The organism is Streptomyces sp. NPDC002130 (assembly GCF_040296465.1).
GTDB lineage: Bacteria > Actinomycetota > Actinomycetes > Streptomycetales > Streptomycetaceae > Streptomyces.
Map to the genome: position 1 here is coordinate 1 of NZ_JBEOXI010000022.1, position 54,097 is coordinate 54,097.

Below are 54,097 nucleotides of genomic sequence, written 5' to 3' on the forward strand. Positions count from 1 at the left end.
GCCTTCCCCAGGTTGATGCCCTGAGCCATGTCCTCAACCAGCACTGTGCGTCCCGGCTCCAGCCGAAGGGCGCGCAGAACCTGTTGTCGACGGTACGGGCCGGGACCGTCCGGGCGGGGTCTGCGGTGTCGGTCGTCATGAGGGCCTCGGGGTCGGCGGCCGCCGGGCCCGCGCCGGCGGCGACGGCGACGCCGACCGCGGCGGCCAGCACGGTTCGGCGGGACGGATGTTCGGCTCTGCGCATGGCGGGGCCCCCGTATGTCGGAGTCGGGCAGGTGCGGAGCAGGTCCGTCGCACGGCGGGTCGTATCCGTGCGTGCGCCACATATGAGCACAGGCGGCCGTGTCCTGCCAGCACTTCGACGCGCGCCGCGCCCACCAATATTGGCGTCGACCAGTGGCGCCCCACGGCAGACATCGTTCGAGCTGCGGCGCCCCCGGCGGACACCGTCGCTCGCGGCACCCGGGGCAGACCCCGTCGGCAGTGGCGTCCGCACCGACACCGTTGGAGCCGCGGCGCCCGGACACCGTCGGCCGGCGGCGCCCCGCGGCAGACCCCGTCGGCAGTGGCGTCCGCACCGACACCGTTGGAGCCACGGCGCCCGGACACCGTCGGCCGGTGGCGCCCCGCGGCAGACCCCGTCGTTAGAGTGCTGAGCGAGATGACTCCGTCCTTCCGCCCCGCACCGGGCCCCGCCGTCCGTGATCTGGCCGCCCGCATCCGCGGCCTCTCCCCCGCCTGCGGCCCGGTCCGGCTCGTGGGGGTCGACGGGCACGCCGGGTCCGGAAAGAGCACGTTCGCCGAACAGCTGGCCGCGGCGCTGGACGGTGCGCCGGTGCTGCGCCTCGACGACGTCGCCAGCCACGACGCGCTGTTCGACTGGACCGGCCGCCTGCTGGACCAGGTGATCGAACCGCTCACCCACGGCAGGACCGCGCACTACGCCCCCTACGACTGGCGAGCCCGCCGCTTCGGCTCCCCGCGCTCGCTGCCGCCCGCGCCGGTGATCCTCGTCGAGGGTGTCGGCGCGGGACGCCGTGCACTGCGCCCGCACCTGGCCCTGCTGCTGTGGATGGAGCTGCCGCGCGAGGAGGCCTGGGCGCGGGGCCGGTCCCGGGACGGGGAGGAGCAGCGGGAGTTCTGGGACGGATGGGTCCCCGCGGAACGCCGCCATTTCGCCGAGGACCCTTCGCGGCCGTTCGCCGACCTTCTGGTACGGCAGCGGGAGACGGGATATGAGGTGCTCGAGGGACCTGCCCGAACCGTTGGACCGGACCATCCCCTCACGCACGGTGACGGACCGCCCGCGGTGTGCTGAACTTGTGAAAGGCCTTGCGGGACAACTTGCCGGAGTGCTTCAACTCGGCTTGACCGCTGGGCCGTACAGGTCTTACGTTCTCAATGTGCGGCATCGGAGCCGCCCACAGACGCGAAGCCCCCGGTTGTTCCCCCGTGATCGGGGGCTTCGTTCTGTCTTCTTCCGGATTTCCGCCCGCCGCGTGACGCCGACCGCTCACCCTGGGTCACCGCGCACGCGTCCGCCGCATCCGCTCCCACCTCGCCGAACGGCCCGTGCGGCACCCTACGGGCGCGCCGCCCCCGCAGGTACGATGCCCTCGTCGCGACCTACGGACGGTTGCTTCACGCACGTGCAACTCCGGTCCGTGGCACAGCGGTTCGAGAGCAGGGCAGCCGGCTGGGGGACGGCTCGTTGGCATACCGACGGGGGCACGGTTCGTGGGGGACGTGATGGACTTCGGCACGCAGGGCCCACAGGCCCCGGCCGACCTCGCCTGGCTGCGAGGCGTGGACGCCTACACCATGGGCGCGTATCCGCAGGCGGAGGAGGAGTTCCGGGCCGCCGTGCGGATGGACTCCGGGATGGCCGACGCCTGGCTCGGGCTGCACGCGCTGCGCGTCGACACGACGACCGCGCTGCTGCGGATGTTCCGGCACCGGGACCGCTTCGGCGAGCAGCGCTCCCGCTACCACCGCACGCTCAACTCCTGGTACTGGCTGGGCTGGTGGGTGCAGCCCGTGCTGGAGAGCCCCCGCGACCTGCTGCTCGCGCACGCCTCCCACTGGCTGGACGGCCGTCACGTCCCCGAGCTGGACCGGGCCCTCGCCGGGCTGCCACCCGTGGACACCGACCACCAGGTCCGCTTCCTGCACTCCTGCCGCGCCTACCTGGTCAAGGACTGGGAACAGCTGGTCCGCCACACCGACCCCCTGCTCGACGATGCGATGCTCGGCATCGAAGCGGGCCTGTTCGGCGGTATGGCCCGGGTGCGCCTGGAGATGTACGGCCAGGCCGAACCCCTGCTGTCCGCCGCGCTGATGCGCTGTCGCAGCGAGCAGCCCCAGCGCAAGGAGCTGCGCTACTGGCTGGCCCGGGCGCACGAGGGCACCGGCCGCAGCGCCGCCGCGCTCCCCCTGTACCGCGCAGTGCACCGCGTCGACCCGGCCTTCATGGACACCTCCGCCCGGCTCGCCGCCATCGCCGAGGGCGACGGGTACGACGAGGCCACGGATCTCGCGGCGATCACGCTCAGCGGAGCGGGCCAGGACGCCGTGGAGGGTCCGGACGGGTTCGATCCGCTCTTCGGCCTGGAGGGGCGCGATCTGCGACTGCCCGACCCCGAGCCGCCGATCGCCCCTCTGCCGCCGGTGACCGGCCCGCCGGTCCGCGAACGGATGGGTCCCGCTCCCTCCCTGCCCGCCGGGCCCACCGACCCGGCGTTACTGGAGGAGGCGCTCGCCGAGCTCGAACGCATGGTGGGCCTGGAGCCGGTGAAGCGCCAGGTCAAGGCGCTGTCGGCGCAGTTGAACATGGCCCGGCTGCGAGCCGGGCAGGGACTCCCGGTCCAGCCGCCGAAACGCCACTTCGTCTTCTCCGGCCCCTCCGGCACCGGCAAGACCACCGTCGCCCGCATCCTCGGCCGCGTCTTCTACGCCCTCGGGCTGCTCGGCGGCGACCATCTCGTGGAGGCGCAGCGGGCCGACCTGGTCGGCGAGTACCTGGGGCAGACGGCCGTGAAGGCCAACGAACTGATCGATTCGGCCCTCGGGGGCGTCCTCTTCGTCGACGAGGCCTATGCGCTGTCCAACTCGGGCTACGGCAAGGGGGACGCGTACGGCGACGAGGCCCTGCAGGTGCTGCTGAAGCGCGCGGAGGACAACCGGGACCACCTGGTGGTGATCCTGGCCGGCTACCCGGAGGGCATGGACCGCCTGCTCGCCGCGAACCCCGGGCTGTCGTCGCGTTTCACGACCCGCGTCGACTTCCCGTCGTACCGGCCGCTCGAACTCACCGAGATCGGCAAGGTGCTGGCGGCCGAGAACGGCGACCTGTGGGACGAGGAGGCCCTGGACGAGCTGCGGTCCATCGCCGGGCACGTCGTGGACCAGGGGTGGATCGACGAGTTGGGCAACGGGCGGTTCCTGCGGACGCTGTACGAGAAGAGCTGCGCCTACCGGGATCTGCGGCTGTCGGTGTACCCCGGGGTGCTGGGCAGGGAGGATCTGGCGACGCTCCGGCTGCCCGATCTGATGCAGGCGTACGGGGAGGTCTTGTCGGGGCGGGCGCCGCAGGATCCGTCGGCTATGTGAGTTCATCGGCCGCGGGCCGGTGGGGGGCTGGTCGCGCAGTTCCCCGCGCCCCTGGGTGGGTGCCGTGAAGGCCAGTGGAGCTGTGCCCACCTGCCTGGGGGCGCGGGGAACTGCGCGACCAGCCCCCACGCGCCCGCAGCCGAACACCTACGAAGCCAACGCCTCCTCGCTGCTCCGAGGCTCGGTGACCCGAACCTCCGGGACCTCCCGGTGCGCGGGGTCCCGTACCTCCCCCACCAGCAGCTCCAGCACGTCCTCCAGCGCGACCAGCCCGAGGACCTTCCCCGACGCGTCGGCCACCTGGGCGAGGTGCGTCGCCGCGCGCCGCATCACCGTCAGGGCGTCGTCGAGCGGCAGCTCGGGCCGCAGGGTCGTCATGGGGCGCCACAGATGTTGGGGCACGGCCCGGTCCGAGTCCTCCGCGTCGAGGACGTCCTTGACGTGCAGGTACCCCATGAACGCGCCGTTGTCCGCGGCGACCGGGAACCGGGAGTAGCCGGTGCGGGCGGTGAGCTCGACGATCCGCCCGGGCGTGACCGACGGGCTGACCGTGACCAGGGACTCCCGCTTGAGCAGGACGTCCGTCACCGGGCGGGAGCCCAGCTCCAGGGCGTCCTCCAGGCTCTCGGCCTCCTCGGGGTCGAGCAGGCCCGCCTGGCCGGCGTCCTCCACCAGCCGGTTGAGCTGCTCACTGGTGAAGACGGCCTCCACCTCGTCCTTTGGTTCGACGTGGAAGAGCCGCAGGATGCCCTGCGAGACCGCGCCGAGGGCGGCGGTGATGGGCTTGCAGAAGCGCGCGAACCAGACCAGGCCGGGGCTGAGCCACAGCGCGACCTTCTCGGGTGCCGCCATCGCCAGGTTCTTCGGGACCATCTCGCCGATGACGAGGTGGAAGAAGACCACGGCGGCGAGGGCGATGACGTAGGTCAGCGGATGGATCATGCCGTGCGGCAGGTGGATCCACTCGAAGACCGGCTCCAGCAGATGCGCGACCGTCGGTTCGGCGACCGCGCCCAGGGTCAGCGAGCAGATCGTGATGCCGAACTGGGCCGCCGCCATCATCTGCGGGAGCCGCTCAAGACCGTAGAGGACCTGCCGGGAGCGGGCGGTGCCGAGCGGCTCGATCTGGCTGCGCCGTACGGAGACCAGCGCGAACTCGGCGCCGACGAAGAAACCGTTGGCGAGCACGAGCAGCGCGGCGAAGAGAAGCTGGAGCACGCTCATCGGACGGCCTCCGCCATGGAGACCACCGGGGCCGTCCGCACGAGCCGGACCCGCTCCGCGCGGTAGTGGCCGACCTGGCGCACCGACAGCCGCCAGCCGGGCAGCTCCGCCTTGTCGCCGACGGCCGGGATACGGCCCAGCAGGTCGGCGATCAGGCCCGCGACGGTCTCGTACGGGCCCTCGGGTACCTCCAGGCCTATGCGCTGCAGGACGTCGACCCGGCAGCTGCCGTCGACGTCCCAGGCGGGCCTGCCGTCCTCGGGCGGCGCGGCGGCCAGCTCGGGCAGGTCGTGCCCGTCGTGCTCGTCGCGGACCTCGCCGACGATCTCCTCGACGATGTCCTCCAGCGTGACGACTCCGGCGGTGCCGCCGTACTCGTCGACGACGACCGCGATGGGCTGCTCGCTGCGCAGGCGGGTGAGGAGCGGCCGTACGGGCAGCGTCTCGGGGACGAGCAGCGCCGGACGGGCGATGCGGCCGACGGGGGTGCGCAGCCGGTCCTGGACGGGCACGGCCAGGGCGTCCTTGAGGTGGGCCATGCCGACGACCTCGTCGATCTTCTCCCGGTAGACCGGGAAGCGGGACAAGCCGGTGGCCCGGGTCAGGTTGACCACGTCCTCGGCGGTGGCCGAGGACTGCAGGGCGCTGACCTTCACACGCGGCGTCATCACGTGCTGCGCGGTCAGCTCGCCCAGCGACAGGGTCCGGACGAACAGGTCGGCCGTGTCCTGCTCCAGGGCGCCGGCCAAGGCGGAGTGGCGGGCCAGGGAGACGAGTTCGCCGGGGGTGCGGGCGGAGGCCAGCTCCTCGGCGGGCTCGATGCCCAGGGCGCGCACGAGCCGGTTCGCGACGGCGTTCAGGCCGGCGATGACCGGGCGGAACAGCCGGGCGAAGACGTGCTGCGGGCCCGCGACGAAGCGCGCGACCTGCAGCGGCCGGGACACGGCCCAGTTCTTGGGCAGGAGCTCGCCGATCACCATCTGCACGGCGGAGGCCAGCAGCATGCCGACCACGACCGTGACACCGGAGACGGCTCCCTCGGGAATGCCGATCGAGGTGAACGGGCCGTGCAGCAGCTCGGCGAGCGCCGGTTCGGCGAGCATGCCGACGACGAGCGAGGTGATGGTGATGCCGAGCTGGGTGCCGGAGAGCTGGAAGGACAGTTCCCTGAGTGATTCGACGACCCGGAGGGCGCGCCGGTCGCCTTCGGCGGCGGCCTTCTCGGCCTCCGGCCGCTCGACCGTCACGAGTCCGAACTCGGCCGCCACGAAGAATCCGTTGGCGAGAATCAGCAGGAACGCGGCTGCCAGGAGCAGCAGGGGGGTGTTCATGATGCCGCCGCCTCCGCACGGTCGCGCACCTCGGATGCGAGGTACGCGCTATGTCGGCAGGGGGCGGCGCAGGTACTGCAGGACGATCCGTCCATCGCCGGAGAGGGTCACTCCTCGGTTAGCAGGAGCCCCTGGCGCACCGGGCGGGGCGGCAGGGGCGGAGGCGCATCCGTTCGCGTCTCCGGAAACAGATTAATCAAGACATGGCCCGATGCGGCAGGGTGACCGCCCTGAGGATCTCTCCGAGTCAGCCCTGACGCCGCTCGGGGTCCGCTGTGGAACGGGCCTCGGCGAGCGCCCGCAGGGCCCGGGCATCGGCGATCGCGCGCTGCCTGGCGAGGCCCGGCTGGATGCCCAGAGCAGGCAGGCTGGTGCCGTCGCTGAGGTTGAGGAACACCCAGGGGTCGCCGGGCCGGAGGGTCACCTGGAGGATCTCCGCCCACTCCAGACGGCGCTTGTTCGTGAGATTGACGACAGTGACGCCCTCCTCGTCGACGACGACCTTGGGTCGCGCCAGCAGGAGCAGCACGGCGTCCAGCAGGAGCGCCGTGAAGACGAAGCTCACGCGCTCGGCGGGGCTGAGCTGCTTCAGCAGCATCGCGACCGCCGTGATCACCACGAAGATGGCGACGGCCGCGGTGAGCAGCACCACGCGGGTGCTGCCCGGCCGGAACGTGACGGGCAGGGTGGGCAGGTCGGACATCTCGCGTACGCCCCTCAGAGACGGCAGGCGTGAATGGCCGTGGTCAGGATGGCCCGGGCGCCGATGTCGTACAGGTCGTCCATGATCCGCTGGGCTTCCTTGGCCGGGACCATCGCGCGGACGGCGACCCAGCCCTCGTTGTGCAGCGGGGAGACGGTCGGGGACTCCAGGCCGGGCGTGAGGGCGACGGCCTTCTCCAGCTGCTCGACGCGGCAGTCGTAGTCCATCATCACGTACGTCCTGGCGACCAGGACGCCCTGGAGGCGGCGCAGGAACTGCTGCACCTTGGGGTCGTCGGGGTCCGCGCCGGTGCGGCGGATCACGACGGCCTCGGACTGCATGATCGGCTCGCCGGCGACCTCCAGGCCCGCGTTGCGCAGCGAGGTGCCGGTCTCGACGACGTCGGCGATGACCTGGGCGACGCCGAGCTGGATGGCGGTCTCGACGGCGCCGTCGAGGTGGACGACGGAGGCGTCGATGCCGTGCTCGGCGAGGTGCGCCGCGACGATGCCCTCGTAGGAGGTCGCGATCGTCTTGCCGGTCAGGTCCGCCAGGCCGCTGATCGTGCCGGGCTTGGTGGCGTAGCGGAAGGTGGAGCGGGCGAAGCCGAGGGCGAGGATCTCCTCGGCTTCGGCGCCGGAGTCGATGAGCAGGTCCCGGCCGGTGAGGCCGATGTCGAGCTGCCCGGAGGCGACGTAGATCGCGATGTCGCGGGGGCGGAGGTAGAAGAACTCGACCTCGTTCACCGGGTCGACGATCCGCAGTTCCTTGGACTCGCGGCGCTGCTGGTAGCCGGCCTCATGCAGCATCTCCGCCGCAGGGCCGGACAGGGAACCCTTGTTGGGGACGGCGATGCGCAGCATGAGGTCGGCTTCCTTTGCGTGGTGTCTGACGGGAACGGGGATGCGGCTCAGAGGTGGGCGTAGACGTCGTCGAGGGAGATGCCGCGGGCGACCATCATCACCTGGACGTGGTACAGCAGCTGCGAGATCTCCTCGGCGGCGGCTTCCTTGCCCTCGTACTCGGCGGCCATCCACACCTCGGCGGCCTCTTCGACGACCTTCTTGCCGATGGCGTGGACGCCCTTGCCGACCAGTTCTGCGGTGCGGGAAGTGGCGGGGTCGCCCTGGGCGGCCTTGTGCTGGAGCTCGGTGAAGAGCTCCTCGAACGTCTTCTTGGACATGGTGACGCTCAGCCTATGCCACATGTGCCTTTCGTCAGTGCCAGGGTTCGGATACTGAGCGGAGGGTGGCCGCGGTCGCCACCGCCGCCGTCACCGCCTCGTGCCCCTTGTCCTCGTTGGAGCCCTCGATTCCGGCACGGTCCAGGGCCTGTTCCTCGGTGTCGCAGGTCAGCACGCCGAAGCCGACGGGGACACCGGTGTCGACGGAGACCTGGGTCAGGCCCTGGGTCACGCCCTGGCACACGTACTCGAAGTGGGGGGTTCCGCCGCGGATGACGACGCCGAGGGCGACGATCGCGTCGTAGCCGCGGCCCGCGAGGACCTTGGCGACGACCGGGAGCTCCCAGCTGCCGGGGACCCTGAGCAGGGTCGGCTCGTCGATGCCCAGGTCGTGCAGGGCGCGCAGGGCGCCGTCGACCAGACCGTTCATCACCTTCTCGTGCCACTGTGCCGCGATGACGGCGACCCGGAGGTCACCCACATTGCGTACGGACAGTTCCGGTGCACCCTTGCCGCTCACGTCTCTCCTCTGTGCTCTCTTACTGGTTGCCGCAGGCCGGCACGGTGGTCGTGTCCAGCCAGGGCAGGTCGTGGCCCATCCGGTCCCGCTTGGTGCGCAGGTAGCGGAGGTTGTGCTCGCCGGCGTTCACGGGCATCGGCACACGGGCCCTGACCGCGATGCCGTGGCGGACGAGCGCGTCGGTCTTGTCGGGGTTGTTGGTCAGCAGCCGGACGCCGCGCACGCCGAGGTCGGCGAGGATCTGCGCGCCGGCCGCGTAGTCGCGGGCGTCGGCGGGCAGGCCGAGTTCGAGGTTGGCGTCGAGGGTGTCGCGGCCGCGTTCCTGGAGTTCGTAGGCGCGCAGCTTGGACATCAGGCCGATGCCGCGGCCCTCGTGTCCGCGCAGGTACACCACGACGCCGCGGCCCTCCTCCTGGATGCGGGCGAGGGAGGCGTCGAGCTGGGGGCCGCAGTCGCAGCGGGCCGAGCCGAAGACGTCGCCGGTGAGGCATTCGGAGTGGACGCGCACGAGGACGTCCTGGCCGTCGCCGATCTCGCCGTGCACCAGGGCGACGTGCTCGACGCCGTCGACGGTGGAGCGGTAGCCGTAGGCCGTGAAGGTGCCGTGGGCGGTGGGCAGCCGGGTGGTGGCCTCCCGGCGGACGGTGGGCTCGCTGCTGCGGCGGTAGGCGATCAGGTCCTCGATGGAGATGATCGTCAGGCCGTGCTTGCGGGCGAAGGGGATCAGCTCGGGCAGGCGCAGCATGGTGCCGTCCTCGCCGGCGATCTCGACGATCGCGCCGGCCGGGCGCAGACCCGCGAGCCGGGCGAGGTCGACGGCGGCCTCGGTGTGGCCGTTGCGGGTGAGGACGCCGCCGGGCCGGGCGCGCAGCGGGAAGATGTGGCCGGGGCGGACGAAGTCGTCGGGCCCGGACACGCCGTCGGCGAGCAGCCGGAGGGTGGTGGCGCGGTCGGAGGCGGAGATGCCGGTGCTCACGCCGTGCGCGGCGGAGGCGTCGACGGAGACCGTGAAGGCGGTCTTCATCGACTCGGTGTTGTCCTCGACCATCTGCGGCAGCCGCAGCCGGTCCAGTTCGTCGCCTTCCATGGGGGCGCAGATCAGGCCGCGGCACTCGCTCATCATGAAGGCGACGATCTCGGGGGTGGCCTTCTCGGCGGCGATGACGAGGTCGCCCTCGTTCTCCCGGTCCTCGTCGTCGACGACCACGACGGGGCGGCCGGCCGCGATGTCGGCGATGGCCTGCTCGACGGGGTCGAGCGCGAAGGTCTCGACATCGTCGGTGCTGTACAGGGCGGTTGTGGCGCTCATGCCGGCGCTCCTTCCAGGGTGGGCCGCGCGGCCTGACGCGAGCGCAGCCACCAGTCGCGCAGGCCCCACAGGACGAGCGCGCCGTAGATGACGTAGACGAAACCGGAGAAGGCGTAGCCGTTGGCGAAGTTCAGGGGGACGCCGACGACGTCGACGAGGAGCCAGGCGAACCAGAACTCGACCATGCCGCGGGCCTGGGCGTACATCGCGACGACGGTGCCGACGAAGATGTAGGCGTCGGGCCAGGGGTCCCAGGACAGGGTCGGGTACGCCTTGAACAGCAGCGCAACGGCGACCGTGCCGGCGGCGGCCGCCGCGGCCATGGCTGCGCGCTCGCGCCAGGTGGCGAACCGTACGGCGATGTGGCCGTCTTCTCCCTGGCCCTTGCCGCGCTGCCACTGCCACCAGCCGTACAGGGCGACGACCATGACGACCGCCTGCTTGCCCGCGCTGCCGGTGAGGTGGCCGTAGAAGGCGCCGAAGAGGATGAGGCCGGCCAGGAACTGCACGGGCCAGGTCCAGATGGAGCGCCGCCAGCCGAGGGCCAGGGCTGCCAGGCCGAAGAGGTTGCCGACCATGTCGGACCAGAGGATGTGCTGGCCGAAGAGGACGAACGCCTCGGAGTTCAGCGTGTTCACCGGCCGGCCCCCTGCGCACGGTCGCCCAGCATCCGCTCGACGTACTTGGCGATGACGTCCACTTCGAGGTTGACCGGGTCGCCGGGCTGCTTGTGGCCGAGCGTGGTCAGGTCGAGGGTGGTGGGGATGAGGCTCACGGTGAAGTGGTCGGGGCCGGCGTCGACGACGGTGAGGCTGATGCCGTCGACCGTGATGGAGCCCTTTTCGACCACGTAGCGGGTGAGGTCCGCGGGGAGGGAGATCTTCACGATCTCCCAGTTCTCCGAGGGCTTGCGCTCCAGGATCTCGCCGGTGCCGTCGACGTGGCCCTGCACGATGTGCCCGCCGAGGCGTTCGCCGACGGCCATGGGGCGTTCGAGGTTGACCCGGGAACCGGCCTTCAGGACACCGAGGCTGGAGCGGTTCAGGGTCTCGGCCATGACGTCGGCCGTGAATTCGTCGCCCTCGTGCTCCACGACCGTGAGGCACACGCCGTTCACGGCGATCGAGTCGCCGTGCTTGGCGCCTTGGGTGACGACCGGTCCGCGCAGGCGGAAGCGACAGGCGTCGTCGAGGGTCTCGACGGCGGTGACCTCGCCCAGCTCTTCGACGATTCCGGTGAACACTTCCCGGGTCCTCCTGCCTCTTCGGGCACGGACTCCGGGGCTGTCGATGACGACAGAAGATACGAGCAGGGACACCGGGGGCGACGCCGGACGGAGTCCGTCACAAGGACGGACTTCTCGGGCGGCGCGCACGAATGCCCGCTCGCCGCGCACTGCCTCCCATCCGGACTTTAACCGTCGGTCCAGGAATTTCACCTGGTCAACCGGCCGCTGGAGGCGACCGGGTCGCGGACTGTAACCGCCGGTTCGGACTTTCACCGACCCCGGAGTGCGCTGCTACTGGTACACGGCCAGTGTGCCACGCCTGATCGACATGCATAGGGGCAGAGTGTGTGGGCTGCCTCACAGACCGTGTCCCGCCCCTTCCTGAGCGCGACCGAGACCCCAACTTCCGCAGGGACGCGACGTCTTGGAAGGCGAACATTGGTACATACCTATTGACGATGTGGTCTAGTCCTTTCTAGGGTCAGGGTCGGCTCACCCCCCACTGACCGGCCCGGCGGCGGTGACGACGGCCCTTGCCCGCCGTCGGGCCTTCCCACCCGGGCCCCCGGCTCGGGGTTCCCGACGCCGGGCGGGCCGCCCTCTGGCAGGGTGAGTCGTATGACCACGACCACCGCCGAGGAGTTCGAAGTCCACCGGCCCAGGCTGTTCTCGCTCGCCTACCGGCTGCTGGGCTCCGCCGAGGAGGCCGAGGATGCGGTCCAGGACGCCTACCTGCGCTACTGCGGCGCCGACCGGGCGGGGATCGAGCACCCGGCGGCCTGGCTGGCCAAGGTCGTCACCAACCTCTGCCTGAACCGGCTCACCTCCGCGCGGGCCCGGCGCGAGCGGTACGTCGGGACCTGGCTGCCCGAGCCCGTGGTCACCTCGGACGGCACGCTCGGACCGCTGGAGTCCGCGGAGCAGCGGGACGCCGTGTCGATGGCGATGCTGGTGCTGCTGGAGCGGCTGACGCCGACCGAGCGGGCCGTGTACGTGCTGCGGGAGGCGTTCGGCTACGGGCACCGGGAGATCGCCGGGGTGCTGGACCTGAGCGAGGCCAACTGCCGTCAGCTGTACCGGCGTGCCGTGCGGCGGGTGGGCGAACCGCAGGCCCGGTTCGAGCCCGTCTCCGAGCGGCAGGAGGAGCTGGTCACGTCGTTCATCACGGCGGCCCGTGACGGGGACCTGGCCGGGCTGGAGAAGTTGCTCGCGGCCGACGCGACCTGGTGGAGCGACGGTGGCGGCAAGGTCACCGCGGCGCGGTGGCCCATCGAGGGCGGGCCCGACATCGCCCGCTTCCTGGCGGGCGGCGGGCCGAAGTTCGCGCGGGGCCTGGACTTCGTGCCGACCGAGGTCAACGGGGGGCTGGGGCTGGCGAGCTGGGCGGGCGACACGCTCGTCGGACTGTCGGTGGTCGAGGTGCGCGACGGGCTGGTCACGGGTGTGCGGGCCGTGGTCAACCCGGAGAAGCTGGCGTTCGCACGGCGTCAGCTCACCCGGCCGTAGGACCGCGGGGCGCGCCTGTCACATTCGGCGGGGGCTGTTCGGTCTCAGTTGGCGAGGGGCGCTCCACCCGGGAGCGCCCGGCGTCCGAAGGGGCTGAACAACATGACCACGATCCTGGTGACCGGCGGCACCGGAACGCTGGGGCGGCTCGTCGCCGAGCGGTTGCGCGCGGGCGGGCACGAGGTGCGGGTGCTCAGCCGGCACAGCGAGCCGTACGCGGTGGATCTGCGGGCGGGCGGAGCCGCGCTGGACGCGGCCGTCGCCGGTGTGGACACGATCGTGCACTGCGCGTCGGCACAGAAGGGGGACGAGCAAGCGGCTCAGAACCTGGTCAGGGCGGCGCGCGGTGCGGGCGTGCGTCATCTTGTCTACATCTCGATCGTGGGTGTCGACGAGGTGCCGTTCCCGTACTACCGGAGCAAGCTCGCGGTGGAGAGGCTGGTCGAGGAGTCGGGGATCGGCTGGACCGTGCTGCGGGCGACGCAGTTCCACGATCTGCTGATCATGATGTTCCAGGGGCTGTCGAAGCTGCCGGTGATGTTCCTGCCGGCGGGCGTGCGGGACCAGCCGGTGGAGGTGGCCGAGGTCGCGGACCGGCTGGTCGAGCTGGCGACGGCCGCGCCGGCGGGGCGGGTCGAGGACATGGGCGGGCCGGAGGTACGGCCGCTGGAGTCCCTCGCCCGTGCGTATCTGAAGGCGTCGGGCCGCCGGCGAGCGGTGGTGAACGTGCCGCTGCGGGGAGCGGCGTACCGGGGCTTCCGCAGCGGGGGCCATCTGGCGCCGCGACGGGCGGTGGGCAAGGGGTCGTTCGAGGAGCACCTGGAAAGGCGGTTCGGAGGCGGCCGGGTCCAGGCGGGGAGCGGGCGGTCCGGAGTCTGAGGGAGGAGGACGGAGGACGAACGGCGGAGGGCGGACGGTACCTGACCTGACGGCCTACCAGCCCGGGGAGGGCTGGGGTGGGGGCTCTCCGGGCGTGAACAGTTCCTCCTGTGCGCGGTCCCGGGCCGTCAGCAGTGCGCCGCGCAGGACCGCGCCCCCGCCGAGGGTCGTCGCCCGTACCTCCGTGGGCAGGGGCGTCATCCGGGCGATGCGGTCGCGCACCCGTGAGGCGAGCTCCTCGCCGCCGGCCTGACCGACCTCACCGCCGAGCACCACGCACCCGGGGTCCAGGATCGCCACGACGGAGGCGACCCCGACGGCGAGACGATCGGCGAGGGCGTCCAGAAAGCGGGCGGCGGGGGCGGGGACCGTGGGCTGGGGCGCCTCGGCTTCGGGGGTGCGGGATTCCGCCCCGGGCACGGGCGCGCCACGGCGGCGGTCGCCCTGCGCTGCGCCTCCCGGCAGCAGCGGCGCCCAACTCCCGGGCGTGGCCCCGGCCCCACCCGGCAACAGCGGCACCGAACCCCCAGGCGCGGACCCGGCCCCACCCGGCAACAGCGGCACCGAACCCCCAGGCGCGGACCCGGCCCCACCCGGCAACAGCGGCACCGAGCTCGCGGGTGTGGGCTCGTCCCCTACCGGCGTCAGCGTGGGACTCCCGGTTCCGCTCGGCCGCATCGCCCCCTCCGCGTCGTTCGCGGTCGGCTCCTCCCCCGGCCCCCCGTCCGCCGCCGCCCGCACCACGGCGACGGCCGCCCGTACCACCCCCACCGCGGACGTCCGCTCCCCCGGCGCCGCCGGCATCCCGCACTCGGCCGCCAGGGACACGACCGCCGCCGAGGAGGCCAGCGAGTGGAAGCCGCCCTCGCAGTCCGTGGCCGACGGCAGCGCGCTCGTGCCCGGGACCGGCAGGAAGCCGATCTCCCCGGTGCCGCCGGAGGCGCCGCGCCGGAGGGCGCCGTCGAGGACCACGGCCGCTCCCGGTGCGTGGCCGAGCCACAGCAGGACGAAGGTGTCCCGATCCCGGGCCGCCCCGTCGCGCTGCTCGGCCAGCGCCGCGAGGTTGGTCTCGTTCTCGACGCTGACGCGGGCCTCGGGCAGCCGCTCCTGAAGGGTGGCGACGAGCCGGCGGTGCCACTCCGGCAGTCCGGTGGAGTCACGGAGTTCGCCGCTGGACGGGTCGATCAGGCCGGGCGCACCGATCCCCACGGTGTGCAAGCGGCCGGCACCGGCCTCCTTCGCCACGCGCTCGACCAGCGTGACCGCCTGCTCCACGGCGGGACCCGTGCCCGTGTCGTCCCCGATGGGCACCGACGCCTCGGCCAGCACGCGCCCCACCAGGTCGGCGACGGCCACGGCGACGCCCTCGGTGCGGACGTCGAGGGCGGCCAGGTGCGCCCGGTCGGCGACGATGCCGTAGACCTTCGCGTTGGGGCCGCGCCGCTGCTCCCCCGCCTCGCCGACCACCGCGATCAGCCCGGCGGCGGTGAGGCGTTCGACGAGGTCGGCGACGGTCGGCCGGGACAGACCGGTCAGCTGTTTCAACTGCCCTGCCGTCAACGGGCCTTCCTGCTGGAGCAGGCGCAGGGCGAGCCGGTCGTTGATGGCCCGGGCGGTGCTCGGGGATGCGGGCATGCGCGGATCCTCCCAGATCGACGGCGCCGTCGACCGTGGTCAGCGGAAAGCCATCTTATTATCAGGCAGGGTTCCTGATAGTTTACGCCCGCACCGGTCACGGAACACGGCAGAGACCCGGAGGGGGACCGCAGAATGGGCAACGTGGTCGACGAACAACGCGAGGTGAAGCGGTCCCGGTACGCCGTGGCCGCCGTCTTCGCCGTGCACGGCGCCGTGACCGGCTCGTTCGCGACCCGGGTGCCGTGGATCCAGGACCACGCGGGCGTGAGCGCCGGCCAGTTGGGGATCGCGCTCGCCTTCCCCGCGCTCGGCGCGTCCGTGGCGATGCCGCTCGCCGGCGGCATCATCCACCGTTTCGGCACCCGGAACGCGCTGCGCGGACTGATCGCCCTGTGGACACTGTCGCTGGTCCTGCCGTCCCTCGCGCCGAACCTGCTGACGCTCTGTCTGGCCCTGTTCACGTACGGCGCGACGGCCGGCATGACCGACGTGGCGATGAACGCGCTGGGGGTCGAGGTCGAGAACCGCCTCGGACGGTCGATCATGTCCGGACTGCACGGAATGTGGAGCGTGGGCGCCCTGATCGGCTCGGCGGCCGGCACGCTCGCCGCGCACCTCGGCTCGGACGCCCGGCTGCACCACGCCCTGGCCGCCGCGGTCCTCACCGTCGTCGGGGTGCTGTCCTGCCAGTGGGTGCTCGACCTGCAGCCCGCCGAGGACGAGGAGCCGCCGCCGCGGTTCGCGCTGCCGCCCCGGTCGGCGCTGCTCATCGGCGCGATCGGGTTCTGCGCGGTGTTCGCCGAGGGAGCGAGCCTGGACTGGTCGGCCGTCTATCTGCGTGAGCAGCTCGAGACCTCGGCCGGTCTCGCGGCGGCGTGTACCACGGGCTTCACGCTCACCATGGCCCTCGCCCGGCTCGCCGGTGACAAGGTCGTGGACCGCTTCGGCGCCGTGCGGACGGTGCGGGCGAGCGGGGTGTTCGCCGTCCTGGGTGGGCTGCTGATCGTGATCTCCGACCATCCCGCGGTGGCGATGAGCGGGTTCGCGCTGATGGGGCTGGGCATCGCCGTCGTCGTGCCGCTGTGCTTCGCCGCCGCCGGCCGCAGCGGCTCCAACCCGAGCCTGGCCATCGCGGGCGTCGCGACCATCACGTACACCTCGGGGCTGATCGCGCCGAGTGCGATCGGCTTGCTGGCGCAGGCCACGAGCCTGATGGTGTCGTTCTGCCTGGTGACGGCGCTGTCGTGCGGCCTGGTGGCGTTCGCGGGTGTGCTGCGGCCCGGTGAGCGGACGAAGATCGGCCGGACGGACGCGGCGGTCCCCGACCCGCGACCCTGAACGGACACCCGACCCGGTCATCAGCACGGTGGGCGCACCCCGACAATGGTCCGGACACTCGCACGCACGACGAAAGCGAAACCGCACCATGGATCTCGGCGTCCGCTGGAAACTGCACGGCGACGGAAAGATCCCGGCGCCCGGCGCCGTGGTCCGACCCGACGAGCGGCTCTCCTGGCCCCGCACGGCCGGACTGGGCGCCCAGCACGTCGTGGCGATGTTCGGTGCGTCCTTCGTGGCGCCGGTCCTGATGGGCCTGGACCCGAATCTCGCGATCATGATGTCGGGCGTCGCGACCGTCGTGTTCCTGCTGGCCACCCGCGGCAGCGTGCCCAGCTACCTGGGCTGCTCGCTCTCCTTCGTCGGCGTGGCGGCGGTCATCCGGGCGCAAGGAGGCAGCAGCGCGACCGTCACGGGAGCGGTGTTCGTCGTCGGGGGCGCGCTGTTCCTGGTGGGGCTCGCCGTGCGGCGGTTCGGGGCGCGGATCATCCACGCCACGATGCCGCCGATCGTGACCGGCGCGGTGGTGATGCTGATCGGCTTCAACCTGGCGCCGGTGACGGCCTCGACGTACTGGCCGCAGGACCAGTGGACGGCCCTGCTGGTGATGCTGTTCACCGGTCTTGCGGTGGTCTGTCTGCGGGGTTTCTGGTCCCGGATCGCGATCTTCCTGGGACTGGTCTTCGGGTACGGCATCTCCTGGGTGTTCGACCTGGTCTTCGGCAAGATCCACTCGGTGGACGCCGGCGGCAGGCTGACCGACCACTGGCGTCTGGACCTGTCCGGCGTGGACAAGGCCGACTGGATCGGACTGCCCGGCCTGCACGCCCCGTCCTTCGAGTGGTCGGCGATCCTCGTCGCCCTCCCGGTCGTCATCGCTCTGGTCGCCGAGAACGCCGGGCACGTGAAGGCGGTCGGCGAGATGACCGGTGACTCGCTGGACGACAAGCTCGGCACGGCGATCGCGGCCGACGGCGTCGGCTCGATGCTGTCCACCGCGGTCGGCGGCCCGCCCAACACCACGTACTCCGAGAACATCGGCGTGATGGCCGCGACCCGCGTGTACTCGACGGCCGCGTACTGGGCCGCCGCGGGCTTCGCCCTGCTGTTCGGCGTCTGCCCGAAGTTCGGCGCGGTCGTGGCGGCGATCCCGGGCGGGGTGCTCGGCGGCATCACCGTCATCCTGTACGGCATGATCGGCCTGCTGGGCGCGCAGATCTGGATCAACGCGAAGGTGGATCTGCGCAATCCGCTGAACCTGGTCCCGGCGGCGGCGGGCATCATCATCGGCGTCGGCAACGTCTCCCTGAAGTTCTCCGACACGTTCTCGCTGAGCGGCATCGCGCTCGGGACGATCGTCGTCATCACCGGCTACCACGCCCTGCGGGCCTTCGCCCCGGCCCACTTGAAGACGCAGGCGCCGCTGCTGGACGAGGGCACCTCCTCCTACGACGACGCCGAGTCGGACGACGCCAAGTCGTAGGCGTAGGAGGCCGTGAACGTCCCCGGCCTGCCCTTGCAGCCGTCCGACTCCCCCGGCAGCTTCACCCACAGGTAGGCGTCGATCCGCGATGCGCCGGTGTTCAGCGTCGGGGCCCGGCCGAGCCTCCGGCCCGCCGGGTCGCACCACTCGCCGTCGGGCGGGGCGCCGTTGCCGTTGCGGCTGGTGTCGATGACCGCGCCGAGATCCGCCGGGCCGCCGAGTGCGTCGAGGACCCGCCGGTCGTAGGCGACCTCGTCGGCGGTGGTGTGGAAGTTGGAGACGTTGCTGAAGATGCCGTCGGACGACTCGGGCGAGGCGGCACCGGCCTGTCGCAGCCACACCGCCTGCCGGGCGGGCGCGTTCCAGCCCGAGTGCCCCGCGTCGAAGTACACACGGGCCCGGGGGTTGGCGGCCTTCAGCACGCGGCCGGCCCGGGCCAGCGAGGCGAAGCGGTCCGCGCGTGCGGCGGCGGAGAGGCACTCGGCCTGGGCGACCGAGTCCGGCTCCAGGACGACGATGACCTCACCGGAGCCCAGCCCCGCCGCGAAACGGTCGATCCAGGCGTCGTAGGCGTCCAGGCCGGGCGCCCCGCCCTGGGAGTGGCCCCCGCAGTCCCGGCCGGGGATCGCGTACGGCACGACGACGGGCACCCGGCCCAGCGCGGCCCCGCCCGACGTCACCGCGGCGACCCGGGCGGTGACGGCCTGCGGGTCGTAGTCGGCGAACCAGACGGCCGCGGGCTGCTCGGCGATACGGGACGCGATGACCGCGTGCCGGGGGTCGCCGGAGTGGGAGCGGACCCATTCGAGCACCTGGGAATCGGGGTGGCGGTAGAGGCGTCCGCCCACGCTGGTGGTGCGCTCCCGCTTCCTCTCGGTCCTCGGCGGCGCGGGGCTCTGCGTCCGGCGGACGGACGGAGACGGCGAAGGGGGCGCGGACTCGGCGGTGGCGGGCGCGGAGGGCGACGGCACGGCCGGCAGGGGTGCCAGGCGCGGCGACGCCGAGACCTCGGGGGGCGCGGCCCCGTCCGAGGGCCGCCTGTCGTCGAACGCGGAGAGGACACCCGCGACGGCGCCGGTCACGACGACGAGCGAGGTCGCCGCGACCATCGCGCCGCGCCGGGCGGCGCGCCCGCGCACGGCCCTGCGGGCGGCCAGGCGCTGGGCACGCGAGCCTGCCACGGTGCTGCTCCCCCTCCCCCTGCGACGGGCGGTGTTCCCCCGTTTCGGGGAAGCGCCGGGCCCGCCGGTACTTCCGCCAGCCTAGAGCTGCGACTCTGCCCGCATGCCGCGATGCGAACAACTCCCCCCAGCCGTGGACACTCCGGTCGACGCCGTCATCTCCCGGATGCGCGCCCTCGACGCGGCCCTGCACCCACGGGACGGGGTGGCGGTCTTCAACCGTGTCTACCTCGCCGTGACGGAGGCGGTGGACCGGTACGTCGACGCCGGCCGGTTCACGGACGCCCACGCCGCGATCACGCTGGACGTACGGTTCGCGCAGCGGTACCTGGCGGCCGTCGAGTCGGCGGCGGACGAGCGGCGCCCGCCCGCCTGCTGGCGGCCTCTGTTCCAGTTCCGCCGCCACCCCGGGGTACGGCCGTTGCAGTTCGCGCTGGCGGGCATCAACGCGCACATCGGACACGATCTCGCGCTGGCCGTCGTGGACACCTGCCGTACGCTCGGCTGCGCACCCGTCGATCTGGAGGACGAGTTCGACATGGTGGGCGATCTCCTCGTCTCGCTGGAGGAGCGCATCCGCGACGATCTGATGCCGGGACCCGACCTCCTGCGGATCGCCGACCCGCTGACCCACCTGCTCGGCTCCTGGAGCCTTGACCGCGCCCGGGACGCCGCGTGGACGGCGGCCCGGGCCCTGTGGGTCCTGCGTGAACTCCCCGATGTCGCGGTTGAGTTCACCGAGCGCCTGGACACGGCGGTGGGTTTCGCGGGGCGCATGCTGCTCACGCCCCTGGCGGACCCGCCGCGGCGTCAGTCTTCCGGCAGCTCGACGGGGGCGATCTCGTCGTAGACGTCGCCGGGGCCCGGGTTGGTCGGGTCGGTCGTGCCGCCCAGGTGGTGCATGACGCCCCAGACCGCGTTGAGGGCGGTCTGGATGGCGCCCTCGGCCCAGCCGGCGGTCCAGGAGATGTCGTCGCCGGCGAGGAAGATGCCGCGCTTGTCCTCGGGCAGCCGGTCCTGCATGAAGTGCGTGAACAGGCGCCGCTGGTAGCGGTAATGGCCGGGCAGGTTGGCCTTGAACGCGCCCATGAAGTAGGGCTCGTTCTCCCAGGAGACCGTCACCGGATTGCCGATGACGTGCTTGCGGATGTCGACCTTGGGATAGATCTCGCCCAGCGACTTCAGCATGACCTCCATCCGCTCGTTCGCGGACAGCGGCAGCCACTTCAGGCTGTCGTCGCACCAGGTGTAGGAGAGGCAGATGACGGCTGGCTTGTCCGGGCCGTCGTCGAGCAGGTAAGTACCGCGCGTCATACGGTCGGTGAGCGTCATCGACATGACGTCCCGGCCCGTCTCCTCGTCCTTGTCGAGCCAGAACGGGCGGTCGACCGGCACGAAGAGCTTCGAGGACTCCATGTAGTGGGTGCGCTCGATCGCGGTCCAGTGGTCGATCGGGAAGAGCGAGTCGTCGCAGGCGATCTTCGACAGCAGCATCCAGGACTGGGCGGTGAAGATGGCCGCCTGGAAGGTGCGGATGTCGCCGCGGGCGTCGGTCACCGTGATGCGGTTGCCGGCGGTGCGGTGCAGCCGGGTCACGGCGGGGCGGGGCTCCCCGCCCTCGTGCAGGGTCGCGAGCGAGGTCCCGAGCGGCCAGTGGACGATCTTCTGCGGCTCGCGCTCCCACAGGCGCAGCGGCAGCTGCTGGGAGCCGCCGACGATGCCGCGGTGGTGGTCGTCGGCCTCGGTGTAGACGACGCGCAGGATCTCCAGGATGGAGTTGGGGAAGTCGGTGTCCCAGCCGCCCGTGCCGAAGCCGACCTGGCCGAAGATCTCGCGGTGCCGGAAGGACTTGAACGCCTCGGAGTCGCAGAGGAAGCCGTAGAAGGTCTGGTTGTCCAGCTTCTCGACGAGCCGGGACCAGATCTCGCGAATACGCGGCACGTCCCGCTCGCGCAGGGCGCGGTTCATGTCGGAGAAGTCGGCGCCCTCCTCCAGGCAGCGGTTCCACGCCTCGGCGACGTCCCGGTAGACCTGGGGCAGGTCGGCGATCGTCTCGGCGTAGTGCGACTCGCCCTTGAGGTCGACGACGGTCGAGGGGGTCGCCTCCGACAGCGGGTTGGGGAACGGCCGCGTCTGAAGGCCGACCAGGTCGATGTAGTGCTGCAGGGCCGTGGAGGACGGCGGGAAGCGCATCGCGCCCATCTCGGCGGTGAGGGACTCGTCGCACCCGTCGAAGCCCACCGTGCGCAGCCGGCCTCCGATCTGGTCGGCCTCGTACACGACCGGCTTGAGGCCCATCTTCATCAGCTCGTACGCGGCGACGATGCCGGACAGGCCGCCGCCGATGACCGCGACCTCCGTGCCGTGCTCGGTCGCGGGTATCTGCCCGAGTCCCGCCGGGTGGGCGAGGAAGTCGTCGTAGGCGTACGGGAAGTCCGGGCCGAACATGGTGATCGGCGGCTGCTGCGCGTCAGCGTGCTCGACGGCGTTGGGCACGGTGGACGTCATGGGGTACGGACTCCTTGCACAGATACGAAGGCTGGTTCAGGGGGTTTTCAGACGAGCGAGCCGTACAGGCCGGGCCGCCGGTCCCGCAGATACGGGTTGTTCTCGCGCGACGCGGCGAGGAAGGCCGGGTCGACGTCGGCGAACACGAGTTCCTCCCCGCGTCCCGCCCGGGTCCGGGCGACCCCGTCGGGCCCGGCGAGCGTGGACAGCCCCACGAACTCGAACTCGCCCTCCCGGCCGACCCGGTTGACGTACGCGACGTACATCTGGTTCTCGAAGGCGCGCACCGGGATCATCGACTCGGCGACGAACTGGAACGGGTGCATCTGCGCGGTGGGGACGACGAGCAGATCGGTGCCGGCCAGGGCGTGGGCGCGGACGTTCTCCGGGAACTCCACGTCGTAGCAGATCAGGAGGCCGACCCGGAGGCCGTCGATCTCGGCCTGGACGACCGGCAGGTCCCCGGGGGTGAAGTGGTCGCGCTCGAAGCAGCCGAAGAGGTGCGTCTTGCGGTGGTTGGCGAGGCGGGTGCCGTCGGCGGAGATCAGCTGGACGGAGTTGAACACGGCCTCGCCGGCCCGCTCGGGGTAGCCGTAGGCGATCGCCAGGCCGCGGCCCGTCGCGATCTCGGCGACGGCGTCCGCGCAGTCGCCGTCGGCGGGCTCGGCGAGCCGGCCGATGTCGTCGCCGATCGCGTACCCCGTCAGGAACAGCTCGGACGTGACCAGCAGCCCGGCGCCCGCGGCGGCGGCCCGGCCCGCGGCCTCGTCGAGGACCTTGAGGTTCTCGACGGTGGAGCCGGGTCGGCCGGAGCTCTGGAGCAGGGCGGTGCGCATGCGTGATCCTCACCGGGCGGAAGGGTGGTCGGGGGGACCTTTGGGGGCCACGTAGACGGTACGGGCGGCTGACCAGGGCGGACAAGCAGGAGCCGTTGCGCGCCGGTGAACGGTTCGTTGCGTGCACAGCGGGCCCGGCGGCGATTCGTTGTGCGCCTCGGGTCGCACCCGCGCTCCTCCTCGGAGCGCAGCTCCGTGCGGCCTCCCCCGCCGCACGGCGGAGGCCGGGTCCCGCCCCGAGCGCGATGTCCTGCCCCCGCCGGGCCGGGAGAGTAAGGGATGTCCACTCGACCTGCGGAAAGGAACGCAATGAAGCGCCGTACGAAGATCGTCGTGCTCGGCTCCGCGCTGCTCCTCACGGCCGGAGTGGCCTCGGCCGCGACCGCGTCGGACACGCCCCGGCAGCGGACGACCGCGTCGGACGCACCCCGGCCGCCACGGGAGGCCGCGGCCCTCACCGGCACGGCCAAGCTGTACCGCTCGGCAGGGGACGACATCACGTTCTCGTTCGACGCGCATCTGGCCGCGAAGGACAAGGCCGACCCGATGAAGGCCACCGGCACCTTCGAGTTCAGCCACTACCTGAAGGGCGAGGGGGCCCGGGCCGAGGTGAAGGTCGACTGCCTGCTGACCGGCGGCAAGGTGGCCGTCGTCTCCGGCGTCATCACCGAGTCCGACCTGCCCGGCGCCGAGGGCAAGCGGGTCGGCGTCACCGTCCACGACCTCGGCCGCCACGACCGGCTGGGCTACAGCTGGGCCTCGACCGGCCGCCCCGGCGAGGGGAACGAGCCGCCCAAGTGCGTGAGTGCCGCCCCCTTCGAGAAGATGAGGAAGGGGACGGGTGACTTCACGGTCGTGCCGTGGCAGCCCGAGCTCTAGCCAGGGCCAGAGCGGTCACCAGGTAGGGAAGCGCGAGCACGGCGAAGACGGTGCTGTGCGGCATGTCGGTGCCGAGCAGCGCGTACACGCCGAACGTGGCGACCGTGGCCAGCTCGGTGCCCAGGCTCGCCACGGAGGTGAGCGTGGCCCGGCGGGAGTCGTCGATACGGTGCTGGAGCCGGACGTCGGCGAGTACCTCGGCCAGCTGGAACGCGGCGAAGGCGAGGCCCAGGAGGACGACTCCGGTCAGTGAGCGGGCCAGGGCTCCCACCGCGAGGGCGAGGGCGGCGCCCGCGAGCAGCACCGCGAGCCCGGTCGGGCCGAGGCGCTCGGCCGGGCCGGTGAGGAGGCTGCCGACGGTGACGCCCGCCCAGATCAGCATGACCAGGTAGGGCACCGTGGCCTCGGCGAAGCCGATCTCCCGGATCAGCAGGGGGGTGTACTCGTCGAGTGCGCCCCACACGGCGGCCACGGCCGGGATCAGCAGCACGGCGCCGCGTACCGCACCGTCCCCGCGGACCTCGGCGAACCCGGCCCGCACGGTCGTCGCCCAGCTGTCGTCGGTGCTCTCCGGCCGTACCCGGTGCTCCGGGAACCGGGTCGCGGTGGCGGCGGCCAGCACACAGGCCAGGACACTCGCGGCACCGACGGCCGGGTAGCCGCCCCGGGCGAGAACGGGCCCCGCCAGGCCGATGGATGCCACCGTACCCACCAGCCGCGCGGCCCGGGCCCGGCCCATGACCCGCGCGTACCGGTCGGCGGCACCGAGCCGGTCCAACTCGTCGTAGACCAGCGCTTCCAGCGCGCCGGAGCCGAGCGCCCCGCCCGCGCCCCACAGGACGAACCCGGCCGCGAAGGCCCCGTACGACGGGACGGTCACCCACAGCGCGAAGCCGGCGGCGGTGAGCAGGGGGCCGATCCACAGCAGCCTCCGTCGCGACATGGCGTCGGCCCAGGCGCCGGAGGGAACGTCCAGCACCACCGAGGTGATCGACCACAGGGCGAACAGGGAGGAGATCTGCCAGAGCGACATGCCGGTGTCGGCGAAGAGCAGCGCGTACACCGGGTAGAGCAGGACGAAGTCGTCGAGGAACGCGTAGCCGTACAGCGTGCGCGTCAGACGGCGGACGCCGGTGGCGGGCACGCGCGCGGGTGAGAGTGTCATGAGGCCTTCCCGGAAGGACGGATCGGACGCCGGAGGTACGGCGTCCGAGGCGGTCCTCGGGAGGCACGGCTGGTGGATCAATGTCGCCAGGTCATGACACCCAGGCTAGAGGTGTCTCGTGGAGCGGGCCACGGAGTTACGTGGGCGACCCGGACGAGAAGCGCCGCAGCAGCGGCGAGAGCACGAGCACGGACTTGGTCCGCTCGACGAACGGCTCCCCGGCGATCCGTTCCAGGACCCGTTCGAAGTGCCGCATGTCGGAGGCGAAGACCTGCGCGACCGCGTCCGCGTCCCCGGTGACGGTGGACGCGGCCACGACCTCCTGGTAGCGCTCCAGGCCCCGCTGAATGGTCTCCGGGGAGGTGTTCCCGCGGCAGTAGATCTCGACGAACCCCTCGGTCTCCCAGCCGAGGGCGCCCGGGTCCACGCGTACGGTGAAGCCGGTGATGGCTCCGGTGGCCCGCAGCCGGTCCACGCGCCGTTTCACGGCGGGCGCGGACAGGCCGACGATTGAGCCGATGTCGGCGTAGGAGCGGCGGGCGTCCTCGGCGAGGGCGTGCACGATGCGTTCGTCGAGATCGTTCAGCACAGTGGGTCGTTCACTTTTCGGATGGCGCGAGTCGGGATCGGCGATAGCCGTACAGGAAGTAGAACACGAGCCCGGCGGCCATCCAGACACCGAAGACCACCCAGGTCACGGTCGACAGGCTGCCCATCATCCAGATGCAGAAGGCGAAGCCCAGCGCGGGCAGGACCGGCGAGAGCGGTACCCGGAAGGTGCGCGGCATGTCCGGCTTGGTCCGGCGCAGCACGACGACGGCCACGTTGACGAGCGCGAAGGCGAACAGGGTGCCGATGCTGGTGGCGTCGGCGAGCTGCCCGAGCGGGATCGCGGCGGCCAGGACACCGCAGAACAGCGACACGATCAGGGTGTTGGCGCGGGGGGCGCCGGTCTTCGGGTGGACCTTGGCGAACACCTTCGGCACGAGACCGTCGCGGGACATGGCGAACAGGATGCGGGTCTGGCCGTACAGCACGGTCAGCACCACGCTCGCGATGGCGATGACGGCGCAGAACGCCAGCAGGGTGCCCCAGAAGGTCTGCCCGGTGACCTCGCGCATGATCTGGGCGAGGGCGGCCTCGGAGTCGGTGAAGTTCTTCCAGGGCTTGGCGCCGACCGCGACAGCCGCGACAAGGACGTACAGCGCGGTGACGATGACCAGCGACAGCATGATCGCGCGGGGCAGGTCGCGCTGGGCGTTCTTGGCCTCCTCACCGGCGGTGGAGGCGGCGTCGAAGCCGATGTAGGAGAAGAACAGCGTGGCGCCGGCGGCGCTGACGCCCGCCATGCCGAGCGGCATGAAGTTCTCGTAGTTGCCGGAGCGGAAGCCCTGGACGCCGATGGCGCAGAACATCACCAGCGCGGCGATCTTCACGACGACCATGACGGTGTTGGCTCGGGCGGACTCGCGGGCGCCGCCCAGCAGGAACGCCATCGCGAGCAGCACGACGATCAGCGCCGGCAGGTTGAACACGCCGCCGTCGCCGGGCGGGGCGGACAGGGCGGCCGGGATGGTGACGCCGATGGTGCCGTCGAGCAGTTCGTTGAGGTACTCGCCCCAGCCGACGGCGACGGCGGCCACCGACACGCCGTACTCCAGGACCAGGCACCAGCCGCATATCCAGGCGATCAGCTCGCCCATCGTTGCGTACGCATACGAGTACGAGGAGCCGGAGACCGGGATGGTGCCGGCCAGCTCGGCGTAGGACAGGGCCGAGAACAGGGCGGTGAGACCGGCGATCACGAAGGAGAGGGTGACGGCGGGGCCCGCCTTGGGGACGGCCTCGCCGAGGACGACGAAGATGCCGGTGCCGAGCGTGGCGCCGATGCTGATCATGGTCAGCTGCCACAGCCCGAGGGTGCGGCGCAGTGACCCACCTTCGCCCTGGCCACCCTCCGCGACCAGGCGTTCCACCGGCTTGCGGCGCATGAGCCGCGCGCCGACGCCGGGGGGTGCGGAGGCCGCCGTGGGGCCTGGGTTCTGCGGGGGTGCGCCTTGGTCGAGCACGCGCTGGCTCCTTTTCGCTGCCGGTCAGGGCGGCGGGGACCGCGGGCACCCTTGAGCAGGGACCCACCGAGCGGAGTCCCCGCCACGCCACGTACGAGGCGACAGCCTACGAGCATCGACGTTGCTGGTGAAATGCAGCAACCTTGCGCATACCCGCAAGATCATTGCGTTCCCCGGGATCGAGCGGGTGTTCGTTGCACGGCGCTTTTCGTCTGTTGCACGAGGCTTGCTCAGACCAGCTCGTGAGTTCCTCGACGCAGTCGTGCGTGAGGCCGTCGCGGTCCTCGTACGACCGACGGCCGACGTACGCCACCAGGGGCAGACAGCCGAGCCGGGCGTAGAGGGCGGCGGCGCGCGGGTTGTCGTCGGCGACCCCGAGGCCGACGTCGTACGACGGTAGGGCGCACGCACGGGTGAGGCCCCCGGTTTTTCACCGGGGGCCTCACGCGCGGGAGTTGGGCCGTCAGCTCCAGCTGGCGTGCAGGGGCTTGCCCTCCGCGTAGCCGGCGGCGCTCTGGATGCCGACGATGGCCTTCTCGGCGAACTCCTCCAGGGAGCCGGCACCGGCGTAGGTGCAGGAGGAGCGGACGCCCGCGATGATCGAGTCGATCAGGTCCTCGACGCCCGGGCGGGCCGGGTCGAGGAACATCCGGGAGGTGGAGATGCCCTCCTCGAACAGCGCCTTGCGGGCGCGGTCGTACGCCGACTCCTCGGAGGTGCGGTTGCGCACGGCACGGGCGGACGCCATGCCGAAGGACTCCTTGTAGGCGCGGCCCTGGGCGTCGTGCTGCAGGTCGCCCGGGGACTCGTAGGTGCCGGCGAACCAGGAGCCGACCATCACGTTGGACGCACCGGCCGCGAGGGCCATGGCCACGTCACGGGGGTGGCGGACACCGCCGTCGGCCCACACGTGCTTGCCGTACTTCTTCGCCTCGGCGGCGCACTCCAGGACGGCGGAGAACTGCGGCCGGCCGACGCCGGTCATCATGCGCGTGGTGCACATGGCGCCGGGGCCGACACCGACCTTGACGATGTCCGCGCCCGCCTCGATCAGGTCGCGCACACCCGCGGCGGCGACCACGTTGCCCGCGACGATCGGCACCTGCGGGTCCAGGTCGCGCACCAGCTTCAGGGCGCTGATCATCGACTCCTGGTGGCCGTGCGCCGTGTCGATGACGAGCGCGTCGACGCCCGCGTCCAGCAGCTGCTGGGCCTTGCCCGCGACGTCGCCGTTGATGCCGACGGCGGCGGCGATGCGCAGGCGTCCCTGGGCGTCGGTGGCCGGCGTGTAGAGCGTGGCGCGCAGGGCGCCCTTGCGGGTCAGGATGCCGGCGAGGGTGCCGTCCTCGTTGACCGCGGGGGCGTAGCGGCGGTTGGCGTGGTCGAGGGTGTCGAAGGCCTCGCCCGGGTCCATGTCCGCGTCGATGAGCAGCAGGTCCCGGGACATGACCTCGGCGAGCTGCGTGAAGCGGTCCACGCCGGACAGGTCGGCGTCGGTGACCACGCCGACCGGCTTGTGGTCGCCGTCGACGACCACACCGGCGTTGTGCGCCCGCTTGGGCAGCAGGGCCAGCGCGTCGGCGACCGTCTGGTGCGGGGACAGGATGATCGGGGTGTCCAGCACCAGGTGCCGGCTCTTCACCCAGGAGACGACGTCGGTGACGACGTCGTTCGGGATGTCCTGGGGTATCACCACGAGGCCGCCGCGGCGGGCCACGGTCTCGGCCATGCGGCGGCCGGCGATGGCGGTCATGTTGGCGACGACGAGCGGGATGGTGGTGCCCGTGCCGTCCGGGGAGCTGAGGTCGACGGCCTGCCGCGAGCCCACCGAGGAGCGGCTCGGCACCATGAAGACGTCGTCGTACGTCAGGTCGTACCCGGGCTGGATGTCATTGAGGAAACGCACGTGCTGCACATCCCAGTCGATCAGAGGTGACCCCCGGACCGGCCGGCCAGGGGGAAAGAGCACGTACTTCATTCTCCCATGCCACCCGCCCGAACCACCCCCAGCGGATCATCCAGGCTGGTCAGGGGGCCTCTCGGAGGATTCTCCAAGACCGAGGGTCACGAACAGCCCCGCGCCCCGGTCCGTCGCCTCGGCGAAGATCTCCTCGGCGACCTGCCACTCCTCGGGCCGCTTCTCGGCGTACGTCCGCCAGCCCTGCACGACGATCAGGAGCCCCCGCTCCCCCGCCCCCTCGGGCCAGAGGGCGGGGTCGGACAGGCAGTCGGCGAGGGCGTCCCAGTTGCGGCCGAACCAGTCGGGCAGGGCCAGGTCACGGGCGCAGCGGTCCATGAGGCCCGCCTTGTCCGTGACCCCGCCCAGGTCCAGGACGACCACGATCCGGCCCGCCGGGTCGTGCACACCGTGCTCCTGGCCGGCCACCCGTCAGACCCCGTCCGGGTCTGACCTGTTGAGCGCGGACTTCGGCGCCGGTCCGGCCGTCATCAGATAGTCGGCGGCCGACGTGTCCGTCACCAGGCTGGTGACGAGCCCGGACCGCAGCACCGCGTCGATCGCGGGCCCCTTGCGCTGCCCGCCCGCGATCGCGACGACCTCGGGGATCCGGCGGAGCTGGTCGGCCTTGACCGTGATGCACCGCTCGCCCAGGTCCCGGCCGACCCGGCGGCCCTCGGCGTCGAAGAGGTGCGCCGACATCTCGGCGGCGACACCGAGGGAGGCGTAGTGCGCGCGCTCCTCGTCGCTGAGCATGTCGTGCACCGTGGAGATGCCCGGCTCCCAGGACCCGATGGAGACACAGGCGACGGTGACCTTGTCGAAGTGCTCGAAGGCCCGGGCGATGCCCGTCTGGTTGCGCAGCGCCGCGGCCGTGGCCGCGTCCGGCAGCAACATGGGCGCGTAGATGGGGTGGGCGTCCCCGCCGGCCACCTGGGCGGCGCGGCGCACGGCCTCGACCGAGCCGCGCTCGGCGGTCCCGGCGTCGTACACGCCCGTCAGCTGCACCACCGTGCACGGCGGCAGCCGGTCGAGCGCCGCCGCCATGTGGATGGTGGAGCGGCCCCAGGCCAGGCCCAGCACGTCCCCCTCGTTGACCAGTTCGCCGAGCAGGTCGGCGGCCACCTCTCCCAGGTTCTCGGGGTCGGGCGTCTCCTCGGCCTCGGCCGGGGACTCGACCACGACGGCGTGCCTGAGGCCGTAGCGGGCGCGGAGCGCGTCCGAGCGCTCGGCGTCCAGTTCGGCCGGCACACGGATCTCGATACGTACGAGATCCCGTTCGAGGGCGGTCTCCAGGACCCGGGCCACCTTGAAGCGGCTGACGCCGAACTCCTCCGCGATCTGGATCTTGGACTTGCCCTCGAGGTAGAAGCGGCGGGCCATGGCCGCCGCCTGCACCAGCTCAGCGGGTCCCATCCGCATGGCTGACCGGCCCGCCGACATACCCGACACGGCGATCTCCTCACTGCTGTTCACACTCTGGATTCGCCGTTCATCCTTGCAGATGTGGCGCGGTTGATCAGCCCTGATGAGAGCCGTTCACTTTGCTGTGGCTCAGTGGTTGCAGGCCCAGGAGGCCTTCGCCGTCGCCGCATCGGCCTGGGTGCGTAGTGCACGTACCGCTTCTGCCGGGTCGTTTGCCCCGTAGACCGCCGATCCGGCCACGAAGACGTCGGCCCCGGCGTCGGCACAGCGCTCGATGGTGGAAGCCGAAACTCCGCCGTCGACCTGGAGCCAGAGCTCCAGTCCGTGCTTGCTGATCAACTCGCGGGTGCGGCGAATCTTCGGAAGCATGATGTCGAGGAAGGCCTGTCCCCCGAAGCCCGGTTCGACCGTCATGATCAGCAGCATGTCGAGCTCGGGGAGCAGGTCCTCGTACGGCTCGATGGGGGTCGCGGGCTTCAGCGCCATGGAGGCGCGGGCGCCCTTGGCACGGATCTCCCGGGCGAGCCGGACCGGAGCTGCGGCGGCCTCGACGTGGAAGGTGACCGAACCGGCCCCCGCTTCCACGTACTGGGGCGCCCACCGATCGGGGGCCTCGATCATCAGATGGCAGTCCAGCGGGGTGTCCGTCGCACGGGCCAGCGACTCTACGACCGGCACGCCGAGCGTGAGGTTCGGGACGAAATGGTTGTCCATGACGTCGACGTGGAGCCAGTCGGCTCCTTCCACGGCCTTCGCCTCGTCCGCGAGGCGGGCGAAGTCTGCGGACAGGATGCTGGGGTTGATCTGCGCGGCCATGTCCTAAGACTGCCATGCCCTGTGGGGGTTGTGAGCATCGGACCCCGGTGGTCTGCCGGGTGCGGGACTCGTGTGGCTTGCCGCGCAGTTCCCCGCGCCCCTGAGGGGGCGCTTGTGCTGAGGGGGATGACATGAAGCAGGGCGTCGCGCACCTTGTCTGCGGGCGGCGGGCCAAGTGGCTCGTGCTGGTCTTCTGGGTGGTCGTGCTGGTCGTCGCCGCGCCGCTCGCCATGAAGCTCACCGACGCTCAGGACAACGACGCCGCGTCCTGGCTGCCCGGGACCGCCGAGTCCACGCAGGTGCTGCAGATCTCCGAGGACTTCCGGCCGGAGCAGATCCCGGCGGTGGTCGTCTACGCGCGGGAGAGCGGCCTGACGGCGCAGGACCGTGCGGAGATCGCCGAGGACGTGCGGCAGCTGAAGCAGCTCGGCGACCACGGCATCATCGGCGAGCAGACGCGCGGGCCGGTGTTCGACCGGCAGGCCGACCCGCGGGCGGCGCAGGTCTTCGTGCCGATCCTGATGGACGAGGAGGGCTGGGAGCGGATCTCACCGGCCGTGGACTCCATCCGCGACGACGTGGGCACGGGTGGTGACGGGTTGTCCGTGCACATCACGGGCCCGGGCGGCACGTCGGCGGACTTCGCCGAGGCCTTCGAGGGCATCGACTCGACCCTGCTGCTCTCGGCGATGGCGGTCGTCATCGTCATGCTGCTCATCACCTACCGCAGCCTGACCCTGCTGCTGATCCCCCTGATCGCGGTGGTCTGCGCCCTGTTCACCGCCCAGGCGCTGATCTACCTGCTGGCCGAGCACGGCGGCCTGACGGTCAACGGCCAGAGCGCCGGCATCCTCACGGTGCTGGTCTTCGGGGCGGGGACGGACTACGCCCTGCTGCTGGTGGCCCGCTACCGGGAGGAACTGCGCCGGCACGAGGACCGGCACGAGGCGATGGCCCTGGCCCTGCACCGCGCCGGCCCGGCCGTGCTCGCCTCCGGCGCGACGGTCGTGCTGAGCATGCTGGTCCTGCTGGCCGCCGAGATGAACTCCACGAGCGGTCTGGGTCCCGTGGCCGCGATCGGCGTCGCCGTCGCCCTGGTGGCGATGATGAGCCTGTTCCCGGCCCTGCTGGTGATCTTCGGCCGGTGGGTCTTCTGGCCGGTGGTGCCGCGCTACGGTACGCCCGACCCGACCGAGCGCGGCGTCTGGGCCCGCACCGGTCGCCGTATCGCCCGCCGCCCGCGGATGATCTGGGCCGTGACGGCGCTCGCGCTGGCGGTCTGCTCGCTGGGGTTGATCCAGCTGCGCGCGGAGGGCATCGGCAACGCGGACGCGTTCACCGGGAAACCCGACTCGATCACCGGCCAGGAGGTGTCGGCGCGCTACTTCCCGGCGGGCAGCGGCGACCCCCTGGTCATCGTCAGCAACCAGGCGCAGGCCGTGCAGGTGGGCCGTGCCGTCGCCGGGACACCGGGCGTGGTCCCCCAGTCCCTCGGTCTGCCGCCCGGCACCAGACCGGCCTTCGAGGGCAAGGTCCTCTTCGAGGCCACCATGACCGCCCCGTCGGACAGCGAGGCCGCCAAACAGACCGTCGAGCGGGTGCGGGACGCCGTGCACGCGGTGCCGGACGCCGACGCCAAGGTGGGCGGCGGTACGGCGGCCCTGCTGGACATGGACGAGGCGACCAGGCACGACAACGTGCTGATCATCCCGCTGGTGCTGGTGGTCGTCCTGCTGATCCTGTGCTGCCTGCTGCGCGCCCTGATCGCCCCACTGCTGCTGATCGGGACGGTGATCCTGTCCTTCGCGGCGGCGCTCGGCATCAGCGCGCTCGCGTTCCGGTACGTCTTCGACTACGCGGGCGAGGCGACCGACTTCCCGCTGTTCGTCTTCGTGTTCCTGGTCGCCCTGGGCATCGACTACAACATCTTCCTCACCACGCGCATCCGCGAGGAGGCGGCCCGCCAGGGCACCAGACCGGGCGTGGTCACGGGCCTCGCCGCCACCGGCGCGGTCATCACCTCCGCCGGGCTGGTCCTGGCCGGTACCTTCGCCGCCCTCGGCACCCTCCCGATGGTCGCCTTCGCCGAGATCGGCTTCACGGTCGCCCTCGGCGTCCTCATCGACACCTTCGTCGTGCGCTCGGTCCTGGTGACCTCGCTGTTCCTGGACGTCGGGCCGAAGGTGTGGTGGCCGCACCGGCTGGCGCGCCACGACGGCGGCGCACCGGACCGGGCGGCCGTGGCAGCGGGGGTCAGCCGGTCCGGCGAATGAGGGCCAGATACATCGCGTCGGTCCCGTGCAGATGCGGCCACAGCTGCACGTCGGGCCCCTCGCCCAGGTCGGGTACGCCGGGCAGCAGCGGCCGGGCGTCGATGAGGTCGGTGTCCGGGTGCTGCTTGAGCACGTCGGCGACGACGGCCCGGGTCTCGGCGAGGTGCGGCGAGCAGGTCGCGTAGCCCACGACACCGCCGACCCGCACCGACTCCAGGGCGGTGCGCAGCAGCCCGCGCTGCAGCGGCGCGAAGCCCTCCAGGTCCTCCGGGCGGCGCCGCCAGCGTGCCTCGGGGCGGCGGCGCAGGGCGCCGAGGCCCGTGCACGGCACGTCGACCAGCACCCGGTCGAAGCTGCCTGGCCGCCACGCCGGGCGCGTCCCGTCGGCGGCGATGACCTGGTACGGCCCCGGGTTCCCGTCCAGCGCCTTCGCCACGAGGCCGGCGCGATGGGTCTGCTTCTCGGAGGCGACGAGCAGGGCGCCCCGCTCGGCGGCCAGCGCGCCGAGCAGCGCGGCCTTGCCGCCGGGCCCCGCGCATCCGTCCAGCCAGCGCCGGTCGGGCCCGTCCAGGGGCGCGCCCGCGAGGGCGATCGCGACGAGCTGGCTGCCCTCGTCCTGCACGCCCGCGCGCCCGTCCCGCACGGCCGCGATGGCGCCCGGCTCGCCGCCCTCGGTCAGCCGCACGGCATAGGGCGACCAGCGGCCCGGCACGGCGGCGTCCTCGTCGAGCAGCTCCTCCGCGGTGGCCCGCCCGGGCCGCGCCACGAGCGTGACCTCGGGCCGGTCGTTGTCGGCGCGCAGTAGCTCCTCGACGCCGTCGCGCCCACCGCCGAGGGAGTCCCACAGCGCGGACACGACCCACCGCGGATGGGAGTGGACGACGGAGAGATGGTCCTCGGGATCCTCGTCGTAAGGGGGCGCGACCCGCTCCAGCCAGCCGTCCAGATCGTCCTGCGCGACCTTGCGCAGCACGGCGTTGACGAACTTGGCCCGCCCGTCGCCGAGCACGACCCGCGCGAGCTCGACGGTGGCGGACACGGCCGCGTGCGTCGGGATGCGGGTGCCGAGCAGCTGGTGCGCGCCGAGGCTCAGCACATCCAGCACCGGCGGGTCGACCTCCCCGAGCGGCCGGTCCACGCAGGACGACAGGATCGCGTCGTACGTCCCCTGCCGGCGCAGCGTGCCGTACACCAGCTCGGTGGCGAGCGCGGCGTCCCGGGCGTCGAAGTCGTCGTTCTCCCGCGCCTTGCGCAGCAGCGGGGGCAGTACGAGGTTGGCGTAGGCGTCCCGCTCGTCCACGGCCCTCAGTGCCTCGAAGGCGAGGATGCGGACGGGGTCCTTCTTGGGCCTGCGGTAGGGCTTGCCTGAGGTGCGGGCTCGACGGGGCTGTTCGCTCACGAAAAAGGTGCTCCGGGGGTGAGATGAAGTGCGCCGTCCAGCCTACGCCGCCGGGTGCGGTCCGGAGCCGGCAGCGGGGTGCCGGCCGTGTGAGGGGCCCTGCCCCGGCTCATCCTCCGAGCTGCTCGCCCTCACCGATCCGCACGCCGCGCGCCCAGTCCGCCGCCCGCATCGGCTTCTTGCCCTGGGCCTGCACCCACAGCAGCTCGACGCCGTACGAGCCGGTGCCCGCGTACACGTTGTTCTTCCCGGCGGCGATCTGCCCCGGGGCGAGGTCCGTCCGGTCGGGCACGGGGGTGACCTGGATGAGCTTGAGCCGCTCACCGCGGAACGTGGTCCAGGCGCCGGGGGCCGGGGTGCAGCCCCGCACCATCCGGTCGACCCGCAGCGCGGGCGCGCTCCAGTCCAGGTGCGCGTCCTCGACGTTGACCTTGGGGGCGAGGCTGATCCCGTCGGCCGGCTGCGGTACGGCCTTCAGCGTGCCGTCCTCGATGCCGTCCATGGTCGCCGCGAGCAGCCCGGCGCCGGCGAAGGCGAGCCGCGTCAGCAAGTCCCCGCTGGTGTCGGTGGCCCGGATCTCCTCCGTCACCGTCCCGTACACCGGACCGGAGTCGAGCCCCTCCTCGATCAGGAAGGTCGACGCCCCGGTGATCTCATCGCCGGCCATGATGGCGTGCTGCACGGGCGCGGCACCGCGCCAGGCCGGCAGCAGGGAGAAGTGCAGATTGACCCAGCCGTGCGCGGGGATGTCGAGGGCCACCCTGGGCAGCAGCGCCCCGTAGGCGACGACGGGACAGCAGTCCGGCCCGATCTCCCGCAGCCGCTCCAGGAACTCGGGGTCCTTCGGCTTCGCGGGCTTCAGCACCTCGATCCCGGCCTCCTCCGCCCGCTCGGCGACGGGCGACGCGACGAGCCTGCGTCCGCGCCCGGCCGGCGCGTCGGGCCGCGTGACGACGGCGGCCACCTCGTGCCGCCCGGAGGCGAGCAGAGCGTCCAGAGCGGGAACGGCGACCTCGGGTGTACCGGCGAAGACGAGCTTCATGGGGTGGTGGGGGCCTCTCGGACGGGGACGATGACGGGCAACGCCCAAGTCTATGAGCCGGAAACGGAAAGCCGCCGACGGCGGCCCGCCCCCACGGGAGAGCTCGGACTCTCGGCCGACAGCTACGGGCGGTGCGCGGGTGGGAGACCAAAGACCGATGGCCGAAGGCCGAGGCGCACACCCCGCCCGGACAGGCGCACACATTTAATCCCACGCCCCCACACCGTGACCCGCGGAGCGAATCCGCGTTGGTCAAGACAGAGTTGACCACAACGGGCCGCGATCGCGGCCCATTCCTTTCAACGCCGGTTCGAGAGGCTTGTTCATGGCCGACCACGCAACCCACGACGCCCAGGCTCGGGCCAGCCTGCACTTGCTGGTGCGGGACATCGAGCGGGTCCGCCGGCAGGTGGACGCACTGCGCACCCTCACCGCCCAGTTGGGCAACGTCTACCGCCCGCGCCGCTCCGGTCCCTCCACGGGCTTCGTCGTCTACGGACGCGCTCCCGCCCCGACGGTACGTCTCGCCCAGGAGCTGCGGGACAGTGTCGAGACCCTGGTCACGGCGGCCGTGGACTTCGACCGCTCACTCGGCTTCTCGTGGGACGCGGTGGGCTCCGCGCTCGGAGTCACCAAGCAGGCGGTCCACCGCCGTTACGGCGCCCGCCGCGCCACGGCCCAGTCGGCCGCGCCCGAGCCCGAGCGCACACCGGAGCCGACGGGCGGCCGGTCGGTCAATGTGACGACCGGCCTGCCCGCCATTCCGACGGTCCCCGCGGCCCGTTCCATGCCCACGCAGCCGACGGCCGGCAGCCCCGCCCTCCGCGACGAGGTCAGGCCGACGGCGTTCCCGGGCCCGCGTAACGGCTGACGCACGGCAGCTGCCCGGGCTGCCGGGCGTCGCACCCTCCGCCCTGCCCTCTCGGACCACTTCCGGGAGGGCGGCCGCATGTCCGGCCGGAGCCGCCGGAGGACTCCCGCCGCCACCTGCGGTGCCCGACCCGGCATCAGCGGCGCCGACCACTCCGTCGTCCGAGGCAACCTCCTCGTGCCGCTCCGAGGCGACGCTCACCCGATGTCGGCCGGATCGATCCGCACCCAGACCCCGGCACCGGTTCCCGCCCCACTGCCGCTTCCCCGGGCCATCCGCGCGGCCTGTGCTGCTTTGAGCGCGGCGGCCAGCGCGGCACCCCTGCCCGGCGGCACCCGCAGCAGCGCCCGCTCCCACTGCTCGCCGGGCGGTGGCGCACCCGCCCGGCGAGGTCGCCCGGGCGCGGGGACGGGCAACGGCACCGGCCCCAGCACCTCGGCCTCGGGCGGCAGTTCGGCCGCACGGAGGAATTCGGCCACCGCATCCGGCGGGCCCGACACGGCCGCCATCCGCGAGACCGGCGGAAAGCCCAGCTCGGCCCGCTCGGCGAGCTCCCGCACGGCGTGACCCACGGGATCCCAGCGGACGAGCGCCTGCACGGGCCGCAGTGTCGGCTCGGCCACGACCACCACCGTGCCCCCGGCCGACTGCGGCCGGACGAGGGACGCGGCCGCGATCCACCGCCGCAACGCGTCCTCCCCGGCCCGCAGATCGGGCCGCCCGAGCATGGCCCACCCGTCGAGCAGCAGCGCCGCCGCGTACCCGCCCTCGGCGACGGGCTCGGCCCCCGGCGTGCTCACGACCAGCGCGGGCGCCTCCGGCACCGTGTCGAGCACGTGTTCCCGCCCCGAGGTGCGTACCGATACGGCGGGGAAGGCCCGGCCCAGTTCCTCGGCGGTCCGCCGGGCCCCGACGACCGAGGCGCGCAGGCGGAAGGAACCGCAGTCGGGACAGTGCCAGCCGCTCTCCTCGCGTCCGCACCACCCGCAGTTCAGGGCACCGCCGTCCGGCGCCTCCAGCGGCCCGGAGCAGTGCCGGCAGCGCGCGGGCGCCCGGCAGTTGGCACACGCCATGCGCGGGACGTACCCCCTGCGGGGCACCTGCACCAGCACCGGGCCGCGCCGCAACCCGTCCCTGACGGCCTGCCAGGCGAGGGTCGGCAGCCGGGCGGCCCGGGCGGCCTCGTCCCGGGCGAGATCCTGGTCCCCGACGGTCCGGACGAGCGGAGCGGCCCCCCGCACCTGCTCCCGGCCTGCGACGAGCGGCCGCGCCCAGCCGCTCTCGACGAGCTGCGCTGCCTCCACCGTGCAGCCCCAGCTCCCCAGCAGGAAACCGCACTTGTCCTGGGCGGCCCGCAGCAGGAGCACCTCGCGGGCATGGGGCTGCGGGGCGTGCTGCTCGCTGTGACTGTCGTCGCCGTCGTCCCAGAGGGCGACCAGGCCAAGGTCCTGGACGGGCGCGAACATGGCGGCCCTGGTTCCGATCACGGCCCGTACGGAACCGCGCCGCACCGCGAGCCACTGTGCGTAGCGCTTCTCGGGGCCGGCGTCGGCGGTGAGCACCGCGTGCCGCCCCTTCCCCAGCAGGGAGGTCAGGGCGGCGTCGGCCCGTGCGACCGCCCGGCCGTCTGGCAGGACGGCGAGCGCCCCTCGCCCGGAGGCCAGCGTCGCGGCAACGGCCCGGGCCAGCTCCTCGCTCCACTGCGGCCCGGGCAGCGCGTTCCACACGGCCCGGGGCGCTCCGCCGGAGACCAGGGACTCCAGGAAGGCCGCCCCCCGCTCGTACCGCTGCCAGCTTCCCGCCCCGGGCGCCGGGGGCGGTGGCAGCGGGTCGGGTGAGGGCCGCTGCTCGGCTCGGGCGTTGCGCGGCGGGACGGCGAGCTGCAGGACGTCGGCGAGGCTGCCCGCGTACCGGTCGGCGACCGCCCGGGCCAGCCCCAGCAGTTCCTCGCTCAGCACCGGCTCGGGCGACACGACCTGGGCGAGGGCGGCCAGTGGCCCGGAGTAGTCGGACTCGGCCAGCCGCTCGACGAGGAACCCGTCGATCAGTCCGCCGCCCTCGCGCCGCCCTTCGCGCACGCGATGCCGCCCGGCGCCGAACCGGACCCGCACGCGCACGCCCGGCTGGGCGTCCGCGTCCAGCTCCTCGGGCACGGCGTAGTCGAAGTACCGGTCGAGATGGAGCACGCCCTTGTCGACGAGGACGCGCGCGACGGGCAGCTCCTTGGCGAGCGCGGCCCCCCGCCAGGTCCGCGGCTTGGCCCGGGGCGTCTTCGCCTTGCGCACACTGTCCCGGATGAGCGCGAGCTGCTCGGGCGGCGCACCCTCCGCGCCCCCGCCCGACTGTTCGTTCTCGCTGCTCACGCCTGCATTCTTACCAAACACCACTGACAACCGGCAGCGCCCGAGTTCCCCGGCGGCGACGGCGTTCACTCGCCTTGGACCACTCGGCCACGCCCACCGGGCACGGCCCGGCCGGCGGCGGGATTCGAACCCGCGGGGCTCCTGAGAGCCAGAAGTATCCGTCGCCTTCGCACCGGGCGCCCCGGCACGCTCCTCAGCGTAGGGACCGTCCGTCGCTCCCCGCGAACCGTTTTGCACGCCCCTGGGGGCGACGGTGCGGAGGAACAGGGCCCCCGGCCGCACGACGAGGCCCGGCTCCCCGAAAGGAAGCCGGGCCTCGTCACGATGCCGTGGGACCGCGGGCTACAGCCCCGCGGCCTTGCGCAGCGCGTCCACGCGGTCCGTCCGCTCCCACGTGAAGTCGGCGAGCTCGCGGCCGAAGTGGCCGTATGCCGCGGTCTGGGAGTAGATCGGGCGGAGCAGGTCGAGGTCGCGGATGATGGCGGCCGGACGGAGGTCGAACACCTCGTCGATCGCCTTCTCGATCTTGTCCGTGTCGATCTTGGCGGTGCCGAAGGTCTCGACGAACAGACCCACCGGCTCGGCCTTGCCGATCGCGTAGGCGACCTGGACCTCGCATCGGGTGGCCAGACCCGCGGCGACCACGTTCTTCGCGACCCAGCGCATCGCGTACGCGGCGGAGCGGTCGACCTTGGACGGGTCCTTGCCGGAGAACGCGCCACCGCCGTGCCGGGCCATGCCGCCGTAGGTGTCGATGATGATCTTGCGGCCGGTCAGGCCGGCGTCACCCATCGGACCGCCGATCTCGAAGCGGCCGGTGGGGTTGACCAGGAGGCGGTAGTTCTCCGTGTCGAGCTTGATGCCTTCGTCCAGCAGCGCCTTCAGCTCCGGCTCGACGACGAACTCCTTGATGTCCGGAGCCAGCAGCGAGTCCAGGTCGATGTCGGAGGCGTGCTGCGACGAGACGACGACGGTGTCCAGACGGACCGCCTTGTCGCCGTCGTACTCGATGGTGACCTGCGTCTTGCCGTCCGGGCGCAGGTAGGGGATGGTGCCGTTCTTGCGCACGTCGGACAGCCGCTTCGACAGCCGGTGGGCCAGGAAGATCGGCAGCGGCATCAGCGTCGGCGTCTCGTCCGTCGCGTAGCCGAACATCAGGCCCTGGTCGCCGGCACCCTGCTTGTCGAGCTCGTCCTCGTCGCCCTCGACACGGGACTCGTACGCCGTGTCCACGCCCTGGGCGATGTCCGGGGACTGTGCGCCGATCGACACCGACACGCCGCAGGAGGCGCCGTCGAAGCCCTTCTTGCTGGAGTCGTAGCCGATCTCGAGGATCTTGTTGCGGACCAGCGTCGCGATGTCCGCGTACGTCTTGGTCGTGACCTCGCCGGCCACGTGCACCAGGCCGGTCGTGATCAGGGTCTCGACGGCGACCCGGGATGACGGGTCCTCGCGCAGGAGCGCGTCGAGAATGGTGTCGCTGATCTGGTCAGCGATCTTGTCGGGGTGACCCTCGGTCACGGACTCCGAGGTGAAAAGGCGACGGGACACAACGCTCCCTGAGGTTGCAGCGGCTGCTGGCTGATCATTGGCGGACGGCGGGGGCTGCACCCGGCGCCGTCCGTGGACAGTTTACGGGTCACGCTTCGGCCACGGTCCCCCTGTCTCGCCACTCGGGAGTGCTGTGACCTGCGGCACGGGCATTCTGCCCAATGGCGAGCGACGTTGGCCAGAGGCGCCACGCCCCGGTCCACCCGTTTTCGAGCGGGTATACGGCGATCGGACCTCAGCGCAGGCGCTCGGCCACCAGGTCCCACACCGTGTCGGCCAGAGCCTCCTTGGGGCCGTGCGCCACGGCGGTCTCGCTGCCGTCGGCACCGAGCACGACCGCCTCGTTCTCCTCGGAACCGAAGGTCTTGCGCTCCCCCACCTCGTTCACGACGAGCAGATCGCAGCCCTTGCGCTTGAGCTTGGCCCGGCCGTTGGCGAGGACGTCGTCCGTCTCCGCGGCGAAGCCGACGATCACCTGTCCGGCGCGGGCGCGGTCGGCGGAGATCTCCGCGAGGATGTCCGGATTCCGCACCAGGGTGATCGGCTCCGGCTCCTGCCCGTCCTTCTTCTTGATCTTCCCCGCCGCGTACGCCGCCGGTCGGAAGTCCGCGACCGCGGCCGCCATCACCACGGCGTCGGCCTCCGGGGCCGCGTGCAGCACCGCCTCGCGCAGCTGCACGGCGGTGCCGACGGGGACGACGTCGACGCCCGCCGGGGCCGGCAGGGTGCTGTTGGCCGCGATCAGCGTGACCCGGGCGCCGCGGGCGGCGGCGGTGCGGGCGAGGGCGTAGCCCTGCTTGCCGGAGGAGCGGTTGCCGAGGAAGCGGACGGGGTCCAGGGGCTCGCGGGTGCCGCCGGCGCTGACGACGACATGCCGGCCCTCGAGGTCGGGCTCGGTGACGCCGCGGGCCAGCACACGGCGGCAGACCTCGAAGATCTCGCCCGGGTCGGGCAGCCGGCCCTTGCCGGTGTCGACGCCGGTGAGGCGGCCCACGGCCGGCTCGATGACGAGGGCGCCGCGGCGGCGCAGCGTCGCCACGTTCTCCTGGGTGGCCGGGTGCTCCCACATCTCCGTGTGCATGGCGGGCGCGAAGACCACCGGGCAGCGCGCGGTGAGCAGCGTGTTGGTGAGGAGGTCGTCGGCGAGGCCGTGGGCCGCCTTGGCGAGCATGTCGGCGGTGGCCGGGGCGACGACGACCAGGTCCGCGTGCTGTCCGATGCGGACGTGCGGCACCTCGTGGACGTCGTCCCACACCTCGGTGGTGACGGGGTTGCCGGAGAGCGCGGACCAGGTGGCGGCGCCGACGAAGTGCAGCGCGGAGGCGGTGGGCACCACGCGCACGTCGTGGCCCGACTCCGTCAGCCGCCGCAGCAGCTCACAGGCCTTGTACGCGGCGATGCCCCCGCTGACCCCCAGAACGACCTTCGGCTTGTCCACGTCTCTCCCCGGACCTCGGCAACCGGCACAGCGTACGACTCCATGACACACCACAGGCCCGGCAGTCGGCCTGCCGGGCCTGTGGATAAGTCAGCACAAAGCTGTAAATCCTACTTACTGCGCCGGGCCCTCGACGGCCTCGGACGTCAGGAGCCCCGCGTTGATCTCGCGGAGGGCGATCGAGAGCGGCTTCTCGTGGACGTGGGTGTCTACGAGAGGACCGACGTACTCGAGGAGACCCTCGCCGAGCTGCGAGTAGTACGCGTTGATCTGGCGGGCACGCTTGGCCGCGTAGATCACGAGGCTGTACTTCGAGTCGGTGGCCTCGAGGAGCTCGTCGATCGGCGGGTTGATGATGCCCTCGGGCGCGGAGATGGAAGAGGACACGCTCTACCTTCCGATGGATGGGAAAGAATCTGTCGGGGTGATCGGCCGGCCGGAGCGGTCGGCGATGGTCACACGACGTCCATCAAGGCTAGCAGCTCGCGCGCCACGTCCTCGACGGAGGTGTTGACCAGGGTGGTGTCGAACTCCGGCTCGGCCGCGAGTTCGATCTTCGCCGCGTCGAGCCGGCGCTCGATCACCTCGGGCGGTTCGGTGCCCCGCCCGGTGAGTCGGCGCACGAGCTCCTCCCAGGAGGGAGGAGCCAGGAACACCAGCTGGGCCTCGGGCATCGACTCCCGGACCAGGCGGGCGCCCTGCAGGTCGATCTCCAGGAGGACGGGCTCGCCGTTCTCCAGGCGCTCCTGCACGGCCGCACGCGGCGTGCCGTAGCGGTTGCCGGCGAACTCGGCCCACTCCAGCAGTTCCCCGTTGGCGATCAGCTTGTCCATCTCGTCGTCGGAGACGAAGAAGTAGTGGACTCCGTGCTGCTCGCCGGGGCGGGGCTTGCGGGTCGTCGCCGACACCGAGAGCCAGACCTCGGGGTGTTCCTTGCGCATATGAGCGACGACCGTGCTCTTGCCGACCCCGGAGGGGCCGGAGAGCACGGTCAGCCGCGGACGTACGTCCGGGGGTACGGGGGACGTCCCCCGGGGTGTTGCAGCCATGCAGCGATTATCCAGCAATCGCGGAGTGCCCGGGACTCGCTTCCCCGGACTGCCCGGTTCAGGAGCCGGTGCTGCCGAACTCGCGCTCCAGGGAGGCGATCTGGTTGGAACCGAGGCCACGCACACGGCGGCTCTCGGAGATGCCGAGTCGCTCCATGATCTGCTTGGCGCGGACCTTGCCCACGCCCGGCAGCGACTCGAGGAGGGCGGAGACCTTCATCTTGCCGATGACGTCATTCTCCTGGCCCTGCTTGATGACCTCGTGAAGGGAGGCGCCGGAGTGCTTGAGTCGATTCTTGACCTCGGCCCGCTCCCGGCGAGCCGCGGCGGCCTTTTCGAGCGCGGCTGCGCGCTGTTCAGGGGTAAGGGGCGGAAGAGCCACGCCTACGTCACCTCGGATGTCGAACTGTCGGATACGGACCGGTGAGGAACCTAGTCGCCCCACACCTGGGGAGCCACGAGCAACACACGCTTGCCCGTTCTCTCGTCGGAGACTAGCGGGCAAGTCCGCCGGAGTCATTGAGAACAGCGGAAAAGTCCTGGTCAGCCTTCATCTGAACGGACATTTAGGACATACTGCCCCGGATTTGAGGATGTATTCAGACTCAAGGCCGCCGCGGACCACTCATCGGAGGTCTCACCGGAAGGTCAGGACCGCCTCACGAGGACGTCACGGACTGACGGATCTCCTCGGCGAAGCGCTCCGCGGCGTCACGCAGAGCGACCGTGTCGGGACCGTGGCGTAGCACTCCGCGGCTGACGTTCGGCACGACGTTGCGCACCGCCGCACCGAAGACCGCGGGAAGGTCGGCCGGCTTGGCGCCCTGGGCGCCGATACCGGGCGCGAGGAGCGGGCCGTTGATGTCCAGGTCGTACGTCGACAGATCACCGAGGGTGGCGCCGACGACCGCGCCGAAGGACCCCAGGGGCCCCTCCCCCGTGTTCTCGGCGGCCAGGTGCGCCAGCATCGTCGCTCCGACGTTCCGGCCGTCGGACCGCACGGCGTGCTGCACCTCGCCGCCCTCCGGGTTGGAGGTCAGGGCCAGCACGAACAGTCCGGCGCCGCTCTCGCGGGCCAGCGCGACGGCCGGGCTGAGCGATCCGTAGCCGAGGTACGGCGAGACGGTCAGGGCGTCGGAGAACAGCGGCGCGTCCTTGTGCAGGAAGGACTCGGCATACGCGGCCATGGTGGAGCCGATGTCGCCGCGCTTGGCGTCCATCACGACCAGCGCGCCCGCCGCCCGGGCCTCGGCGACCGACTTCTCCAGCACGGCGACGCCGCGCGAGCCGAAGCGCTCGAAGAACGCGCTCTGCGGCTTGAGCACGGCGACCCGGTCGGCGACCGCCTCGACGACCGTGCGGCTGAACCGCTCCAGGCCCCCCACGTCGTCGTTGAGGCCCCACTCGGCCAGCAGGGAGGCGTGCGGGTCGATGCCGACGCACAGCGGGCCGCGCTCGTCCATGGCGCGGCGCAGGCGCGCGCCGAAGGGCTCGAGACCACTCATGCCGTCTTCCTCACGTCGGCGCCCACCGCGTCGGCGAGCGTGGCGTAGGGGCTCGTGGCCAGGCGTGCGGCGAGCCCCTTGTGGATCGCGCGGCCCCAGAAGGGCCCCTCGTAGATGAAGGCGCTGTAGCCCTGGACCAGCGTGGCGCCGGCCAGGATGCGCTGCCAGGCGTCCTCGGCGTTCTCGATGCCGCCGACGCCCACCAGGGTGATCCGGTCGCCCACGCGCGCGTAGAGGCGGCGCAGGACCTCCAGGGAGCGGTCCTTCAGGGGCGCTCCGGACAGGCCGCCGGTCTCCTTGACCAGGGAGGGGTCGGACTTCAGGCCGAGGCCCTCGCGCGCGATGGTGGTGTTGGTGGCGATGATGCCGTCCAGCCCGAGCTCCACCGCCAGGTCGGCGACGGCGTCGACGTCCTCGTCGGCGAGGTCCGGCGCGATCTTGACCAGGAGGGGGACGCGGCGGGCGGACACCGTGCGGTCGGCGGCCTCGCGGACGGCGCTCAGCAGGGGGCGCAGCGCCTCGGTGGCCTGGAGGTTGCGCAGCCCCGGCGTGTTCGGCGAGGAGACGTTGACCACCAGGTAGTCGGCGTACAGGGCCAGCCGCTCGGCGGACTTCACGTAGTCGGCGACGGCCTCCTCCTCGGAGACGACCTTGGTCTTGCCGATGTTGACGCCGACGACCGGCTTGAAGACGGGCGTACGGGAGGCGAGGCGGGCGGCGACGCGGAGCGAGCCGTCGTTGTTGAAGCCCATGCGGTTGATCAGGGCCCGGTCCTCGACCAGGCGGAACAGCCGCTGCTTGGGGTTGCCGGGCTGCGGTTCGCCGGTCACCGTGCCGATCTCGACGTGGTCGAAGCCGAGCATCGCCATGCCGTCGATGCCGACGGCGTTCTTGTCGAAGCCGGCCGCGAGCCCGAAGGGGCCGTGCATCCGCAGGCCGAGGGCCTCCGTACGCAGCTCCCTGTACCGGGGCGCGAGGGCGGCCGCGAGGAAGGTGCGCAGCACGGGCACGCGGGCGGCCAGGCGGATCCAGCGGAAGGCCAGGTGGTGGGCCTGCTCCGGGTCCAGCCGCTTGAAGACGAGACGGAAGAAGATTTTGTACATGGTGTCCTCACGAGGACTCGGCGTCCTCACGAAGAGGGGGACACCTTTTCCGGTGTCCCCCTCGGGCTGCTAGTCGCGGGCCGCGGTCAGGTGTTCCGCGTGTTCCTGGAGCGAGCGGACGCTCACGTCGCCGCGGTTGAGGGCGTCGATGCCCTGGACCGCCGCCGCGAGGGCCTGGACCGTCGTCAGGCAGGGCACGGAGCGCGCCACGGCCGCCGTACGGATGTCGTAGCCGTCGAGGCGGCCGCCCGTGCCGTACGGGGTGTTGACGATGAGGTCGACCTCGCCGTCGTGGATGAGCTGGACGATGGTCTTCTCGCCGTTCGGGCCGGTGCCCTCGGACTGCTTGCGCACGATGGTGGCGTTGATGCCGTTGCGCTTGAGGACCTCCGCCGTGCCGGACGTGGCGAGCAGCTCGAAGCCGTGCGCGACCAGCTCGCGGGCCGGGAAGATCATCGAGCGCTTGTCGCGGTTGGCGACCGAGATGAACGCGCGGCCCTTGGTGGGCAGCGGGCCGTAAGCGCCGGCCTGCGACTTGGCGTACGCCGTGCCGAAGACCGAGTCGATGCCCATGACCTCGCCGGTGGAGCGCATCTCCGGGCCGAGGACCGTGTCGACGCCGCGGCCGTGGATGTCGCGGAAGCGCGACCACGGCATCACGGCCTCCTTCACGGAGATCGGCGCGTCGAACGGCAGCTCGCCGCCGTCGCCGGTGGCCGGGAGCAGGCCCTCGGCTCGCAGCTCGGCGATCGTGGCGCCCAGCGAGATCCGGGCGGCGGCCTTGGCCAGCGGTACCGCCGTCGCCTTCGAGGTGAAGGGGACGGTCCGGGACGCGCGCGGGTTGGCCTCCAGGACGTAGAGGATGTCGCCCGCGAGCGCGAACTGGATGTTGATCAGGCCGCGGACGCCGACGCCCTTGGCGATGCCCTCCGTGGAGGCGCGCAGGCGCTTGATGTCGAAGCCGCCGAGCGTGATCGGGGGCAGGGCGCACGCCGAGTCGCCGGAGTGGATGCCGGCCTCCTCGATGTGCTCCATGACGCCGCCGAGGTAGAGCTCCTCACCGTCGTAGAGGGCGTCGACGTCGATCTCGATCGCGTCGTCGAGGAACCGGTCGACGAGGACCGGCCGGGACGGGCTGATCTCGGTCGACTCGGCGATGTAGGACTCCAGCCGGGTCTCGTCGTAGACGATCTCCATGCCGCGCCCGCCCAGGACGTACGAGGGGCGCACCAGGACCGGGTAGCCGATCTCGTCGGCAATGGCCTTGGCCTCGGCGAAGGTGGTGGCGGTGCCGTGCTTGGGGGCCGGGAGACCGGCCTCCTTGAGGACCCGGCCGAAGGCGCCCCGGTCCTCCGCGGCGTGGATGGCCTCCGGGGAGGTACCGACGATCGGCACGCCGTTGTCCTTGAGCGCCTGCGACAGGCCCAGCGGGGTCTGGCCGCCGAGCTGGACGACGACGCCCGCGACCGGTCCGGCCTGCTGCTCGGCGTGCACGATCTCCAGCACGTCCTCGAGCGTCAGCGGCTCGAAGTACAGGCGGTCGGAGGTGTCGTAGTCCGTGGAGACGGTCTCCGGGTTGCAGTTGACCATCACGGTCTCGTAGCCCGCGTCGCTCAGCGCGAAGGAGGCGTGGACGCAGGAGTAGTCGAACTCGATGCCCTGGCCGATGCGGTTCGGGCCGGAGCCCAGGATGATGACGGCCGGCTTCTCGCGGGAGGCGACCTCCGTCTCCTCGTCGTAGGAGGAGTAGAAGTACGGCGTCTTCGCGGCGAACTCGGCGGCGCAGGTGTCGACCGTCTTGTAGACCGGGCGGATGCCGAGCGCGTGCCGGACCTCGCGGACGACGTCCTCGCGCAGGCCGCGGATCTCGCCGATCTGCTGGTCGGAGAAGCCGTGCCGCTTGGCCTCGGCGAGCAGGTCGGCGGTCAGCTCGGGCGCCTCGGCAAGCTCGTCGGCGATCTCCTTGATCAGGAAGAGCTGGTCGACGAACCAGGGGTCGATCTTCGTGTAGTCGAAGACCTCCTCGGGCGTGGCGCCCGCGCGGATGGCCTGCATGACCGTGTTGATCCGGCCGTCGGTGGGGCGGACGGCCTGCTCCAGCAGCTGGAGCTTGTCGCCGGGCTCGCCGACGAAGGTGAACTGGCTGCCCTTCTTCTCCAGCGAGCGCAGCGCCTTCTGGAAGGCCTCGGTGAAGTTGCGGCCGATGGCCATGGCCTCGCCGACCGACTTCATCGTGGTGGTGAGGGTGGAGTCGGCGCTCGGGAACTTCTCGAAGGCGAACCGCGGGGCCTTCACCACCACGTAGTCGAGCGTCGGCTCGAAGGAGGCCGGGGTCTCCTGCGTGATGTCGTTGGGGATCTCGTCCAGCGTGTAGCCGACGGCGAGCTTGGCGGCGATCTTGGCGATCGGGAAGCCGGTCGCCTTGGAGGCGAGGGCCGAGGAGCGCGACACGCGCGGGTTCATCTCGATGACGATGACCCGGCCGTCCTCGGGGTTCACCGCGAACTGGATGTTGCAGCCGCCGGTGTCGACGCCGACCTCGCGGATGACGGCGATGCCGATGTCACGCAGGGTCTGGTACTCGCGGTCGGTGAGGGTCATCGCCGGGGCGACGGTGATGGAGTCGCCGGTGTGCACGCCCATGGGGTCGAAGTTCTCGATGGAGCAGACGACCACGACGTTGTCGTGCTTGTCGCGCATCAGCTCCAGCTCGTACTCCTTCCAGCCGAGGATGGACTCCTCCAGGAGCACCTCGGTGGTCGGGGAGAGCGTGAGGCCCTGGCCGGCGATGCGGCGCAGCTCCTCCTCGTCGTGGGCGAAGCCGGAGCCGGCGCCGCCCATGGTGAAGGAGGGGCGGACGACGACCGGGTAGCCGCCGAGCGTGTCGACGCCGGCGAGGACGTCGTCCATGGAGTGGCAGATCACCGAGCGGGCGGACTCGCCGTGGCCGATCTTCTGGCGTACGGCCTCGACGACCTCCTTGAAGAGGTCGCGGTCCTCGCCCTTGTTGATGGCCTCGACATTGGCGCCGATCAGCTCGACGCCGTACTTGTCGAGCGTCCCGGCCTCGTGCAGCGAGATCGCGGTGTTGAGGGCCGTCTGGCCGCCCAGGGTGGGCAGCAGCGCGTCGGGGCGCTCCTTGGCGATGATCTTCTCGACGAACTCGGGGGTGATCGGCTCGACGTAGGTGGCGTCGGCGATCTCCGGGTCGGTCATGATCGTCGCCGGGTTGGAGTTCACCAGGACGACCCGCAGGCCCTCGGCCTTGAGGACGCGGCATGCCTGGGTGCCGGAGTAGTCGAACTCGGCGGCCTGGCCGATGACGATCGGGCCGGAGCCGATGACCAGGACGGACTGGATATCGGTGCGCTTAGGCACGCTGGCCCTCCATCAGGGATACGAAGCGGTCGAACAGGTAGGCGGCGTCGTGCGGGCCGGCTGCCGCTTCGGGGTGGTACTGGACGCTGAAAGCGGGGCGGTCGAGGAGCTGGAGCCCTTCCACCACGTTGTCGTTCAGACAGACGTGGGACACCTCGGCGCGGCCGAACGGGGTCTCGGAGACCTGGTCGAGCGGGGCGTCGACGGCGAAGCCGTGGTTGTGCGCGGTGACCTCGACCTTGCCGGTCGTCCGGTCCTGCACCGGCTGGTTGATGCCGCGGTGGCCGTACTTCAGCTTGAAGGTGCCGAAGCCGAGCGCGCGGCCCAGGATCTGGTTGCCGAAGCAGATGCCGAACAGCGGGGTGCCGCGCTCCAGGACACCCTGCATCACGGAGACGGGGTGGTCCGCGGTGGCCGGGTCGCCCGGGCCGTTGGAGAAGAACACGCCGTCCGGGTTCACCGCGTAGATGTCCTCGACAGTGGCGGTCGCCGGGAGCACGTGCACCTCGATGCCGCGCTCGGCCATGCGGTGCGGGGTCATGCCCTTGATGCCGAGGTCGACGGCGGCGACGGTGAACTTCTTCTCGCCGATGGCCGGGACGACGTACGGCTCGGTGGTGGCGACCTCGGCGGAGAGGTTCGCGCCCTTCATCTGCGGGGCTTCCTGGACGCGGGCCAGCAGTGCGGCGTCGTCCCGGACGGCGTCGCCGCTGAAGATGCCGACGCGCATGGCGCCGCGCTCGCGCAGGTGGCGGGTGAGGGCGCGGGTGTCGATGCCGCTGATGCCGACGACGCCCTGGGCGTCCAGCTCCTCGTCCAGCGTGCGCCGGGAGCGCCAGCTGGACGGCACCCGCGCGGGGTCGCGCACGACGTATCCGGAGACCCAGATCTTCTTGGACTCCATGTCCTCGTCGTTGACGCCCGTGTTGCCGACGTGCGGGGCGGTCATGACGACCACCTGGCGGTGGTAGGAGGGGTCGGTGAGGGTCTCCTGGTAGCCGGTCATGCCGGTGGAGAACACCGCTTCGCCGAAGGTCTCCCCCACGGCCCCGTAGGCGCGGCCGCGGAAGACCCGGCCGTCCTCCAGGACGAGTACGGCGGGAGTTTTGGCGGCTCCCCTGGTGGAGGTGGTCATCGTTCGGCGCCTTCCCTGGTGTTCGTTTCGATCATGGAGTTGAGGGTCTCGACCCACTCGTTGTGCTCGGCCGCGTGGTCGGAGCGGAACCCGGAGTCGATCAGCCGGTCGCCGTGCTCCCAGGTGACGACGAGCAGACCGCCCTCGGTGAGCACCTTCCCGGCGATGCCCTTGTCGAGCCGGGCCTCGCGCAGGGCCGCGGCCGGGACGAAGAAGTCGGTCGCCCCGGGGCGTACGACGTCCAGTCCGGCGTCGGTGAGCGTGAGCTCCGCGCGGCTGCGGGTGCCCAGGCCGTGCGCGACGATGCGGTCGAGCCACTGCCCGGCGGTGGTGGAGCCGTGGTAGCGGCCGCTCATGGTCAGGCGTGCCGGGCCCGGGTCGTCCGGGGCCGTGGGCAGCTCGGGCAGGTCGCCCTGGAGGGTGCCCCGCCACTTCCAGCCCTCGCGCATCAGCCAGTAGACGAGCGCCACGAACAGCGCGAGGCCGACGACCCAGCCGATGCGGGCGGCCCAGTCGGTCACTTGCGCCGATTCCTTCTCGGCGGCCAGCAGGAGTACAGGTGTCACGTGAGCTTCCCGTCGACGAGCGTGGCCTTGCCCCGCAGCCACGTGTGCGTCACACGGCCCGGCAGCTCACGCCCCTCGTAGGGGGTGTTGCGGCTGCGCGAGGCGAAGCCCGCGGGTTCCACGAGCCCACGGTATGCCGTGTCGACCAGGGTGAGGTTGGCGGGCTCACCTGCCGAGACGGGACGGCCGTGGCCCGTGGCCTGTCCGATCTGCGCGGGCTTGACGGACATCCGGTCGGCGACGCCGGCCCAGTCCAGCAGGCCCGTGTCGACCATGGTCTCCTGCACCACCGACAGCGCGGTCTCCAGGCCGACCATGCCCATGGCGGCCGCGGCCCACTCGCAGTCCTTGTCCTCGTGCGGGTGCGGGGCGTGGTCGGTGGCGACGATGTCGATCGTGCCGTCGGCGAGCGCCTCGCGCAGGGCCAGCACGTCGCGCTCGGTGCGCAGCGGCGGGTTGACCTTGTAGACGGGGTTGTAGGTGCGCACCAGCTCATCCGTGAGGAGGAGGTGGTGCGGGGTGACCTCGGCGGTGACGGCGATGCCGCGGGACTTGGCCCAGCGGACGATCTCGACGGACCCGGCGGTCGACAGGTGGCAGATGTGGACGCGGGAGCCGACGTGGTCGGCGAGCAGGACATCCCGGGCGATGATCGATTCTTCGGCCACCGCGGGCCAGCCCCCGAGCCCCAGCTCCGCCGAGACGACGCCCTCGTTCATCTCGGCGCCCTCGGTCAGCCGCGGCTCCTGCGCGTGCTGCGCGACGACACCGCCGAAGGCCTTCACGTACTCCAGGGCCCGGCGCATGATCACGGCGTCGTGGACGCACTTGCCGTCGTCGGAGAAGACGGTGACGCCGGCGGCGGACTCGTGCATGGCACCCAGCTCGGCGAGCTTCCTGCCCTCCAGGCCGACGGTGACCGCACCGATGGGCTGGACGTCGCAGTAGCCGTGCTCCTTGCCGAGCCGCCAGACCTGCTCGACGACACCCGCGGTGTCGGCGACCGGGAAGGTGTTGGCCATGGCGAAGACGGTGGTGAAGCCGCCGGAGGCGGCGGCGCGCGTGCCGGTGAGGACGGTCTCGGAGTCCTCGCGGCCGGGCTCGCGCAGATGGGTGTGCAGGTCGACCAGGCCCGGCAGCAGCACCTTGCCCTCGGCCTCGACGACCTCGGCGCCCTCGGCGGACAGGCCGCCGCCCACCTCGGCGATGGTCCCGCCGTCGATCAGGACGTCCTGCGGCTCGCCGCCGAGCACCTTCGCACCACGGATCAGGATCTTGCTCATCTGTCTTACTTCTCCTCGGTGCGGGGGTGGGTGACGGCGGGTTCGTTCCCACCGAGCAGCAGATACAGGACGGCCATCCGGATGGACACTCCGTTTGCGACCTGCTCGACGACGGTGCAGCGGTCGGAGTCGGCGACCTCGGCGGTGATCTCCATGCCGCGGACCATCGGGCCGGGGTGCATCACGATGGCGTGCTCGGGCATCCGGGCCATGCGGTCGCCGTCGAGCCCGTAGCGCCGGGAGTACTCGCGCTCGGTGGGGAAGAACGCGGCGTTCATGCGCTCGCGCTGGACGCGCAGCATCATCACCGCGTCGGACTTGGGCAGCGTGCTGTCGAGGTCGTAGGACACCTCGCAGGGCCAGGTCTCGATGCCGACCGGCAGCAGGGTCGGCGGGGCGACGAGGGTGACCTCGGCGCCGAGGGTGTGCAGCAGGTCGACGTTGGAGCGGGCGACCCGGCTGTGCAGGACGTCGCCGACGAGCGTGATGCGCTTGCCGTCGAGGTCGCGGCCGAGTCCGGCGTCCGGGCCGATCAGGCGGCGGCGCATGGTGAAGGCGTCCAGCAGGGCCTGGGTGGGGTGCTGGTGGGTGCCGTCGCCGGCGTTGACGACGGCCGCGTCGATCCAGCCGGAGTTGGCGAGGCGGTACGGGGCTCCGGAGGCGCCGTGCCGGATGACGACGGCGTCGACGCCCATCGCCTCCAGGGTCTGGGCGGTGTCCTTCAGGGACTCGCCCTTGGAGACGCTGGAGCCCTTGGCCGAGAAATTGATGACGTCCGCTGACAGCCTCTTCTCGGCGGCTTCGAAGGAGATCCGGGTCCGCGTGGAGTCCTCGAAGAAGAGGTTGACGATCGTGCGGCCGCGCAGGGTCGGCAGCTTCTTGATCGGCCGGTCGGCGACCCGGGCCATCTCCTCGGCGGTGTCGAGGATCAGGACGGCGTCGTCGCGGGTGAGGTCGGCGGCCGAGATGAGATGACGCTGCATCTGTCAGGCTCCGTAAGGCAGTTCATTCGGGAGATTCGGGGCAGACGGGCGCGCGGGGGCGCGCACTGAGCCGGCGTACGACGGTGGCGTACGCCTGGAGCGCTACTGAGGGGTCGGCTTGGCACCGAGCAGCACGGTGTCGCGACCGTCCTCCTCGGCGAGCTGGACCTTGACCGTCTCCCGCAACGACGTGGGGAGGTTCTTGCCGACGTAGTCGGCGCGGATGGGCAGTTCGCGGTGTCCGCGGTCGACGAGGACGGCGAGCTGCACCGCGCGCGGGCGCCCGAGGTCGTTCAGCGCGTCGAGGGCGGCGCGGATGGTGCGGCCGGAGAAGAGCACGTCGTCGACGAGGACGACGAGCTTGCCGTCGAGACCGTCACCGGGGATCTCGGTGCGGGCGAGCGCACGCGGCGGGTGCATGCGCAGGTCGTCGCGGTACATGGTGATGTCGAGCGAGCCGCACGGGACCTTGCGCTCGGTGATCTGCTCCAGTTTGTCCGCGATCCGCCGGGCGAGGAAGACGCCGCGGGTCGGGATGCCGAGGAGCACCACGTCGTCGGCGCCCTTGGCGCGTTCGACGATCTCGTGGGCGATGCGGGTCAGCACCCGCGCGATGTCGGGCCCTTCGAGAACGGGCCGGGCATCGGACTGCGTGTCGTGCGTGTCCATACGAAACGGACCTCCTTCTCCGCCTCACGGGACGGACCTTAAAGGACGTCGAGATTGCGCCATACACGGTAGCAGGTCCCCGAGATCGCCCGTACGGCCCCCTGGGATCACCCACTCGGCGCAACGGAACGCCGATACCACGGAAGAGTCGGTGCGGACCATTCGGCTTGACGCGGCAGAGTAACGCTGCGTAACCTCACAGTGAGTTACCAGCCGCGCGGCCTGGCACCCACGCCAGACGCGTCGACACAGTGCCGGGGAGCTATATGTCCAGCGAATACGCCAAACAGCTCGGGGCCAAGCTCCGGGCGATCCGCACCCAGCAGGGCCTTTCCCTCCACGGTGTCGAGGAGAAGTCCCAGGGACGCTGGAAGGCGGTCGTGGTCGGTTCGTACGAGCGCGGCGACCGTGCCGTGACCGTACAGCGCCTTGCCGAGCTGGCGGATTTCTACGGCGTTCCGGTGCAGGAACTGCTTCCGGGCACGACCCCGGGCGGGGCCGCCGAGCCGCCGCCGAAGCTGGTCCTGGACCTGGAGCGGCTGGCCACGGTGCCGGCCGAGAAGGCGGGTCCCCTCCAGCGCTACGCGGCCACCATCCAGTCGCAGCGCGGTGACTACAACGGCAAGGTGCTGTCGATCCGCCAGGACGACCTGCGCACACTGGCCGTCATCTACGACCAGTCGCCGTCCGTCCTCACGGAAC

Annotated in this window: 48 protein-coding genes, 1 pseudogene and 1 riboswitch; of the genes and pseudogenes, 12 read left to right on the plus strand and 37 right to left on the minus strand. The window is 71.8% G+C overall.

Annotated elements, in window-relative coordinates; genetic code table 11:
• Positions 1-244 (minus strand): annotated as a pseudogene (locus ABT116_RS06475) (hypothetical protein); the annotation flags it as partial.
• A 417-nt stretch (positions 245-661) separates the two neighbouring features.
• Between ABT116_RS06475 and ABT116_RS06480 the strand changes: the two are divergent.
• The gene (locus ABT116_RS06480; RefSeq protein ID WP_351628679.1) at positions 662-1,318 is read left to right on the plus strand and encodes a uridine kinase family protein; all 657 of its coding nucleotides are present in this window, start codon (positions 662-664) and stop codon (positions 1,316-1,318) included.
• Between the two features lie 431 nt (positions 1,319-1,749).
• Positions 1,750-3,609, plus strand: a complete 1,860-nt coding sequence (locus ABT116_RS06485; RefSeq protein WP_351628790.1) for an AAA family ATPase — start codon at positions 1,750-1,752, stop codon at positions 3,607-3,609.
• A gap of 147 nt (positions 3,610-3,756) precedes the next feature.
• On the opposite strand, the gene ABT116_RS06490 is transcribed toward ABT116_RS06485, so the two are convergent.
• The 9 genes from ABT116_RS06490 to ABT116_RS06530 all read right to left on the minus strand — a co-directional run bounded on the left by ABT116_RS06490 (position 3,757) and on the right by ABT116_RS06530 (position 11,122).
• Positions 3,757-4,833, minus strand: a complete 1,077-nt coding sequence (locus tag ABT116_RS06490) for a hemolysin family protein (protein WP_351628682.1) — start codon at positions 4,831-4,833, stop codon at positions 3,757-3,759.
• A complete protein-coding gene (locus ABT116_RS06495) occupies positions 4,830-6,164 on the minus strand; it encodes a hemolysin family protein (protein WP_351628685.1) in 1,335 nt (444 codons plus the stop codon). Before ABT116_RS06495 ends, ABT116_RS06490 begins: the two co-directional genes overlap by 4 nt.
• A gap of 247 nt (positions 6,165-6,411) precedes the next feature.
• Positions 6,412-6,867 (minus strand): PH domain-containing protein, encoded by a 456-nt coding sequence (locus tag ABT116_RS06500; protein WP_351628688.1) that lies wholly within the window; start codon positions 6,865-6,867, stop codon positions 6,412-6,414.
• Between the two features lie 14 nt (positions 6,868-6,881).
• The gene (gene hisG / locus ABT116_RS06505) at positions 6,882-7,730 is read right to left on the minus strand and encodes an ATP phosphoribosyltransferase (RefSeq protein WP_351628691.1); all 849 of its coding nucleotides are present in this window, start codon (positions 7,728-7,730) and stop codon (positions 6,882-6,884) included.
• A 47-nt stretch (positions 7,731-7,777) separates the two neighbouring features.
• Positions 7,778-8,050 carry a phosphoribosyl-ATP diphosphatase gene (locus ABT116_RS06510; protein ID WP_019983911.1) on the minus strand — a complete coding sequence of 91 codons (273 nt, stop codon included), beginning with the start codon at positions 8,048-8,050 and terminating at the stop codon, positions 7,778-7,780.
• A 34-nt stretch (positions 8,051-8,084) separates the two neighbouring features.
• On the minus strand, positions 8,085-8,570 hold the full coding sequence (ribH, locus tag ABT116_RS06515; RefSeq protein ID WP_030843258.1) for a 6,7-dimethyl-8-ribityllumazine synthase: 486 nt from the start codon (positions 8,568-8,570) through the stop codon (positions 8,085-8,087).
• Positions 8,571-8,589: 19 nt separating this feature from the next.
• Complete coding sequence (locus ABT116_RS06520) at positions 8,590-9,879, minus strand: bifunctional 3,4-dihydroxy-2-butanone-4-phosphate synthase/GTP cyclohydrolase II (protein WP_351628696.1); 1,290 nt, start codon at positions 9,877-9,879, stop codon at positions 8,590-8,592.
• A complete protein-coding gene (locus tag ABT116_RS06525) occupies positions 9,876-10,517 on the minus strand; it encodes a nicotinamide mononucleotide transporter family protein (RefSeq protein WP_351628699.1) in 642 nt (213 codons plus the stop codon). Before ABT116_RS06525 ends, ABT116_RS06520 begins: the two co-directional genes overlap by 4 nt.
• Positions 10,514-11,122, minus strand: a complete 609-nt coding sequence (locus ABT116_RS06530; protein ID WP_351628701.1) for a riboflavin synthase — start codon at positions 11,120-11,122, stop codon at positions 10,514-10,516. The genes ABT116_RS06525 and ABT116_RS06530 overlap by 4 nt, the downstream gene beginning before the upstream one ends.
• 145 nt (positions 11,123-11,267) lie before the next feature.
• Positions 11,268-11,398, minus strand: a riboswitch (FMN riboswitch).
• A gap of 327 nt (positions 11,399-11,725) precedes the next feature.
• On the opposite strand from ABT116_RS06530, the gene ABT116_RS06535 reads away from it, so the two are divergent.
• The gene (locus ABT116_RS06535) at positions 11,726-12,613 is read left to right on the plus strand and encodes an RNA polymerase sigma-70 factor (protein ID WP_351628704.1); all 888 of its coding nucleotides are present in this window, start codon (positions 11,726-11,728) and stop codon (positions 12,611-12,613) included.
• Positions 12,614-12,715: 102 nt separating this feature from the next.
• Entirely contained in the window at positions 12,716-13,492 is a 777-nt protein-coding gene (locus tag ABT116_RS06540; RefSeq protein ID WP_351628706.1) for an SDR family oxidoreductase, read from the plus strand.
• Positions 13,493-13,546: 54 nt separating this feature from the next.
• Here the strand turns inward: ABT116_RS06540 and ABT116_RS06545 are convergent, their stop codons facing one another.
• Positions 13,547-15,127: an ROK family transcriptional regulator gene (locus ABT116_RS06545; RefSeq protein WP_351628709.1), complete on the minus strand. Its 1,581-nt coding sequence runs from the start codon at positions 15,125-15,127 to the stop codon at positions 13,547-13,549.
• 135 nt (positions 15,128-15,262) lie between these two features.
• Here ABT116_RS06545 and ABT116_RS06550 point away from each other — a divergent pair, with 135 nt between their 5' ends.
• Both ABT116_RS06550 and ABT116_RS06555 read left to right on the plus strand, forming a co-directional pair.
• Positions 15,263-16,468, plus strand: a complete 1,206-nt coding sequence (locus ABT116_RS06550; protein ID WP_351628712.1) for an MFS transporter — start codon at positions 15,263-15,265, stop codon at positions 16,466-16,468.
• 88 nt (positions 16,469-16,556) lie between these two features.
• On the plus strand, positions 16,557-17,951 hold the full coding sequence (locus ABT116_RS06555; protein ID WP_351628715.1) for a uracil-xanthine permease family protein: 1,395 nt from the start codon (positions 16,557-16,559) through the stop codon (positions 17,949-17,951).
• Here the strand turns inward: ABT116_RS06555 and ABT116_RS06560 are convergent.
• Positions 17,915-19,060, minus strand: a complete 1,146-nt coding sequence (locus tag ABT116_RS06560; protein ID WP_351628793.1) for a glycoside hydrolase family 6 protein — start codon at positions 19,058-19,060, stop codon at positions 17,915-17,917. The two genes, ABT116_RS06555 and ABT116_RS06560, sit on opposite strands and share 37 nt — an antisense overlap.
• A 175-nt stretch (positions 19,061-19,235) precedes the next feature.
• On the opposite strand from ABT116_RS06560, the gene ABT116_RS06565 reads away from it, so the two are divergent.
• Entirely contained in the window at positions 19,236-19,982 is a 747-nt protein-coding gene (locus ABT116_RS06565; RefSeq protein ID WP_351628717.1) for a DUF5995 family protein, read from the plus strand.
• Here ABT116_RS06565 and ABT116_RS06570 read toward each other — a convergent pair.
• Together ABT116_RS06570 and ABT116_RS06575 are read right to left on the minus strand one after the other, a co-directional pair.
• A complete protein-coding gene (locus ABT116_RS06570) occupies positions 19,943-21,640 on the minus strand; it encodes a flavin monoamine oxidase family protein (RefSeq protein ID WP_351628719.1) in 1,698 nt (565 codons plus the stop codon). The two genes, ABT116_RS06565 and ABT116_RS06570, sit on opposite strands and share 40 nt — an antisense overlap.
• Before the next feature lie 47 nt (positions 21,641-21,687).
• A complete protein-coding gene (locus ABT116_RS06575) occupies positions 21,688-22,476 on the minus strand; it encodes a carbon-nitrogen hydrolase family protein (protein ID WP_351628721.1) in 789 nt (262 codons plus the stop codon).
• 309 nt (positions 22,477-22,785) lie between these two features.
• Here ABT116_RS06575 and ABT116_RS06580 point away from each other — a divergent pair, with 309 nt between their 5' ends.
• Entirely contained in the window at positions 22,786-23,355 is a 570-nt protein-coding gene (locus tag ABT116_RS06580; protein WP_351628724.1) for a Repetin, read from the plus strand.
• Here ABT116_RS06580 and ABT116_RS06585 read toward each other — a convergent pair.
• The 3 genes from ABT116_RS06585 to ABT116_RS06595 form a co-directional block, all read right to left on the minus strand.
• Complete coding sequence (locus ABT116_RS06585; RefSeq protein ID WP_351628727.1) at positions 23,324-24,520, minus strand: MFS transporter; 1,197 nt, start codon at positions 24,518-24,520, stop codon at positions 23,324-23,326. The genes ABT116_RS06580 and ABT116_RS06585 overlap by 32 nt on opposite strands.
• A gap of 136 nt (positions 24,521-24,656) precedes the next feature.
• Complete coding sequence (locus tag ABT116_RS06590) at positions 24,657-25,109, minus strand: Lrp/AsnC family transcriptional regulator (RefSeq protein WP_351628729.1); 453 nt, start codon at positions 25,107-25,109, stop codon at positions 24,657-24,659.
• 10 nt (positions 25,110-25,119) lie between these two features.
• Complete coding sequence (locus tag ABT116_RS06595; protein WP_351628732.1) at positions 25,120-26,589, minus strand: amino acid permease; 1,470 nt, start codon at positions 26,587-26,589, stop codon at positions 25,120-25,122.
• A 262-nt stretch (positions 26,590-26,851) separates the two neighbouring features.
• Between ABT116_RS06595 and ABT116_RS06600 the strand changes: the two genes are divergently transcribed.
• A complete protein-coding gene (locus ABT116_RS06600; protein WP_351628735.1) occupies positions 26,852-26,989 on the plus strand; it encodes a hypothetical protein in 138 nt (45 codons plus the stop codon).
• A gap of 63 nt (positions 26,990-27,052) precedes the next feature.
• Here the strand turns inward: ABT116_RS06600 and ABT116_RS06605 are convergent, their stop codons facing one another.
• The 4 genes from ABT116_RS06605 to rpe form a co-directional block, all read right to left on the minus strand.
• Positions 27,053-28,495, minus strand: coding sequence for a GuaB1 family IMP dehydrogenase-related protein (locus tag ABT116_RS06605; protein ID WP_351628738.1), 1,443 nt, complete (start codon positions 28,493-28,495; stop codon positions 27,053-27,055).
• 108 nt (positions 28,496-28,603) lie between these two features.
• Positions 28,604-28,954: a barstar family protein gene (locus ABT116_RS06610; RefSeq protein ID WP_351628741.1), complete on the minus strand. Its 351-nt coding sequence runs from the start codon at positions 28,952-28,954 to the stop codon at positions 28,604-28,606.
• Positions 28,955-28,978: 24 nt separating this feature from the next.
• Entirely contained in the window at positions 28,979-30,022 is a 1,044-nt protein-coding gene (locus ABT116_RS06615; RefSeq protein WP_184561533.1) for a sugar-binding transcriptional regulator, read from the minus strand.
• Positions 30,023-30,100: 78 nt separating this feature from the next.
• A complete protein-coding gene (gene rpe / locus ABT116_RS06620; protein ID WP_053668333.1) occupies positions 30,101-30,787 on the minus strand; it encodes a ribulose-phosphate 3-epimerase in 687 nt (228 codons plus the stop codon).
• A 131-nt stretch (positions 30,788-30,918) separates the two neighbouring features.
• Here rpe and ABT116_RS06625 point away from each other — a divergent pair, with 131 nt between their 5' ends.
• Positions 30,919-33,060 (plus strand): MMPL family transporter, encoded by a 2,142-nt coding sequence (locus ABT116_RS06625; protein ID WP_351628744.1) that lies wholly within the window; start codon positions 30,919-30,921, stop codon positions 33,058-33,060.
• On the opposite strand, the gene ABT116_RS06630 is transcribed toward ABT116_RS06625, so the two are convergent.
• Positions 33,041-34,459, minus strand: a complete 1,419-nt coding sequence (locus tag ABT116_RS06630) for an RsmB/NOP family class I SAM-dependent RNA methyltransferase (protein WP_351628747.1) — start codon at positions 34,457-34,459, stop codon at positions 33,041-33,043. The two genes, ABT116_RS06625 and ABT116_RS06630, sit on opposite strands and share 20 nt — an antisense overlap.
• A gap of 109 nt (positions 34,460-34,568) precedes the next feature.
• Complete coding sequence (gene fmt, locus ABT116_RS06635; protein ID WP_351628750.1) at positions 34,569-35,501, minus strand: methionyl-tRNA formyltransferase; 933 nt, start codon at positions 35,499-35,501, stop codon at positions 34,569-34,571.
• A gap of 325 nt (positions 35,502-35,826) precedes the next feature.
• Between fmt and ABT116_RS06640 the strand changes: the two genes are divergently transcribed.
• Complete coding sequence (locus ABT116_RS06640) at positions 35,827-36,372, plus strand: hypothetical protein (RefSeq protein ID WP_351628752.1); 546 nt, start codon at positions 35,827-35,829, stop codon at positions 36,370-36,372.
• 197 nt (positions 36,373-36,569) lie between these two features.
• On the opposite strand, the gene ABT116_RS06645 is transcribed toward ABT116_RS06640, so the two are convergent.
• From ABT116_RS06645 to pyrR, 14 genes are all read right to left on the minus strand, one after another.
• The gene (locus ABT116_RS06645; RefSeq protein WP_351628755.1) at positions 36,570-38,735 is read right to left on the minus strand and encodes a primosomal protein N'; all 2,166 of its coding nucleotides are present in this window, start codon (positions 38,733-38,735) and stop codon (positions 36,570-36,572) included.
• A 342-nt stretch (positions 38,736-39,077) separates the two neighbouring features.
• The gene (gene metK / locus ABT116_RS06650; protein ID WP_351628758.1) at positions 39,078-40,286 is read right to left on the minus strand and encodes a methionine adenosyltransferase; all 1,209 of its coding nucleotides are present in this window, start codon (positions 40,284-40,286) and stop codon (positions 39,078-39,080) included.
• A gap of 235 nt (positions 40,287-40,521) precedes the next feature.
• On the minus strand, positions 40,522-41,724 hold the full coding sequence (gene coaBC / locus ABT116_RS06655; protein ID WP_351628760.1) for a bifunctional phosphopantothenoylcysteine decarboxylase/phosphopantothenate--cysteine ligase CoaBC: 1,203 nt from the start codon (positions 41,722-41,724) through the stop codon (positions 40,522-40,524).
• Between the two features lie 114 nt (positions 41,725-41,838).
• Positions 41,839-42,111, minus strand: coding sequence for a DNA-directed RNA polymerase subunit omega (gene rpoZ, locus ABT116_RS06660; RefSeq protein WP_003988945.1), 273 nt, complete (start codon positions 42,109-42,111; stop codon positions 41,839-41,841).
• A gap of 68 nt (positions 42,112-42,179) precedes the next feature.
• Positions 42,180-42,773 carry a guanylate kinase gene (gmk, locus tag ABT116_RS06665; RefSeq protein ID WP_051814725.1) on the minus strand — a complete coding sequence of 198 codons (594 nt, stop codon included), beginning with the start codon at positions 42,771-42,773 and terminating at the stop codon, positions 42,180-42,182.
• A gap of 58 nt (positions 42,774-42,831) precedes the next feature.
• Complete coding sequence (locus ABT116_RS06670) at positions 42,832-43,155, minus strand: integration host factor (protein ID WP_003977346.1); 324 nt, start codon at positions 43,153-43,155, stop codon at positions 42,832-42,834.
• 277 nt (positions 43,156-43,432) lie between these two features.
• Positions 43,433-44,278, minus strand: a complete 846-nt coding sequence (gene pyrF / locus ABT116_RS06675; protein WP_351628763.1) for an orotidine-5'-phosphate decarboxylase — start codon at positions 44,276-44,278, stop codon at positions 43,433-43,435.
• The gene (locus ABT116_RS06680) at positions 44,275-45,381 is read right to left on the minus strand and encodes a quinone-dependent dihydroorotate dehydrogenase (protein ID WP_351628765.1); all 1,107 of its coding nucleotides are present in this window, start codon (positions 45,379-45,381) and stop codon (positions 44,275-44,277) included. The genes pyrF and ABT116_RS06680 overlap by 4 nt, the downstream gene beginning before the upstream one ends.
• A 69-nt stretch (positions 45,382-45,450) precedes the next feature.
• Positions 45,451-48,759, minus strand: a complete 3,309-nt coding sequence (gene carB / locus ABT116_RS06685) for a carbamoyl-phosphate synthase large subunit (RefSeq protein ID WP_351628768.1) — start codon at positions 48,757-48,759, stop codon at positions 45,451-45,453.
• Positions 48,752-49,894 carry a glutamine-hydrolyzing carbamoyl-phosphate synthase small subunit gene (gene carA / locus ABT116_RS06690; protein ID WP_351628770.1) on the minus strand — a complete coding sequence of 381 codons (1,143 nt, stop codon included), beginning with the start codon at positions 49,892-49,894 and terminating at the stop codon, positions 48,752-48,754. The genes carB and carA overlap by 8 nt, the downstream gene beginning before the upstream one ends.
• Positions 49,891-50,460, minus strand: coding sequence for a PH-like domain-containing protein (locus ABT116_RS06695; RefSeq protein ID WP_351628773.1), 570 nt, complete (start codon positions 50,458-50,460; stop codon positions 49,891-49,893). Before ABT116_RS06695 ends, carA begins: the two co-directional genes overlap by 4 nt.
• Positions 50,457-51,743, minus strand: a complete 1,287-nt coding sequence (locus tag ABT116_RS06700; protein WP_351628775.1) for a dihydroorotase — start codon at positions 51,741-51,743, stop codon at positions 50,457-50,459. Before ABT116_RS06700 ends, ABT116_RS06695 begins: the two co-directional genes overlap by 4 nt.
• 5 nt (positions 51,744-51,748) lie before the next feature.
• On the minus strand, positions 51,749-52,726 hold the full coding sequence (locus ABT116_RS06705) for an aspartate carbamoyltransferase catalytic subunit (RefSeq protein WP_351628778.1): 978 nt from the start codon (positions 52,724-52,726) through the stop codon (positions 51,749-51,751).
• A gap of 102 nt (positions 52,727-52,828) precedes the next feature.
• Positions 52,829-53,395: a bifunctional pyr operon transcriptional regulator/uracil phosphoribosyltransferase PyrR gene (gene pyrR, locus ABT116_RS06710; protein WP_030843153.1), complete on the minus strand. Its 567-nt coding sequence runs from the start codon at positions 53,393-53,395 to the stop codon at positions 52,829-52,831.
• Between the two features lie 266 nt (positions 53,396-53,661).
• Here pyrR and bldD point away from each other — a divergent pair.
• Positions 53,662-54,097, plus strand: a 436-nt coding sequence (bldD, locus tag ABT116_RS06715) for a transcriptional regulator BldD (RefSeq protein WP_351628782.1), incomplete at its 3' end; no start/stop codon positions are given.

Coding starts and splice junctions, on each gene's coding strand:
- pyrF (WP_351628763.1), bottom strand. CDS start 44,278: ATGAGTGGTCTCGAGCCCTTCGGCGCGCGCCTGCGCCGCGCCATGGAC.
- ABT116_RS06520 (WP_351628696.1), bottom strand. CDS start 9,879: ATGAGCGCCACAACCGCCCTGTACAGCACCGACGATGTCGAGACCTTC.
- ABT116_RS06535 (WP_351628704.1), top strand. CDS start 11,726: ATGACCACGACCACCGCCGAGGAGTTCGAAGTCCACCGGCCCAGGCTG.
- ABT116_RS06705 (WP_351628778.1), bottom strand. CDS start 52,726: ATGCAGCGTCATCTCATCTCGGCCGCCGACCTCACCCGCGACGACGCC.
- ABT116_RS06580 (WP_351628724.1), top strand. CDS start 22,786: ATGAAGCGCCGTACGAAGATCGTCGTGCTCGGCTCCGCGCTGCTCCTC.
- hisG (WP_351628691.1), bottom strand. CDS start 7,730: ATGCTGCGCATCGCCGTCCCCAACAAGGGTTCCCTGTCCGGCCCTGCG.
- ABT116_RS06485 (WP_351628790.1), top strand. CDS start 1,750: ATGGACTTCGGCACGCAGGGCCCACAGGCCCCGGCCGACCTCGCCTGG.
- ABT116_RS06555 (WP_351628715.1), top strand. CDS start 16,557: ATGGATCTCGGCGTCCGCTGGAAACTGCACGGCGACGGAAAGATCCCG.
- ABT116_RS06640 (WP_351628752.1), top strand. CDS start 35,827: ATGGCCGACCACGCAACCCACGACGCCCAGGCTCGGGCCAGCCTGCAC.
- ABT116_RS06500 (WP_351628688.1), bottom strand. CDS start 6,867: ATGTCCGACCTGCCCACCCTGCCCGTCACGTTCCGGCCGGGCAGCACC.
- ABT116_RS06585 (WP_351628727.1), bottom strand. CDS start 24,520: ATGACACTCTCACCCGCGCGCGTGCCCGCCACCGGCGTCCGCCGTCTG.
- ABT116_RS06575 (WP_351628721.1), bottom strand. CDS start 22,476: ATGCGCACCGCCCTGCTCCAGAGCTCCGGCCGACCCGGCTCCACCGTC.
- rpe (WP_053668333.1), bottom strand. CDS start 30,787: ATGGCCGCGCAGATCAACCCCAGCATCCTGTCCGCAGACTTCGCCCGC.
- fmt (WP_351628750.1), bottom strand. CDS start 35,501: ATGAAGCTCGTCTTCGCCGGTACACCCGAGGTCGCCGTTCCCGCTCTG.
- ABT116_RS06560 (WP_351628793.1), bottom strand. CDS start 19,060: ATGGTCGCGGCGACCTCGCTCGTCGTCGTGACCGGCGCCGTCGCGGGT.
- ABT116_RS06700 (WP_351628775.1), bottom strand. CDS start 51,743: ATGAGCAAGATCCTGATCCGTGGTGCGAAGGTGCTCGGCGGCGAGCCG.
- ABT116_RS06490 (WP_351628682.1), bottom strand. CDS start 4,833: ATGAGCGTGCTCCAGCTTCTCTTCGCCGCGCTGCTCGTGCTCGCCAAC.
- ABT116_RS06510 (WP_019983911.1), bottom strand. CDS start 8,050: ATGTCCAAGAAGACGTTCGAGGAGCTCTTCACCGAGCTCCAGCACAAG.
- ABT116_RS06625 (WP_351628744.1), top strand. CDS start 30,919: ATGAAGCAGGGCGTCGCGCACCTTGTCTGCGGGCGGCGGGCCAAGTGG.
- ABT116_RS06495 (WP_351628685.1), bottom strand. CDS start 6,164: ATGAACACCCCCCTGCTGCTCCTGGCAGCCGCGTTCCTGCTGATTCTC.
- ABT116_RS06480 (WP_351628679.1), top strand. CDS start 662: ATGACTCCGTCCTTCCGCCCCGCACCGGGCCCCGCCGTCCGTGATCTG.
- ABT116_RS06540 (WP_351628706.1), top strand. CDS start 12,716: ATGACCACGATCCTGGTGACCGGCGGCACCGGAACGCTGGGGCGGCTC.
- ABT116_RS06550 (WP_351628712.1), top strand. CDS start 15,263: ATGGGCAACGTGGTCGACGAACAACGCGAGGTGAAGCGGTCCCGGTAC.
- ABT116_RS06680 (WP_351628765.1), bottom strand. CDS start 45,381: ATGTACAAAATCTTCTTCCGTCTCGTCTTCAAGCGGCTGGACCCGGAG.
- pyrR (WP_030843153.1), bottom strand. CDS start 53,395: ATGGACACGCACGACACGCAGTCCGATGCCCGGCCCGTTCTCGAAGGG.
- ABT116_RS06565 (WP_351628717.1), top strand. CDS start 19,236: ATGCCGCGATGCGAACAACTCCCCCCAGCCGTGGACACTCCGGTCGAC.
- gmk (WP_051814725.1), bottom strand. CDS start 42,773: ATGGCTGCAACACCCCGGGGGACGTCCCCCGTACCCCCGGACGTACGT.
- ABT116_RS06545 (WP_351628709.1), bottom strand. CDS start 15,127: ATGCCCGCATCCCCGAGCACCGCCCGGGCCATCAACGACCGGCTCGCC.
- carA (WP_351628770.1), bottom strand. CDS start 49,894: ATGACCACCTCCACCAGGGGAGCCGCCAAAACTCCCGCCGTACTCGTC.
- ABT116_RS06570 (WP_351628719.1), bottom strand. CDS start 21,640: ATGACGTCCACCGTGCCCAACGCCGTCGAGCACGCTGACGCGCAGCAG.